The sequence below is a fragment of the Enterococcus sp. AZ163 genome (genome assembly GCF_050498925.1).
Lineage (GTDB): Bacteria > Bacillota > Bacilli > Lactobacillales > Enterococcaceae > Enterococcus_A > Enterococcus_A ferrettii.
In genome coordinates this window covers 2,941,372-2,997,692 of sequence record NZ_JBIPAO010000001.1, presented here as the reverse complement: position 1 = coordinate 2,997,692, position 56,321 = coordinate 2,941,372, and the positions used below count along the sequence as shown (strand labels likewise).

The 56,321-nt window shown below is 36.3% G+C and carries 67 protein-coding genes and 1 tRNA gene (1 of these 68 running past the window's edge); 47 read left to right on the top strand and 21 right to left on the bottom strand.

The genetic code is table 11. The annotated features are described in order from the left end of the window. Positions 1-201: 201 nt before the first annotated feature. The 3 genes from IGI46_RS14395 to IGI46_RS14385 are packed head-to-tail and all read right to left on the bottom strand — an operon-like array spanning position 202 to position 2,997. Positions 202-1,653 carry an ABC transporter ATP-binding protein gene (locus IGI46_RS14395; RefSeq protein ID WP_429973705.1) on the bottom strand — a complete coding sequence of 484 codons (1,452 nt, stop codon included), beginning with the start codon at positions 1,651-1,653 and terminating at the stop codon, positions 202-204. A 4-nt stretch (positions 1,654-1,657) separates the two neighbouring features. Continuing rightward, entirely contained in the window at positions 1,658-2,416 is a 759-nt protein-coding gene (locus tag IGI46_RS14390; protein ID WP_429963769.1) for an energy-coupling factor transporter transmembrane component T, read from the bottom strand. Next, complete coding sequence (locus IGI46_RS14385; RefSeq protein ID WP_207705200.1) at positions 2,416-2,997, bottom strand: MptD family putative ECF transporter S component; 582 nt, start codon at positions 2,995-2,997, stop codon at positions 2,416-2,418. The genes IGI46_RS14390 and IGI46_RS14385 overlap by 1 nt, the downstream gene beginning before the upstream one ends. Positions 2,998-3,973: 976 nt before the next feature. On the opposite strand from IGI46_RS14385, the gene IGI46_RS14380 reads away from it, so the two are divergent. From IGI46_RS14380 to IGI46_RS14340, 9 genes are all read left to right on the top strand, one after another. Next, on the top strand, positions 3,974-4,294 hold the full coding sequence (locus IGI46_RS14380; RefSeq protein ID WP_429973704.1) for a DMT family transporter: 321 nt from the start codon (positions 3,974-3,976) through the stop codon (positions 4,292-4,294). Positions 4,295-4,436: 142 nt separating this feature from the next. Beyond that, positions 4,437-5,531 (top strand): helix-turn-helix transcriptional regulator, encoded by a 1,095-nt coding sequence (locus IGI46_RS14375; protein ID WP_429963767.1) that lies wholly within the window; start codon positions 4,437-4,439, stop codon positions 5,529-5,531. 192 nt (positions 5,532-5,723) lie between these two features. Next, a complete protein-coding gene (locus tag IGI46_RS14370) occupies positions 5,724-6,839 on the top strand; it encodes a helix-turn-helix transcriptional regulator (RefSeq protein ID WP_429973703.1) in 1,116 nt (371 codons plus the stop codon). 358 nt (positions 6,840-7,197) lie between these two features. Next, positions 7,198-7,878: a hypothetical protein gene (locus tag IGI46_RS14365; RefSeq protein ID WP_429963765.1), complete on the top strand. Its 681-nt coding sequence runs from the start codon at positions 7,198-7,200 to the stop codon at positions 7,876-7,878. A 337-nt stretch (positions 7,879-8,215) separates the two neighbouring features. After that, the gene (locus IGI46_RS14360) at positions 8,216-9,229 is read left to right on the top strand and encodes a DUF916 and DUF3324 domain-containing protein (RefSeq protein ID WP_429963764.1); all 1,014 of its coding nucleotides are present in this window, start codon (positions 8,216-8,218) and stop codon (positions 9,227-9,229) included. Positions 9,230-9,244: 15 nt separating this feature from the next. Continuing rightward, positions 9,245-9,601 (top strand): hypothetical protein, encoded by a 357-nt coding sequence (locus IGI46_RS14355; protein WP_429963763.1) that lies wholly within the window; start codon positions 9,245-9,247, stop codon positions 9,599-9,601. Further along, positions 9,598-13,488: a WxL domain-containing protein gene (locus IGI46_RS14350; RefSeq protein ID WP_429973702.1), complete on the top strand. Its 3,891-nt coding sequence runs from the start codon at positions 9,598-9,600 to the stop codon at positions 13,486-13,488. Before IGI46_RS14355 ends, IGI46_RS14350 begins: the two co-directional genes overlap by 4 nt. Positions 13,489-14,117: 629 nt before the next feature. Continuing rightward, on the top strand, positions 14,118-14,927 hold the full coding sequence (locus IGI46_RS14345; protein ID WP_429963761.1) for a MerR family transcriptional regulator: 810 nt from the start codon (positions 14,118-14,120) through the stop codon (positions 14,925-14,927). Between the two features lie 58 nt (positions 14,928-14,985). Then, positions 14,986-16,326, top strand: a complete 1,341-nt coding sequence (locus IGI46_RS14340) for a flavin monoamine oxidase family protein (protein WP_429963760.1) — start codon at positions 14,986-14,988, stop codon at positions 16,324-16,326. Positions 16,327-16,810: 484 nt separating this feature from the next. Here the strand turns inward: IGI46_RS14340 and IGI46_RS14335 are convergent, their stop codons facing one another. Further along, the gene (locus IGI46_RS14335) at positions 16,811-18,004 is read right to left on the bottom strand and encodes a DNA/RNA non-specific endonuclease (RefSeq protein WP_429963759.1); all 1,194 of its coding nucleotides are present in this window, start codon (positions 18,002-18,004) and stop codon (positions 16,811-16,813) included. Positions 18,005-18,718: 714 nt separating this feature from the next. On the opposite strand from IGI46_RS14335, the gene liaX reads away from it, so the two are divergent. Beyond that, positions 18,719-20,497 carry a daptomycin-sensing surface protein LiaX gene (gene liaX / locus IGI46_RS14330; protein ID WP_429973701.1) on the top strand — a complete coding sequence of 593 codons (1,779 nt, stop codon included), beginning with the start codon at positions 18,719-18,721 and terminating at the stop codon, positions 20,495-20,497. Positions 20,498-20,747: 250 nt separating this feature from the next. Beyond that, on the top strand, positions 20,748-21,704 hold the full coding sequence (locus tag IGI46_RS14325; protein WP_429963757.1) for a tRNA dihydrouridine synthase: 957 nt from the start codon (positions 20,748-20,750) through the stop codon (positions 21,702-21,704). A 134-nt stretch (positions 21,705-21,838) separates the two neighbouring features. Here the strand turns inward: IGI46_RS14325 and IGI46_RS14320 are convergent, their stop codons facing one another. From IGI46_RS14320 to IGI46_RS14310, 3 genes are all read right to left on the bottom strand, one after another. After that, complete coding sequence (locus tag IGI46_RS14320; protein ID WP_429973700.1) at positions 21,839-22,447, bottom strand: PepSY domain-containing protein; 609 nt, start codon at positions 22,445-22,447, stop codon at positions 21,839-21,841. Positions 22,448-23,273: 826 nt separating this feature from the next. Next, on the bottom strand, positions 23,274-23,618 hold the full coding sequence (locus IGI46_RS14315) for a ribonuclease G (protein ID WP_429963755.1): 345 nt from the start codon (positions 23,616-23,618) through the stop codon (positions 23,274-23,276). Between the two features lie 120 nt (positions 23,619-23,738). Beyond that, the gene (locus tag IGI46_RS14310) at positions 23,739-24,053 is read right to left on the bottom strand and encodes a hypothetical protein (protein ID WP_207703153.1); all 315 of its coding nucleotides are present in this window, start codon (positions 24,051-24,053) and stop codon (positions 23,739-23,741) included. A 586-nt stretch (positions 24,054-24,639) separates the two neighbouring features. Between IGI46_RS14310 and IGI46_RS14305 the strand changes: the two genes are divergently transcribed. Further along, a complete protein-coding gene (locus IGI46_RS14305) occupies positions 24,640-25,896 on the top strand; it encodes a glycoside hydrolase family 73 protein (RefSeq protein WP_429963754.1) in 1,257 nt (418 codons plus the stop codon). 43 nt (positions 25,897-25,939) lie between these two features. Here the strand turns inward: IGI46_RS14305 and IGI46_RS14300 are convergent, their stop codons facing one another. The 3 genes from IGI46_RS14300 to IGI46_RS14290 all read right to left on the bottom strand — a co-directional run bounded on the left by IGI46_RS14300 (position 25,940) and on the right by IGI46_RS14290 (position 27,424). Beyond that, positions 25,940-26,155 (bottom strand): hypothetical protein, encoded by a 216-nt coding sequence (locus tag IGI46_RS14300; protein WP_207703150.1) that lies wholly within the window; start codon positions 26,153-26,155, stop codon positions 25,940-25,942. Between the two features lie 242 nt (positions 26,156-26,397). After that, positions 26,398-26,721 carry an AzlD domain-containing protein gene (locus IGI46_RS14295; protein WP_207703149.1) on the bottom strand — a complete coding sequence of 108 codons (324 nt, stop codon included), beginning with the start codon at positions 26,719-26,721 and terminating at the stop codon, positions 26,398-26,400. Beyond that, a complete protein-coding gene (locus tag IGI46_RS14290) occupies positions 26,714-27,424 on the bottom strand; it encodes an AzlC family ABC transporter permease (RefSeq protein WP_429964970.1) in 711 nt (236 codons plus the stop codon). Before IGI46_RS14290 ends, IGI46_RS14295 begins: the two co-directional genes overlap by 8 nt. A 159-nt stretch (positions 27,425-27,583) precedes the next feature. Between IGI46_RS14290 and IGI46_RS14285 the strand changes: the two genes are divergently transcribed. Next, positions 27,584-28,012, top strand: coding sequence for a universal stress protein (locus IGI46_RS14285; RefSeq protein ID WP_429963753.1), 429 nt, complete (start codon positions 27,584-27,586; stop codon positions 28,010-28,012). Between the two features lie 253 nt (positions 28,013-28,265). On the opposite strand, the gene IGI46_RS14280 is transcribed toward IGI46_RS14285, so the two are convergent. Then, positions 28,266-28,742 (bottom strand): hypothetical protein, encoded by a 477-nt coding sequence (locus tag IGI46_RS14280; RefSeq protein ID WP_429963752.1) that lies wholly within the window; start codon positions 28,740-28,742, stop codon positions 28,266-28,268. Between the two features lie 13 nt (positions 28,743-28,755). Next, on the bottom strand, positions 28,756-28,959 hold the full coding sequence (locus IGI46_RS14275) for a hypothetical protein (RefSeq protein ID WP_207703145.1): 204 nt from the start codon (positions 28,957-28,959) through the stop codon (positions 28,756-28,758). Between the two features lie 161 nt (positions 28,960-29,120). Here IGI46_RS14275 and IGI46_RS14270 point away from each other — a divergent pair, with 161 nt between their 5' ends. The 4 genes from IGI46_RS14270 to IGI46_RS14255 all read left to right on the top strand — a co-directional run bounded on the left by IGI46_RS14270 (position 29,121) and on the right by IGI46_RS14255 (position 30,639). Next, positions 29,121-29,663: an HdeD family acid-resistance protein gene (locus tag IGI46_RS14270; RefSeq protein ID WP_429963751.1), complete on the top strand. Its 543-nt coding sequence runs from the start codon at positions 29,121-29,123 to the stop codon at positions 29,661-29,663. A gap of 17 nt (positions 29,664-29,680) precedes the next feature. Further along, positions 29,681-30,079: a hypothetical protein gene (locus IGI46_RS14265; protein WP_429963750.1), complete on the top strand. Its 399-nt coding sequence runs from the start codon at positions 29,681-29,683 to the stop codon at positions 30,077-30,079. Positions 30,080-30,128: 49 nt separating this feature from the next. Further along, a tRNA-Gln gene (locus IGI46_RS14260) sits at positions 30,129-30,201 on the top strand. Positions 30,202-30,381: 180 nt separating this feature from the next. Further along, positions 30,382-30,639 (top strand): DUF5960 family protein, encoded by a 258-nt coding sequence (locus tag IGI46_RS14255; RefSeq protein WP_429973699.1) that lies wholly within the window; start codon positions 30,382-30,384, stop codon positions 30,637-30,639. 47 nt (positions 30,640-30,686) lie between these two features. Here IGI46_RS14255 and IGI46_RS14250 read toward each other — a convergent pair whose 3' ends face one another. The 4 genes from IGI46_RS14250 to IGI46_RS14235 form a co-directional block, all read right to left on the bottom strand. Further along, on the bottom strand, positions 30,687-31,838 hold the full coding sequence (locus tag IGI46_RS14250; RefSeq protein ID WP_429973698.1) for a tyrosine-type recombinase/integrase: 1,152 nt from the start codon (positions 31,836-31,838) through the stop codon (positions 30,687-30,689). A 108-nt stretch (positions 31,839-31,946) separates the two neighbouring features. After that, positions 31,947-33,503 carry a GIY-YIG nuclease family protein gene (locus tag IGI46_RS14245; protein ID WP_429973697.1) on the bottom strand — a complete coding sequence of 519 codons (1,557 nt, stop codon included), beginning with the start codon at positions 33,501-33,503 and terminating at the stop codon, positions 31,947-31,949. An 84-nt stretch (positions 33,504-33,587) separates the two neighbouring features. After that, complete coding sequence (locus tag IGI46_RS14240; RefSeq protein WP_429973696.1) at positions 33,588-34,262, bottom strand: ImmA/IrrE family metallo-endopeptidase; 675 nt, start codon at positions 34,260-34,262, stop codon at positions 33,588-33,590. A gap of 15 nt (positions 34,263-34,277) precedes the next feature. Then, positions 34,278-34,652 carry a helix-turn-helix domain-containing protein gene (locus IGI46_RS14235; RefSeq protein ID WP_429973695.1) on the bottom strand — a complete coding sequence of 125 codons (375 nt, stop codon included), beginning with the start codon at positions 34,650-34,652 and terminating at the stop codon, positions 34,278-34,280. Positions 34,653-34,956: 304 nt separating this feature from the next. Here IGI46_RS14235 and IGI46_RS14230 point away from each other — a divergent pair, with 304 nt between their 5' ends. The 13 genes from IGI46_RS14230 to IGI46_RS14170 all read left to right on the top strand — a co-directional run bounded on the left by IGI46_RS14230 (position 34,957) and on the right by IGI46_RS14170 (position 41,570). Further along, positions 34,957-35,151, top strand: a complete 195-nt coding sequence (locus tag IGI46_RS14230; RefSeq protein ID WP_429963743.1) for a hypothetical protein — start codon at positions 34,957-34,959, stop codon at positions 35,149-35,151. 14 nt (positions 35,152-35,165) lie between these two features. Next, positions 35,166-35,450: a hypothetical protein gene (locus tag IGI46_RS14225; RefSeq protein ID WP_429973694.1), complete on the top strand. Its 285-nt coding sequence runs from the start codon at positions 35,166-35,168 to the stop codon at positions 35,448-35,450. A gap of 17 nt (positions 35,451-35,467) precedes the next feature. Then, positions 35,468-36,289 (top strand): Rha family transcriptional regulator, encoded by an 822-nt coding sequence (locus IGI46_RS14220; RefSeq protein WP_429973693.1) that lies wholly within the window; start codon positions 35,468-35,470, stop codon positions 36,287-36,289. 173 nt (positions 36,290-36,462) lie between these two features. Then, on the top strand, positions 36,463-36,888 hold the full coding sequence (locus IGI46_RS14215; protein WP_429973692.1) for a hypothetical protein: 426 nt from the start codon (positions 36,463-36,465) through the stop codon (positions 36,886-36,888). After that, entirely contained in the window at positions 36,878-37,087 is a 210-nt protein-coding gene (locus tag IGI46_RS14210) for a hypothetical protein (RefSeq protein ID WP_429973691.1), read from the top strand. Before IGI46_RS14215 ends, IGI46_RS14210 begins: the two co-directional genes overlap by 11 nt. Positions 37,088-37,198: 111 nt before the next feature. Then, positions 37,199-37,429: a hypothetical protein gene (locus IGI46_RS14205; RefSeq protein ID WP_429973689.1), complete on the top strand. Its 231-nt coding sequence runs from the start codon at positions 37,199-37,201 to the stop codon at positions 37,427-37,429. 12 nt (positions 37,430-37,441) lie between these two features. Next, complete coding sequence (locus IGI46_RS14200) at positions 37,442-37,603, top strand: hypothetical protein (RefSeq protein ID WP_429973688.1); 162 nt, start codon at positions 37,442-37,444, stop codon at positions 37,601-37,603. A 19-nt stretch (positions 37,604-37,622) separates the two neighbouring features. Further along, the gene (locus IGI46_RS14195) at positions 37,623-38,438 is read left to right on the top strand and encodes a hypothetical protein (RefSeq protein WP_429973687.1); all 816 of its coding nucleotides are present in this window, start codon (positions 37,623-37,625) and stop codon (positions 38,436-38,438) included. Next, positions 38,431-39,231, top strand: a complete 801-nt coding sequence (locus IGI46_RS14190) for a helix-turn-helix domain-containing protein (protein WP_429973686.1) — start codon at positions 38,431-38,433, stop codon at positions 39,229-39,231. Before IGI46_RS14195 ends, IGI46_RS14190 begins: the two co-directional genes overlap by 8 nt. Continuing rightward, the gene (locus IGI46_RS14185) at positions 39,228-40,469 is read left to right on the top strand and encodes a DnaB-like helicase C-terminal domain-containing protein (protein WP_429973685.1); all 1,242 of its coding nucleotides are present in this window, start codon (positions 39,228-39,230) and stop codon (positions 40,467-40,469) included. Before IGI46_RS14190 ends, IGI46_RS14185 begins: the two co-directional genes overlap by 4 nt. A 17-nt stretch (positions 40,470-40,486) precedes the next feature. Beyond that, positions 40,487-40,732: a hypothetical protein gene (locus tag IGI46_RS14180; RefSeq protein ID WP_429973684.1), complete on the top strand. Its 246-nt coding sequence runs from the start codon at positions 40,487-40,489 to the stop codon at positions 40,730-40,732. Between the two features lies 1 nt (position 40,733). Continuing rightward, positions 40,734-41,009, top strand: coding sequence for a hypothetical protein (locus IGI46_RS14175; RefSeq protein WP_429973683.1), 276 nt, complete (start codon positions 40,734-40,736; stop codon positions 41,007-41,009). A gap of 144 nt (positions 41,010-41,153) precedes the next feature. Further along, on the top strand, positions 41,154-41,570 hold the full coding sequence (locus IGI46_RS14170) for a hypothetical protein (protein WP_429973682.1): 417 nt from the start codon (positions 41,154-41,156) through the stop codon (positions 41,568-41,570). 373 nt (positions 41,571-41,943) lie between these two features. On the opposite strand, the gene IGI46_RS14165 is transcribed toward IGI46_RS14170, so the two are convergent. Continuing rightward, the gene (locus tag IGI46_RS14165) at positions 41,944-42,189 is read right to left on the bottom strand and encodes a transcriptional regulator (RefSeq protein ID WP_429973681.1); all 246 of its coding nucleotides are present in this window, start codon (positions 42,187-42,189) and stop codon (positions 41,944-41,946) included. 96 nt (positions 42,190-42,285) lie between these two features. Here IGI46_RS14165 and IGI46_RS14160 point away from each other — a divergent pair, with 96 nt between their 5' ends. Further along, positions 42,286-42,606 (top strand): hypothetical protein, encoded by a 321-nt coding sequence (locus tag IGI46_RS14160; RefSeq protein WP_429973680.1) that lies wholly within the window; start codon positions 42,286-42,288, stop codon positions 42,604-42,606. A gap of 32 nt (positions 42,607-42,638) precedes the next feature. Beyond that, positions 42,639-42,941, top strand: coding sequence for a hypothetical protein (locus tag IGI46_RS14155; RefSeq protein ID WP_429973679.1), 303 nt, complete (start codon positions 42,639-42,641; stop codon positions 42,939-42,941). A gap of 292 nt (positions 42,942-43,233) precedes the next feature. Here IGI46_RS14155 and IGI46_RS14150 read toward each other — a convergent pair whose 3' ends face one another. The 4 genes from IGI46_RS14150 to IGI46_RS14135 all read right to left on the bottom strand — a co-directional run bounded on the left by IGI46_RS14150 (position 43,234) and on the right by IGI46_RS14135 (position 45,885). Then, on the bottom strand, positions 43,234-43,479 hold the full coding sequence (locus IGI46_RS14150; protein WP_429973678.1) for a toxin-antitoxin system, toxin component: 246 nt from the start codon (positions 43,477-43,479) through the stop codon (positions 43,234-43,236). A 133-nt stretch (positions 43,480-43,612) separates the two neighbouring features. Next, the gene (locus IGI46_RS14145) at positions 43,613-44,548 is read right to left on the bottom strand and encodes a N(5)-(carboxyethyl)ornithine synthase (protein ID WP_429973677.1); all 936 of its coding nucleotides are present in this window, start codon (positions 44,546-44,548) and stop codon (positions 43,613-43,615) included. A 208-nt stretch (positions 44,549-44,756) separates the two neighbouring features. Continuing rightward, positions 44,757-44,993 (bottom strand): hypothetical protein, encoded by a 237-nt coding sequence (locus IGI46_RS14140; RefSeq protein ID WP_429973676.1) that lies wholly within the window; start codon positions 44,991-44,993, stop codon positions 44,757-44,759. Positions 44,994-45,180: 187 nt separating this feature from the next. Then, positions 45,181-45,885, bottom strand: a complete 705-nt coding sequence (locus IGI46_RS14135) for a hypothetical protein (RefSeq protein ID WP_429973675.1) — start codon at positions 45,883-45,885, stop codon at positions 45,181-45,183. 217 nt (positions 45,886-46,102) lie between these two features. Here IGI46_RS14135 and IGI46_RS14130 point away from each other — a divergent pair, with 217 nt between their 5' ends. From IGI46_RS14130 to IGI46_RS14060, 15 genes are all read left to right on the top strand, one after another. After that, a complete protein-coding gene (locus IGI46_RS14130) occupies positions 46,103-46,420 on the top strand; it encodes a hypothetical protein (RefSeq protein WP_429973674.1) in 318 nt (105 codons plus the stop codon). Between the two features lie 11 nt (positions 46,421-46,431). Then, positions 46,432-46,800 (top strand): hypothetical protein, encoded by a 369-nt coding sequence (locus tag IGI46_RS14125; RefSeq protein ID WP_429973673.1) that lies wholly within the window; start codon positions 46,432-46,434, stop codon positions 46,798-46,800. An 11-nt stretch (positions 46,801-46,811) separates the two neighbouring features. Beyond that, positions 46,812-47,006, top strand: coding sequence for a hypothetical protein (locus IGI46_RS14120; RefSeq protein ID WP_429973672.1), 195 nt, complete (start codon positions 46,812-46,814; stop codon positions 47,004-47,006). A 37-nt stretch (positions 47,007-47,043) separates the two neighbouring features. Then, complete coding sequence (locus IGI46_RS14115) at positions 47,044-47,229, top strand: hypothetical protein (protein WP_429973671.1); 186 nt, start codon at positions 47,044-47,046, stop codon at positions 47,227-47,229. A 26-nt stretch (positions 47,230-47,255) separates the two neighbouring features. Then, positions 47,256-47,753 carry a hypothetical protein gene (locus tag IGI46_RS14110; protein ID WP_207702682.1) on the top strand — a complete coding sequence of 166 codons (498 nt, stop codon included), beginning with the start codon at positions 47,256-47,258 and terminating at the stop codon, positions 47,751-47,753. Between the two features lie 530 nt (positions 47,754-48,283). Next, entirely contained in the window at positions 48,284-49,105 is an 822-nt protein-coding gene (locus IGI46_RS14105) for a toll/interleukin-1 receptor domain-containing protein (protein ID WP_429966165.1), read from the top strand. 54 nt (positions 49,106-49,159) lie between these two features. After that, complete coding sequence (locus IGI46_RS14100) at positions 49,160-49,903, top strand: terminase small subunit (protein ID WP_429973670.1); 744 nt, start codon at positions 49,160-49,162, stop codon at positions 49,901-49,903. Further along, entirely contained in the window at positions 49,896-51,239 is a 1,344-nt protein-coding gene (locus tag IGI46_RS14095) for a PBSX family phage terminase large subunit (protein ID WP_429973669.1), read from the top strand. Before IGI46_RS14100 ends, IGI46_RS14095 begins: the two co-directional genes overlap by 8 nt. 60 nt (positions 51,240-51,299) lie before the next feature. Then, the gene (locus IGI46_RS14090; RefSeq protein ID WP_429973668.1) at positions 51,300-52,784 is read left to right on the top strand and encodes a phage portal protein; all 1,485 of its coding nucleotides are present in this window, start codon (positions 51,300-51,302) and stop codon (positions 52,782-52,784) included. Then, positions 52,784-53,938 (top strand): phage minor capsid protein, encoded by a 1,155-nt coding sequence (locus IGI46_RS14085; protein WP_429973667.1) that lies wholly within the window; start codon positions 52,784-52,786, stop codon positions 53,936-53,938. The genes IGI46_RS14090 and IGI46_RS14085 overlap by 1 nt, the downstream gene beginning before the upstream one ends. Positions 53,939-53,949: 11 nt before the next feature. Continuing rightward, complete coding sequence (locus IGI46_RS14080; protein ID WP_429973666.1) at positions 53,950-54,210, top strand: hypothetical protein; 261 nt, start codon at positions 53,950-53,952, stop codon at positions 54,208-54,210. A gap of 12 nt (positions 54,211-54,222) precedes the next feature. Then, positions 54,223-54,408, top strand: coding sequence for a hypothetical protein (locus tag IGI46_RS14075; RefSeq protein WP_429973665.1), 186 nt, complete (start codon positions 54,223-54,225; stop codon positions 54,406-54,408). Positions 54,409-54,434: 26 nt separating this feature from the next. Continuing rightward, positions 54,435-54,656 carry a hypothetical protein gene (locus tag IGI46_RS14070; protein WP_429973664.1) on the top strand — a complete coding sequence of 74 codons (222 nt, stop codon included), beginning with the start codon at positions 54,435-54,437 and terminating at the stop codon, positions 54,654-54,656. Between the two features lie 96 nt (positions 54,657-54,752). After that, on the top strand, positions 54,753-55,346 hold the full coding sequence (locus IGI46_RS14065; protein WP_429973663.1) for a phage scaffolding protein: 594 nt from the start codon (positions 54,753-54,755) through the stop codon (positions 55,344-55,346). 3 nt (positions 55,347-55,349) lie between these two features. Continuing rightward, positions 55,350-56,321: the 5' portion of a major capsid protein gene (locus IGI46_RS14060; protein ID WP_429973662.1), read on the top strand. Its footprint extends 30 nt past the window's final position; 972 of the gene's 1,002 nt are visible here — the first part of the coding sequence; its start codon is at positions 55,350-55,352; the stop codon falls past the right edge of the window.

The window sequence follows — 56,321 nt, the reverse complement described above, 5'->3', positions numbered from 1 at the left end:
ATTTAAAATTGCAGTTGCATTCAGCACAAAAGCACTTCCCAAATTCAAATAGTGGGAGTGTTTTTGTGCTGTGTTCTTTCGCATAAACAATAAGATACTTAGCTATCTGATGTGACCCTATAGAACATAGGGGAGATGAATCAACCACTATCTCAAAACTAAATTAACAATTATCAATTCCCACTATTGGGAATATTCAATCTAGGATGTCGTGGAGAAAAAGGATAACAGTTTGTCTTCATGGCCGTACAATGTGTATTGTTCTAGCAACTCTCCTTTTTCAATATAGATAACATGAGTGCAACACTGGAGTATGAATTCTGGATCGTGTGTAATTAAAAAAAGAGTTTTCTCGTGTCTAAGTGATGTGATTAAATCTGCAATCTTTTTCATATTATTATAGTCCAAACCACTAGTGGGTTCGTCTAGAATCAAAAAGTCTTTATCAGCTAATATTGCTGATGCTAGGGCAACTCGCTGCTTCTGTCCACCGGACAAGGATAATGGATGTCTTGCAGAAAGTCCTTGGATCCCCAAGCTGTCAAGAACCAACTCTAATTGATTAAATTTTTGAGTAGACATGCCTAATTGAACCTCTTCAGTTACTGATTCGCAAAATAGTTGATGATTGACATCTTGCATAACCAGGTAGCCTTTTTTTAGTAGCTGCTTACGATAACGATCTTCTCCATCAATCTGCATGGAACCTTTAAAATTTTTATTTAAACCACATAAACATTTTGAAAATGTCGATTTTCCTGCACCATTACGTCCAATCACAGCTATTATCGATCCCACTGGTAAAGTTAATTCTGGTAAGCTAATAACCGATGTATCCTCATAACGATAATTAAAATCCCTCAATGAGAATATTTCATTGCCATTGTAATGAGTAGATTTGGTGCCAATTTCTTTCAAAGATCGAGGTCTTAAACCAAGTTCAGTAATTTCTTCTAACGGCATCTCGAAATAATCATTCATTGACTTATCAAAATGTATTCTTCCATTTCTCATGTAAACCATTCGATCACAAATATCTTTAAGCCAATAAAGTCGATGTTCTGCTATGATGATCGTCTTGCCCTGATTTTTCCAAAACATAATTGTTTTCTTTAGATTTTGGATAGAAGAGATATCGAGATTAGCTGTGGGCTCGTCGAGAACAATCACGTCAGGTTCTAACGCAGATACTGAAGCACAGGCTACCTTTTGTTTTTCTCCACCTGATAGGTGAAAAATGTTACGATCTAATAATTCTCCCATTTCAAGTTTAGCTACAGTTTCTTGGATACGTTTCTCAATTTCTGGGATAGGCAAACCAACATTTTCACAACCAAAAGCAATTTCACTAGTTGTGTCAGTACAAAAAAATTGATTTCTTGGATTTTGGAATACACTACCAACAAAATGAGAAATTTGAGCGAGTTCAGACTTTAAAATATTTTGTTGATTTATTTGAACGCTTCCAGTAATTTCCCCCTCATAATAGTGAGGAATCAAACCATTGACTAAGCGAGTTGCCGTGGTCTTACCGCAACCAGACTCTCCAGTCAGCACAAGGCATTCACCTGGATTTATAGTGAGTGAAAAATCCTTAAGTGCATAGTCGGAATCACTATTGTATCGGAAATTTACATTTTCAATTTTAATCATAATATTACAGCACTCCAAACCTGTTAAGAAAAAGACAAGAAAAAGCGAAAAAACAAAAAAGAATAGCAATACAATCTTGAATGCGAAAGCCAATTTTACAGACATTAGTTCGTTTAACCAAGGGAGAAAGACCTCGAGTCAGAGCTGATACAGAGAGATCTTCACCAATTTTAGCGGAACATGTCATTAAGGGAACCATGCGATATTCTAAAAAAGAAAGTTTACCTGTTCCTTTGAAGGAGATACCGCGCATCCTCATTGCTTGGTTGATTGACTTAAACTCTTCAATGACAGTTGGAAAAAATCGTAACATGACAGATAGCGGAATTACTAAATAATTGGAAACATGCAAATGCTCAAAACCAGCTATAAATTCACTAACGGTTGTAGTAGAGACCACATATATTCCCATTAGAATACTTGGTAAAAAGCGAGTTAATATACCAGTTGTAGCTAAAAGTAAAAAATTTGGTAAACCAGTCAAGCGTTGGCTAAAAAAATAAGAGATAAATGTCATTCCAACATAAAGAAAAAAATAAGTCAAAGTAGTTTTATACTTTTTTGCAGATACGAGTAGTAAAAAGGGCATTAGACTTAAACAAGGAGTTATCGTGGTAAGAATTCTTCCTGACAAACCTTGTTTAATACTAACATTTCCTAAAACAAAAATTGTAACAGTAAAAAGCAATAGTAATTTTGTTCGCGGATCTAAGTAAAGCTGTTTCTTATTACTCAAAATTTGTTTATTAGCTGTTAATAGCATCAGACAAGACCTGCCTTAATAAAATGTTTTTTCAGGACAGAGCGACCCAATACTCCTCCAATTAGACCACAAAGGAAGGTGATTATTAGTAATACAGGACACATCCAGCTCGGTAAGAGTGAAATTAGGGTTTGAGCATATTCAAGTCCAAGATCTTGTCTGGTAGAAAAATAGACAGTTGGATTAAAAAAGATCGGTAAAAAATTTCCCCACATCCACACTGAAAAAACTGCATAGGCGAGTATTGCTTTTGCAGAACTTTGATAATTACCACTCCGATAGATTATTTCTGAAATTAATCCTGAAATAAGTCCTACAATAATGGAATAATATCCCATGCCTGTGATCAACATAAGGATACCCATGAGTAAGCTCAAAATAAGAATCATACCAAATTTCTTTACTTTAGTAAAAAAAAGCATAAGCGGTATTCCACCTAGTATTGGTGCCAGTACACAAATCAATGGCATGAAGATTGGAATAAAGCCAAACATAGCGATTACCATTACAATAAAGAAATATATAGCTGCATAAATTCCAATTTGTATTAAATCTTTTCCATTCAATTTCTTTGCTTTCATTTTCCACAATGCCCCCTTGATTATCATATGTTTTACTGATAAAAATAATCTACTAAGTTTATTTTTGTGATTACAGCCACCGTTGCCGTAATTCTTCCCAGTATATAAATCGATGTAATTAAATTCCTTCCAATAGTTTGTATGCTAAAAAAGCTATGAGAGCTCACTAGTTCTTCGTATTTTGACAATTTTTGGACTACTGTGTCTATTTGGATAAAAACCATTGAGAACGATTATCATTTTCAGTTAGATTAGCACTTTCAAATATCAAAGTCAATATAAACTTTTTATCAGGAATCAGAAATAATATATTTAAAAATACTCTAATAATAAACTTATTTAATTTTTTTGTCTTTTTAAACCAAATAACCATTAATATCACGCAATAAACTGCTATATTTCGTTAGCGTCGAAGATTGTATAGTAGGTCGAAATACGGATATCACATTTATTTAATATTATTTAGGTGCAACTTTAAAGGACAATGATGAGACGATAACATGCAAAACATGTGTGACACGTCAATGATAAAAAAGTCAAATCGCATAGAAATTTATTGATTATTATGGACTTTTAGGGTGTGAAAGTGATTTCGTATTTTTTGTTTGAGATTGTATTATAATGAAAAAGATGCTGGCTATAGAATCAAACGGGTTTAAGTATTAGAAATGCTTAAATAGATATAATAGATACTAGTTTTATAGTAAAGTTTAAAAGTTGTATAGTTTATACTTGCAAAGTAAGTTTCATAATGAAAACTGAAGCAAGTATATCTTAAATGAATGAGCAAGGCATATACGAGGCTTAACTAAGAATGGGCATTATTAAGATTTTCCGCTTGATTTTTATCTAGAAAAGTTCTAAAGTGAGATTAATAATTTTATTGCTACCGAGCAAGGGAGCCAATTTCGTTAGGTCTTAGAAGAAATTGGACTCCCTTTTTTGCGCAAAAATTTTACTACTAGGGGGAATAGAAATGGCATGGGTAGAGCTAATAATTGCAGGTTTTTTTGAAATGTTTTGGGCAACAATGATGAAGTTGAGCGAAGGATTTAGTAAAGTGAATTACTCCGTTTTGACTGTAGTAGGAATGGTCGCAAGCTTTTACTTTTTAGCAAAATCTTTGCGTGCTTTGCCTATAAGTCTTGCATACCCATTATGGACAGGGATTGGAGCAATCGGAACTATTTTTATAGGGATTTTTTTCTTTAAAGATCACCTTTCGCTTACAACTAGTTTCTTTGTCCTTTTACTAATTGCAGGTATTATTGGAATTAAAATAACGAGTGGAAATTAAAGCGAAGATCGGGCTGCTTTGACTGAGATTTTTGCTAGTAAATATAATTTCGCAACCACTTATAATCAATTGGGATGTATGAATTCTCAATTGATTATAAGATTAAATATTTTGTCTCAAGACTTAAAGGAGATGGACTGAATTGATTGATAGGGTGAAAGTAGCTGCAGATATACTCAATGATTATGGATCCATTGCTTTGATGAAAGATGAAAAATGTGTTTTTGAATCGGGAACAGCAAAGAAAGAAATTTTAAATTCCTTTGCTGAAAGAATTCAAACTATTGCAAAAGAGCAAGAAATTGTTGTGAAGCCTTTTATGCATTTTGTGGTGCTATTGATAAAATTCAACAGTTTTAAGTCAACATATTATCTACTACTCGTATGTAACCAAGAGGAATTCCTTTCTTTGGGAAAGAAGAAAAGGGAACAACTTTATAAGAAGTTTAATAGTGTAATTGCACTACTGAGTGAGAACAACAGATATACAGTTGAATTTGAAGACGAAAAAATGCTTTCTTACATAGATAGAAATCAGATAGCTGAATTAATCGAAAAACATGAAAATATTATATCAAAAAACAGATATCAAGTAGAACAGGTATTACTTAGCGAATTAAAGTCTGGAAATATTTCTTCGATAATTAAATTACTAAAAAAATTAGAATACAATGCTAATCAAGAGGCCTTATCAAAAGATTATTTGCAAGGGAAAAAATATCAGTTGGTGGCATTAATAACGTTGGTTGCAAGAGCAGCCATTGTCCAAGGATGCCCTCAAAAATGTGTCTACCGATTATCTGAAGATCTTATAGGAAAACTGCACACTATTAATAATAAATCAGATATTTCTCCTTTTGTGAGCTATCTAATTATAGAATACGGCTCCTTATTGAATAAAAATAATACTCTCTATGATTCTGACAAAGTTAATCAAGCAATTGAATATATCTATGACAATCTGTACAAGCCAATCACTAATAAGGATATTGCTGATTATGTGTCCGTACATCCAATGTACCTGTCAAAATTATTCAAAAGTGTTACTAGCAACAAATTGCATGATTTTATTATCGAATCAAAAGTTCGTGAAGCAGAGTACTTGCTATGCAACACAGAACTTCCATTGAAGGAAATATCTATGGCACTTTGTTTCAGTAATCAGAGTCATTTTTGTAAGCTGTTTAAAAAGATAACAGGACATACGCCAAAAGAATATCGAAAAATTTTTCAATAGTAGTTTCTGAATACATGGAAGTCAAAGTACCAATCTTCATTTTAAAGACAGACTATTAGTCGAATAAGCATGAAAGCTCATTTTATTATGTTTTTTGTATTGTTGAAGAGTTGCTACCTCTTAGTAATTTACTAACAAACTTTTTATTTGTCACTACACATATGTCACTTGACTAAAAAGGAGAGGATTATTTTGATTGAGAAAGCTGAGTTAGCCGCTTCTCTATTAAAAAAAGACGGATCAGTTGCGATATTCGAAAATGATAGATGTATCGTTGAGTATGGTATTGCTGATAAAGAGTTATTAGAATCCTATGTAAACAACATCAGACTTTCTTCAGAGAACAACAAAATAATTATAAAATCATTCATGAATTTTAGTGTTTTTTTATCGCAGTATCAGGATATGAATAATATCTATCTTTTTTTGTTTCTTTGTGAAAGAGATGACTATCAATGTTGGAATGAGGAAAGAAAAAAAGATTTACTGGGGAAACTAAAGAGTGCGCTTATTATACTTAAAGAAAATAGCGACTACCCGATAAAAATTGAGAAACGAGATCGTTACCATTATACAGATATCCGTCGAAATGAGTTAAATTTTTATTCAGAGTTGGAAAATGAATTATCTTATTTTGATAACTATCAACTAGAGGTGCTTTTGCTGAATTTATTGGATTGCGGAGATATTTCATCTGTGATGCGACTATTTAAGAAGTTAAGTTCTGCTACAGCAACAATCATTTCAACGAATAAACTGCAAGAACAAAAATTTCGAATTGTTAGTTTTCTTACGTTAGTCACTAGAATGGTTATCGAAAAGGGATACCCGCAATCACATGCCTATGAATTATCTGATAAATTTATCGGGCAACTTGATGACATAAATGAGCGTGATCAACTATTACCTTTTGTTAAAACAGCTGTACTAGAATTTTTTACTTTGGCAAAAGAAAAAAGGTTTTCTTATGATTCAGAAATTGTAAATCAGGCAATAGAGTACATTTACGACAATATTGAAGGATCAATAAGCAATGATTGCATTGCTAGACATGTATGTGTGCATCCGGTTTATTTGTCTTCTCATTTCAAGAAGAAAACAGGTATCACACTCTCTAAGTTTATAAAAGAAGCTAAGGTGCAAGAAGCAAAGTTTTTGCTGGTTAACACAGACTTATCTTATTCTGAAATTTCAAACAAGCTAAGCTTTAGTAGTCAAAGTCATTTTTGTAGAGTATTTAAAGAGTTGACAAGTTTCACTCCTAAAGAATACAGAGTGTTTAAAAGTAGAAAACAAGGCATGCCTTAAATGAAAAATATAAGTATTATTCAATTTGAGCAATTGATGAGATAGACGAGCATTTTATGTGAAATGCTCGTCTATTTGTGTATCAACTAATAGATTTCTAATAGAAGAGAAGTAACCGACAAGTAATGATGCAATGTATAATTTTCATTCTGTCAGAAAATTTATAAATTAGTCTTTTGATGAAGAAAAACTGCTTTCTAATAGAAATAGCTGGATGTTGTTCTAGCATAATAGCTATACATTCTTGTTAAGAATAAAAACATTAGTTACTTGATATGTATATTAAATATTTAACATACAAAGGTATCTCTTAATTGTACACTCTTTATTGTACCAAGAAGAAAAAGGAGAGATATTCATGAAAAAACATTTAATGGTTTTATTAGCATCAACTGGAATTTTAGGGAGCATTGCTTTCGGTACAGCACAAGCATTCGCAGCATTCCCAAATACAGATGTTACAATTGGATTTGAAGGAGATAACTCCACTAATCCTATGCCAGATCCTACAGGGAATTCATTGGAATTACTAAGTGTTCCACGTATGTTCGATTTTGGTCAAACGAATACTGTAGGTGAGGGAATAGAAGTAAATTTAAAAAATAAAACAGATTCTTATGTAGCTTTACGAGATGGAGACAAATCCCGAACGAATCCTTGGCATCTTACTGCTTCTATGTCTGAGTTAAAACAAGGCAGTGATACCCTACCAGCAGAGCTGACGATTGAAACGGAAGGTGAATTGTTAGATTTCGATTATACACCAGGTAAAACAATACCTACACCTAATGCAACAAATACTCATGTAAATAAAGAGCTTACTGCCGATTTCGCAACAGATAACAAGATAACTGTAAAAACGGGTGGATCAGAACAAAAGATTGTGTCAAGCAATTATAAAGATGATTCAATCAATTCGTCTAGAGCAGTAAAAATAAAAAATGCTTCACTGAAAATTGCTAAGGATAATGCAAAATATGAATATGCAGGCAAAGAGTTTAGTGGCTCAGTTACTTGGATGCTTTCAGTTGCTCCATAATAGTTTATAAACATGTATAAGAAGAAGCAGAAGAGTATCGTTTCTTGTGCTTCTTCTTTCTACTTAAAAAGATCACATAACAATCGATAAAGAACTTCTGGTTAGATCATTAGGACACTCGATTACGAAATTCCATCATGCCCATCCTGATCTTGAAAACTGGAAAGAAAGACCTCAAAAATTCAATGGGAGCTAACAGGAAGCTTTTCAAAATATCCCGATTTTTTAGATAGAAAGGTGTACTTTTTGATAAGAAGCAAAAACTATACACTGTGAAGAGCTTCCGATGTTTTAGCAACTAAAGGTCGAGTTACTTTTAAAGAAGAGAGAGGAAAAGATGAAATTCAAAATCAAATTTATTATTTCCATTTTGTTTTTATCAATTGCGTTTTTCCCAGCTTTTGTTAATGCGGAAAATGTACAAAAAGATAAAGCTTCGACTAAAGAGCTAGGCTTTACAGTTCAAGCTGTCTTACCAGAAAATCAAATCGATCATTCGAGTTCTTTTTTCGATTTGTTATTGGACAGTATGGAACAGACTGTTGAGGTAGAAATTATTAGTACAAGAAAAGAACCTGTAACAGTAACTATTGGAGTTTCGAATGCAGGAACTTCAAATGCAGGAGAAATAGTATATACCGATACAGAAAAAACTAAAGACAAAACATTGGTTGATCCTGTAACAGATCTGGTGGCCAGCGATCAAAAAGAGATCCAGATTGAAAACTATGAAACGAAAAAATGCAGCTTCAAAATAAAGCCACCGCAACAAAAAATAAATGGTGCAAGAATTGGCGCTTTAAGCTTTATGTCTAAAATAAGTGAATCTGATGAACAAGTTCAAAGTGTCTATGGCTATAGAATCGGAATGATTCTATTGGAAGAGGATACGTTTTATAAAGATGGAAACGCCTTAAACTTGCAACAGGTTAGACCGAATATCATTAACGGCAGAAAAGTTATTGAAGCGCAATTACAAAATCCACAGCCAAAGATTTTAGAACCACTAACTGTTGAGACTGTTCTTAAAAAAAAGGGAGAGGATCAAGTTTTAAAGCATGAAAAAGTAAGCAATATGCGTATGGCTCCTAATTCTCATTTTAGCTTTTTAACAAACTGGGGACTGGATAAATTCAAAAAAGGTACGTACGTTTTATCTATTAGAGCAAGTTCCAGTGAAAATAAATGGGCATGGGAAAAGGAATTTTCAATAAATGCAGATCAAGCTCAAAAATTGGAGAAAAATGCAGCATACAAAATAACTTATCCTAAATGGGTAATCTACGCAGCCATTGCTATGGTCATTCTAACTTTAGGATTATTTTCTTATCTACTTTTCAGAAGAAATTAGAAGTGGGGAGAGAAAATGAAGGGTAAATTTAAAATTGTATGGTTTGTATTCCTTGTGTTTGGAATCGGTGTTTTGCTGCGAACAACTATAGCCTTCGCAAGTGAGTTTCCCAGCACTGAAATTAGAGTTTCCTTCTGTGCTAGCATGGAAAAAACTGAGAAGATACAACCAGTTATTCTAAGAGAGGAAAAGTTGTCTTCAGATGATCCGGAAACTTACCCAACCATCAGAGACAAGAATTATCCAACGACAGGAGATGCAATTGATCAGATATCAATTCTTCTGGGAGTATTCTGCATTCTTTTGACGATAATCATAAAAAAATACCAGATGCTTTCAAAAAAAATAAAAAGGGAGGTAGACAAACAATGAGGAAATTTTCTTTATTACTTGGTACCTTTCTTATATTGATTCCATCAATCACTAACTTAGGAGTTGCCTGGGCAGATGAAGCTATCAACGATACAAGTTTATCCTCTAAAATCGAACAAAATGATCCACTCTCAAATACGCTTGAAGAAGCAAAAATATCGCCTTCTTCTACGGATGAAGACTCTACAACTGAAAAAACCACTGAAGGCTCTAATGAAAAAGAAAGACCACAACCAGAAAAACAGGAAACTTTCGATACAAGCGGTAGTTCCGAAGTTGATATAGGAAAAATTGCCCGCAGCAGCAGGGCAAGTACTGAAAATGAAGTAGGCCCAGTTAATTTTGCAAATATTACTGATACTTCAGTAGGCCTTTATGGAAACTATGAGATTGATAGTAAAGAATTGATTGGGGCTGCGGCTTACTACAAAAAGTATTCAAAGGAGCTTGAAGCAAACTCGGATAAAGGACCTGGTTCGCTGGAAGGAGGAAACGGTTGGGAAAAAATAGACTTAAACCTTTATCATAGTCCGAATGGAATATATTATCTCGGACAGATTAATGATTTGGAAATAGACACGAGTTATTCGGTCATTATTGTTTTTCTGCTATCTGATGGGCAGAAAATTTTACGTGCTGGAAAAGAAACTACAACTAGCACTTTTTGGGATTTTACAGACCCCTATCTAACAGTTAAAGGAACTCCATGGATAACAATGTCTGAAATTCCTCGTTTCACAACGAAAAAGACCAAAGTAGGAGCCGCAAGTTTTACTAGCATCACTGATACGACAGCTGCTTTATCAGGAAACTATGAGATTGACCAATCATTGCTCAATACAGCTTATGCATATTATAAGACAGATATAAGTGATGCTAATTCTTCAGTCGGAAGTCATCCGGATCATGGACCCGTGACGCAAGTCGGGGGAAATGGCTGGACCAAAGTAGATCTAAGTGTATTTGATGACGGAACAGGCAAAAGCGGAACTTATAATGGACAAATTGAAGGCCTTGATCCTAGCAGTAAATATTCGCTTATTGTTGTTTTCGTTTTGTCTAATGGAACAACAATTTTACGTGCTGGTGGAGAGGGTAAAGAGAGTGTGAGGTGGGATTATAACAATGTAATGTATCCTTGGTTGACTTATGAAGGAACCCCATGGATTGCTGGTGCGACTATTCCATTTTTTACAACAAAAGAAGTTAGCATTTCCGGGATGAATTTTAGTGAAATTACTGATGATTCAGCACTTGTGACTGGCTCCTATTCAGGATTGAAAAAAAAGAATGGGGTTGCTGCTGCTTATTACAAAACGGGTCTTAAAGAGGTTGCATCTGATAAAGGTCCTGGCAGTATAAATGGCGGAAACGGCTGGACAAAGCTTGATTTAGAATTGACCGGTAATGAAAATGGTGGAAACTATATCGCTCATTTAAAAGATCTTTCTCCGAGTGTTACCTATTCAGTGATCATTGTTATTGAATTCGATAATGGAATCTATTTAAGGGCAGGAAATCAAAGCACAGAAAGTGTGAAGTGGAACTTTAACGATCCATACTTAACCTATAAAGGAACTCCTTGGATTTCTGGACCTGAAATTCCTAATTTTACGACTGAAGAAGGGCAAATAGGGGCAGTTTCTTTTTCTGATATCACTTCCAATAGTGCACAGATAACTGGAAGTTATCATTATGAAAATAATATTGTAGAGCAAGCTGCTGCTTATTATATAAAAGGTTATGGTAAAAACACCACTGATCCTAGTATTTATGGTCCAGATAAATTAACAGGTGGAAACGGCTGGACAATGGTTGATTTAAAACTAAATAAAGGTGAGCATGGTGGAACTTATGAAGCTATTCTGACCGGATTAGAACAGCAGACAGACTATTCTATCATTATCATTTTTACACTGAAAGATGGATCAAAAATCTTGCGGGCTGGGAATGAAAATACGGATAGTTTGAAATGGGACTATAATGAGCGTATAGCGGTAAAAGGTATTGCCTATATTCCACCGAAAGATATCCCATATTTTGTAACCAGTACATTATTTATTTCCAACACTACTTTTTCAGAGATCAAGCCAACGTCAGCCAAAATTATAGGAACGTACAACCTTTCTGGTGAGAACGATTTAGTAGAAAACGCTGTTGCCTATTACAAAAAAGGACTAAGTAAAAGTTACCAGCCAGATGCAGGTCCTAAGATGAAAAATGGCGGCAACGGTTGGACTAAAGTTGCGCTGACTTTGAAAAAATCAGATACTGGTGGAACTTATGAAGCAACAATCAGTGATTTGAATAAGAATACTGACTATTCAGTAATAATCGTTTTTAAATTAAAGGATGGGACTACTATTTTAAGAGCTGGAGGACCAGACACAGGAAGTGTGAGTTGGGACTATAACTGGGCATACCTGACTGTTAAAAATAGAGTGGCTGTACTCGGTCATGAAATTCCCTATTTTAAAACGGGGAATTATGACAACTCTTTTCTGGAATTAGGGTCAACAACCTCTAAGACAACTTTTAACTCTGCTGTTGTTAGTGGCAGTTACAAAAGTGGATCTGCAAATCAGTTTAGTAAAAAGATTATCTTAAAGTATAAAGAGCAAACTGAAAGCAACTGGTTGTCAGTGGTGCTTAATTCAAAGGACTTTTCTGGAAACAACAATTATCAAAAAGAGCTGACTAATCTTAAAAAAAATACTATTTACCAATACTATGTGACCGTATTAGATAGGTATAATAATGAGTTAGTTCAAAGCCCAAGTGCAACATTCCAGACTAAGGATTTCTTTATACAACCTAGGTTTGAGACAACTTATCGTTCCAACGATCAATTGGATCTGGAGTTGGGATATGATGGAGATAAATCAATAATCGAAAGTGCTGTTTTAAGTTATCGGAAAAAAGGAGCATCTGGTCCTTGGAGGAATCGCCCGATGAAAATTGATGATGGAAAAATTACTTTCAGCTCTAAAGAATTCTCTGTTGGTACACACTATCAGGCATTTACGACAATTACAACAAAAGATGGGCAAATTCACAAAATGAAACCGGATGAACTATTCACTTATGATGTTACTGTTTTGGCCCCCTTGATTTCTACTACTACTGATAGTTCAGCGACCTTTGTGGTAGACTACAATCATTTTATCGGTCATCGCGCCCCAATTGCAGCGAAAAATCATTTTAGAAAACGGCAGTCAAATGGCGGGGGTGCTTGGCAAACCTTTGATCAAAGTGTTCCAGATGCATCTAGCGGAAATTTTACCTTTACTTTAAAAAACTTAGAAGAATATACGTTGTACGAAACTTATTCGACCGTGTATTTTGAAAATGGGGAAAAACAAGATTCTCCAATCCGAATGTTTTCAACCGTTCAAGTATTAGATAATCTTTTGGCTTTGCGCACAGTTCCTGACCTACTCGATTTCGGTAATGAATTAAAGCCCTCGAATATTCTGGAAACCTATCGTTTGACGGAAACAGCGAAGCACTTTACACCACTTGTCTTTCAAGACACAAGGATTTCTTCTACCGGATGGGAATTGCGGGGTGCACTAACCGAATTAAAGAGCTCCTCTGGGAATAAATTGGAAGGGGCCAGTATTTCTTTTGAAGGCGAATTAAAGAAGAATAATGGAGAGGAAATATCGCCAGATGGGTTTTATGGGAAGGTTCATAAGCAGCAATCAATGAACGCTGATGGTACTCCAAATATTTTAGTAAAAGCTTCTCCAACACTGGCATCATCAGGTGTTTTTGTCTACTATATTGATCCAGAATCTGTAAAGATGATCATTCCTGGAAATAGTGAGAAAGAAACGCAGGATTATAGCGGGCAACTACAATGGACATTAGAGAATGTTCCATAATGAAACTGACGTAAAAACATATAACCACTTATTCACTTACTTGCAGATAAGAGAATCAAACGAAAAAGGTTTTTTCTAAAAAAATTATACAGGAGGATAGCTATGGAAAGGTATGCTTGGGTTTTATTTTTTGGATTAATCGGTGGTGTCTGTTTGATAGGGTTCGTTTATTTTTTTATAAAGGACACCAGCACCAAAAAACATCAGCAAAGGAACTATCGTTTTCTTATTCCTGATATATTTTTGTTTTTGCTATCGATGATAAATGTTGTATTTGTCATATACTTATATTTTGATATTCAAAAGCAGCTTATATTCTTTAAATAAACGAGATTTGAATAGATATTTTACTAGGAAATTTAATCTATATCAACAAAATGAAGACTGAACTCAAAAGTAGCCAATGAGTTCAGTCTTTTTCACTCGGTGCAATTATTTTTGAATTTCCAGGGAATACTATCTAGCTCAAAAGAGAAAACTAAATTCCCCATAAAAAAATTTGCAATTGCTAAATAGGCTTTTACAAGTAAATCATGACAATATTTTTCATTTCCAAAAATATTGTCATGCTCACTTTTCTAACGTATGCTTAAATCATACTACTGATCTATTGAATAGGAGGAGCCATAGTGAAGGCAAAGTTTTTTTCAATTAAGGAGATTGCCGAAATGTATGGTATCTCGACTCATATCATTCGACATTACGAAAAAATAGGGTTATTAACGCCGGAAAGAACCGAGAATAACTATCGGTTATATTCAGAAAAGGAAATTTATCTATTAAACATTATTCGGGATTTGCGGGAATTGGACGTACCGTTAGAATCTATTGAAGCATACTTGAAGGATCGAACGTTGGCTACTACGCAAGAAATTTTTCGGGAGAACCAGCGCTTATTAAAAGAAAAGATTGCTTTAATGGAAGAAAAGCTGGCGGGAGTGACTGCGCGTAATCGTATTTTGGACCAATTGCAGCAGCAGGAACTGCCGATCGAAAGAATCGTAATCGAAGAGAAAGTAGTACGCCCATATTTTTGGAAGAAGGTTGAATATGGAAATGAAGCAGAGTTCGAAACGGCAATGCGAAAATTGTATGGAGAAGTCTTGGAACAAAGTAGTTCGTATGAGTTCCATTTCGTGGCAGGAATTATCGCTGATAGTTTTGAGATGAGTTATGAGGGGATTTTATTTTTAACGAATTCTGAGACGGAGGATGTAGTTACCGAGTGTAATTTTTTGGAAGCTGGAACTTATGTCAGTTATTTTTATCAAGGGGACTATGAACAAGCGGGTAATCACCTGGAAGAAATGAAAGATCAGCTAAAGCAACAAGGTTATCAAGTGGAGCTCCCCTTCTATGAGTTTTATTTGATTGATTTTCATGAAACCCAGCACAGTGATGAGTTTTTAACCGAAATCCAAGTAAGACTTGTGGATTGACCTTATAACAGTTATAACCTCTATACTTTTATTATAAAGTATTTTAGGAGGACATATAATGGAGAAAAGATATGATGTAGTTATCATCGGTGCTGGTTTTGCTGGGCTGGCAGCTGGGTTATCTTTAAAGAAAAATGGATTTAAAACAGTTATTTTGGAAGCACGTAATCGTGTAGGCGGTCGAACAGAAACAAAATGGCTGGAGGATGGAACTCAGATTGACTTAGGAGGTCAGTGGTTAGGACCAACACAGGATCGAATGTATGAGCTAGCTGCTCAATATGACGTACCGACCTTCCCTTCTCAATTGTTTGGTAAGGGACAGTACCATTATCTTGATGATGTTCATGATCAAGAACCAGAGGAAATGCTGGAGTTATTTGAAGTTATCGATGAACTAGCCGATCAAGTGAACTTGGATTATCCACACAAAAGTCCCAATATTGCCAGTCAAGATCGAATGACATTGGCTAGCTGGTTGAACTTACAAACAAAAGACGAAGAAGTCGCAGGCTTCGTCGGTCGGATGCTAGCGGGAGGATTGTTAGCTTCGGATGCTGGTGAGGTTTCGCTGTTTCAAATGTTGTATTATATTAAAGCGGGTAATGGCGTTCAAAGTTTATTAGGTGCAAAAGGTGGGGCCCAGCAGGATCGAATTGTCGGAGGACCACAGGCAATCGCCAAAAAAATGGCGGATGACTATGGCTCGGTTTTTTTCGAACAAGTAGTTAAGGCAGTTACGAAAAACGAGGAGGGATATCTTGTAGAAACCAGAGTGGGAGAACTGTACTTAACAAAACAAGTTCTAATAGCCGTGCCGCCGACTGTCGTGAATTCAAAAATCATCTTCACACCAGAACTGCCGGTTTGGAAGAAAAAGACATTGCAAAGCATTCTGCCTGGCAGCGCATCGAAATACCATGCGGTTTATGAGCAACCATTTTGGCGTGAATCTGGATTGTCCGGTCAGCGCAACATGAGTGAAGGACTGATTATCGAGAGTCTGGATAATTCCTTAGTAGATCAAAAGAAGGGCATTCTGACCTTCTTCGTTTACGGAATTGATTCGATTCAATTGACCAAGCTGTCGGAAGAAGAACAAAAAGCTCGCTTGATTGAAGAACTAGTCAAGCTTTATGGCGAACAGGCAAGAAATCCGGAGCACTTTATTACGCAAGATTGGAATGAAGAACCGTTTACTAATGGCTGTTTTTCTGGCCATTTTAAACCAGGTGGCTTTATCAAATATGGTGAGTTCCTGCAATCAAATGTTAAGGGAATTCACTTTGCTGGAACAGAAACCGCAACGGTCTGGAACGGGTATTTTGAAGGTGCTGTTAGGTCTGGCGAACGAGAAGCACAAAAGATTATGATGAAAAAAGAAGTTAAACTAGTTTAATCAAAAGATGATAAAGCTTTTGGGAGCGAAACAAAAAGGAGCGATGAGATAAGTGCTCCTTTTTGTTTCGTTCTAATAACCTGAATACAAGCTTCTAAAATCATAAGCTAAGTTAAATCTGTCCACCGTATAACAATAAAAGCAGGAGGTACTTTCAGAGTGAAAAATTTCCATAAACATGATTAACGTAGTAAGTACTTCCAAAAAAATCCTGAGTACAGATAGCGTTAATTGCTGTTTTGTCTACTAGCTTTAATAGGGTTTTATAGATGATTCAAATCATTAAAATTCCATAATTCAGTGCTAAATGAGCAACTAGTTTATGAAAAGAAGTGCTTAAAACCTTCAAGCTTACTTCAATTAAAGAAGTAAGTAGCATTTTTTTAAACCATTGAAAATTAACATCTGACTATTTACCTTAATTTTTAAGTGGCGAATTATTTAAAACAGTAATTTTTTCTGGTAAATTGATACTAAAACCGGATTACTTAGGAGAACGATACCCGGCTTGTTCGGCTTCTTCAACCGTTTTAAACCAAGCAGCTTGACTAGTAGTTCTGCCATAGTATTGGCTTCCAGGAATATGATAAATTCCATTTTTAGAACCTTTGATTAACCCATTTCCATTAACGTCAACGTATTCTTGTGCGCTGGGTGGTGCTGATTGTTGCTCTTGTTGTGTTTGTGCATCTTGCTGAGCTTCAAGCTCAGATTCCTCAAATACTTCGTTTTGCTGTGCCGCGATATCCTTGTTAGCCTGGCTGGTGCCATCGGAATAATTTAGCGTAATCCCCTCTTGGACATTGAAAATATAAACATTGAAATTGATAGCATCACTGTTAATCGATTTAGCCATTAAATGGACGCCGCGGGCTAGAAGTTCATCCCCTCTAAAAACAGGTGTGACCGAGTAACGTACATAGTTTTTTTTATTTTTTTCAAGATAAGCTTTAATGTCCATTTCGTGGCGTAGCATTTCGGGATTATTGAGTTGGGCTGTGCCGGTAATTAAATTTTTCCAGTTGTCATTTTCACCAGAAAGTGTGTAGCCGATTAGGTGGGATCTGTTGTAAAGATAACTTTTTCCTAATTTTTTATTGTGCCAGCCAGTTGGTTTAACTTTGGAAATATCTCCGCGTTTTTTCGTAGGCATCAAACTTTTATTTAACATGGCCTCTGCATAGCTTGCACGATTTAAACTGTCTAAATCACCATAGACTTCCCAGGTTTTATTTGCTAAAGATAAATCGCCGTCTGAAAAAGTTGGCACATTATTATTAACAGCTATAGTCTGGGTACCACTGTAGTTGAGAACGGCTAGTTGATCATTCTCTTGCTTGATCCTGGTAGGAATACCATCAAGTGCTTCTTGTTGTTCAGCTTTTTCCCGTTTGCTTGGTACTTTCTTATTATCAGCTTTTTGCTGATGGTTCTTTTTTGAATTTTTCTTTTTTGTGGAGGATTCTTTGACAACTTTTTCCGACTTCGCATTGCTCTTTGCAGCATATACTGTTTCAACAGGTGGTGCCAAGGCTGTTCCAGTGATTATCATTGTAACCGCTAGAGCAAGTATAGCAAGCCCATTTCTCTGAGATATCTTCCTAAAAAAAGATTGGAACATGTGAATCAAGCTCAGCACAAAGCAAAGAAGCCCCATTAAGATCAAAATCGTACTCATTGTTATACACCTCCTTAAAAATATTGTGGTTAAAATGATTGAGTGAATTCCGACTTTCCGAATTACAGCTTCGGTTTGTTTTATTACAAAACGTTCAAAAATATAGTGCTTGCTGATAATAGCCTTTGTAGTTACTTTATCTAGTTATTTTGTGTTTATATTCTATTATAAACTTTTCTATCTTAAGTTTCATTTTTTTATGGAACAACCGTTCTCTGATTAACCATTGAATACTCGATATAATGGACCTAAAAAGAAAACGTTAGCATGTTCGCTTATTCAGCTAGTATTCAAGTTCATCGGAAAAATTATTTAAATTTTAGATAGAAAGTACAATGATGAAACAGAAGTGTTGTTGGATCGTGAAGACAGCCTTACTTGAAATTGTTACGTCTGATGAGACTATTGTTAAATATTAAAGTTGAAACTTCTATTATCATAATGGAAGGAGAGCATTGTTTTTTGTGAATTGGGATATTCTTTCAAAATTGAATGTAATAGGTGCATATAAGATGAAGTTTTATAAAAAAAGGTACTAAGCAGGTCATAAACGTCAAACTGAGTGAAGAAAGCCATACTTTGGCTTTAACAAAAGTATAGCTTTTTGTCATGAAAAAGACTTAACAAAAATACTTCTTTTGACCTATGAAAAATTCAAACAAATCTTGCATAATAGTATCATGGAGAAACGTAGTCTAATAAGGAGGCTTTATCATGACCATACGCAAAGAAATTCTAGAAGCAATTAAGGATGGAACCATTACCCCTGAAGAGGGCTTAAATTTGCTTGAAGAAATTGAGCAAGCTGAAACAATAGATGGAGAAAAAAAAACAGAATCAGCAAAAACAGTAACAGAGCCCAAAATAGCATCAGTTCAAGAGTCGGAAGAAGTAGAACAGAAAGTAATTTCAGAATCGGTAAAAGAAGCGAAGTACCAAAACCAAGTAGAATCTTCACAGGAATCTGGAGCGAAGCTTGAACAGGAAGTTGATTATGAAGCAAATCAAGAACTAAAGACAGGCGATCCAAAAACTGCTCAAGAGACAAAACAAGAAAAGCTCCAAGAAACTGAGTTTGCCAAGCAAAAGGAAAAGCAATTAGAACCTGAGAAAACTAAGGATCACATCGCCAGCCTGATTGATGAATGGGAAACCAATGATCATCAATTGCATACTAATGACTCTGTCGAAAAACCAAAGGACGCTCCTGAAAAAAAGGCTGAAAGTAAAGAAAATGCGTCTCTGATGAAGCTCAATCAACTCGATCAGCAAATTCAACCTCTCACCGAGATGTTGAAGACTAAGCAGGAAACATTTAGAAATCTTAAGCTGGAAGTTGAACTAGAAATCATTTCGGAAGAAAATCTTGTATTGTATCAGCAAACACAAAAAGAAATAGCTGAGCTGGAAACAAAAATCAAACAGCTGAAGCAAGAAAAAGGAACTGTTGAAAAAGATTTCTACTCCATTCCAGTTTGGCAAACGGAAATGCCGAATCATGACGATACTCCAGAAGAATTCTATGAGCATGAAGAGGAAGTTGACGAACCATTTGTTAGACCGGATAATTTCAACAGTCGAATCAATCAACTAGTTAATCGCACTTTGAAGACTGTTGCCGATACTGTGGATGGCAAATGGAGTGACATTAAATTACCTGCAGTTGGGAATTCGGGCAACACTCGCTTTGATCATCGTTTCAATTTCAAAGAAGAGATAATTACGAATTTAGATGTAAAATTAGCCAATGGTTCGATCATTTTTAAAACCTGGCCAAGGTCGTACATTATGGTGGATGCAGAAATTAAGCTTCATGGAAAAATGTATGAAGGTGATCCAATGGAGTCCTTTATGGAAAGAAGTCAAATTGCCGTTGAGTATGAGCATTTGTTATTCCATGTTCATAACAAACGGGTTAGTGCCGAATTGACATTCCATTTACCGGAACAAACCTATAATCATATCAAGATTCGAATGCTGAACGGCAACTTAACCGTTAAAAATGTTGAAGCTGAAGACCTCTTTGTTAAATCCGCTCGCGGTGAATTAGTATTTAAGAATATTGGTACAGCTGTTCTGGAAATTCAAGGAACGGATAACGAAATCGAGATCGATAAAGGCGTAATTGTGGATTCAATTATCGAAACAGTCAATGGCTCTATTGTTTCAACGGCGGATGTAGCTAACGTTGATGCTTCATTAGTGAATGGTGACATTAAGCTTTCGATCGGTAATAGTGAATTAAAAAAAATTCGTGCAAATTCAATTAACGGTAATATTAAAGTTTCTTTTCCAACCGCTCTTGGTTTAGAAGGTGTAGCTAAAACGAGTTTAGGTAAAATCAATTACCGATTATCTGATTTTCAAACGGTTAGAGAAAGAAATGACACGAAACAACGTCTGTTCCATTTCCGACGGCCATTAGAAAATCCGGTACAGATTGATATTTCTTCTAAGACAGGTAATATTTTTCTAAAAGATTTCGACAGATAATGGATAAGCTTGGCTTAAAACATCTCAAGAAAAGCTGGTTACTGGTTCAATTTTGTGCCGATAACCAGCTTTTTTAGTTTTTTTAAGCTGTACAATAAGGTAAAAGACTGTTTATGTGATAGTGCTCTATTAAAATAAAGTTAAGCTATAAAAACTTTACCGTTGCCTCTTGTTCCTATTATTAGTACAATGACTATGTTTTTGAAAGTGTAAATTACGTATAGGAATGTGATGGAAGGAAGAATAAATAGTGACAAATAATTTTTGGACGGAGTTGCCAAAACCGTTTTTTATTTTGGCACCAATGGAAGACGTAACAGATGTTGTTTTTCGACATGTGGTGAAAAAAGCGGGTGCCCCAGATGTTTTCTTTACTGAGTTTACAAACTCTGATAGTTTTTGCCACCCAGATGGCATAGAAAGTGTCCGTGGCCGGTTAACTTTTTCTGAGGATGAGCAGCCAATGGTGGCACATATTTGGGGAGATAATCCTAAATTTTTTAAAGAAATGAGTATTCGTTTAGCAGAAATGGGTTTTAAAGGCATTGATCTAAACATGGGGTGTCCCGTGCCAAATGTAGCCGAGCGAGGAAAAGGTAGCGGATTAATTTTGCGTCCAGAAGTAGCCGCCGAATTGATTGAATCCGCAAAAGCAGGGGGACTGCCAGTTAGCGTGAAAACTAGAATTGGTTTTAATGAGCGTTCTGAGCTTGAGGAGTGGATCAGTCATCTTCTAAGACAGGATATCGCAAATCTATCGGTTCATATGCGGACGAGAAAAGAAATGAGTAAGGTAGAGGCTCATTGGGAGGATATCCCTAGAATTATTGCACTGCGGGATGAGATTGCTCCACAAACTCTAATCACGATTAATGGTGATATTTTAGATCGTAATATGGGTTTAGAATTAGCAAAAGAATACAAGGTGGATGGCATTATGATCGGTCGTGGCATTTTCAAAAATCCTTATGCATTTGAAAAAGAACCCAAAGAACACCAACCTAAGGAGTTAATCGAATTACTACAACTACAGCTTGAGTTACAGGATAAATATGCTGAACAGGTACCACGTTCAATCGTCGGCTTGCATCGTTTTTTCAAGATTTATGTCAAGGGCTTCCCAGGTGCTAGTGATTTGCGAGTGAAATTAATGAATACGAAATCTACTGATGAGGTAAGAGTAATTCTGAAGGAATTTCTTCAATAGAATTCAATGAGTATAACTTGATTGATCATTAGAAGGCTTTTTAGACTCACTACGGGTCAAAAATATTATATTATTAAATAAATCCGTTAGCGTAATCCCATTTGGATTAGCTAGCGGATTCTTTGTAAATAGGATTAATCGTCTACTTCGGTTTCTAAAACATTACCTGATTGAGCATCAATTGATACATTAATTTCCTGATGATCCTTGCTAACTGTTACTTCCCAGTAAGTAGTAGACAATTCTTTTTCCAAGGACCATTCTTTAATGGTACCGTCCGCTTCCTTAAGTGCAATGGTGTTGATCTCAGACAGTGGAAGCAGATTGTCAAAATTTAGTTTACTTTGGCTTCTTTTCACGCTCTCTTTTTCATCATTGTCAAGAGCTTCTTCACGGTCTAAACGAAACTCGCCATTGGTCACATTAACATCAACTTCATATTCAGTATTGTCGTCCACACCAGTAATTTCATAATAGTAGGTGCCAAATTTATCGTTGATATCAATACTCGTAATATCAGTATCAGGGTATTGTTTTTGATAGATAGTGATGGCATCGGCTAACGAAATAGCAAAATCTTCTGAGGAGCTAGTAGCATTAGTAACTGCCTTAGATTTTGAGCTACTACTAGCATTGTTTTCCTCAGTTGATTGGTTTTTAGAAGTTGATATACCGCTTCCTTGGTTACTATTTGATTCTAAATTAGCTTTATTTGTTGTACACCCCGTCAGTATAATGCCCAAAATGCATATTGCTCCTATTGGAATCATCTTTTTTTTCATTGCAAACATTCCTTTCCAGTGGTTGTTTCTGTTTTTTATACTCTTTTATGAAAAAATCCTAGCTCAAATCATCTTATTCATATCGAGAAAAATGAAAAAATGTCATATTCATGTCTATCAAGCAGAGGTTTCATTGGCCGGAGATGTGATGCTAAACACGTTCTCTGAGATTATAGATCTTTGACTTCAATCGTTTTTTGGTAGAGAGGAACCAACTATTTGGCAATAGCCAAACCTATTCCATTGCCAGAAATAGTGCTGATGTGAGATTAATACAAACGATAAAATCGCTTGAAAATATGACCTTTTTTTCCTAAGATCATTTCCCACTATTCTAGAAATGGAAGTAATGATGCTCTTGTTCTGAGACATTTGTTCTTGAATCTGTCCAACCCGAGGGGAATATTTGCAGCATTTCCGATTGAGTTCTTCATGTTCTGATAAAGGTATGCTTTGTTACTGACTTGCCAAAGTAGTTTATCAGAATGACCGGATATCACTAGCTCTAGTAATTAAACGTAAAAACAGATCATCACAATCGCACAGGAAGGATTCTGTCTGAGTGAATGGTTTGAGTTTGTTGCTGAATCTCCACACGGATAGGAGCCAACAATACTTCCTATTCAATAAGCAAAATCGGAAGTTTGTTCATCCAAAAACCTCCTCAATTAGAGAATGGTGGTTGCAAAAAAAAGATATTTTTTTGAGAACAATTCTTCGTAATCAACAGCAAAATGTAAAAAACGAACCCCTTGAATTCAAGGAGTTCGCCCCAGGTTACCTCAGGTTAATAGTAACGTCCGTTTATTAACATAGACATAACGGCTGCAAAGAAAACAAAATAAAGAACGATCACAATAATAGCAATAATAAATGCGACCAAACCTGCACGATTCCAGGTTCTTTGTACAGCTAAAAAGGTTTTAATATCTTCATAGTCTCCTTTTTGCCAAGCCCATTCATTACCTTTAAAACCGCAGACAAAAATCCATACAATATTGAATAGCGGAATTAAGCACAAAAGTGGTAAATAACTCCGATTCCCAAAGCCCCAAGTAATATTAAACATAAAGGCTCCCCAGTTCCAGCCTCTAATTTCGTCTGGGATAATTCCTAATGATTGCTCATCCAAGTGTAACAACTCCTTCTCATTTTTTATCAATCGATGACTGACATTAAAATTCTATCAGAGAATGAGTGTAAAGTAAAAGCAATTATTAAGAAAAAATCGATTTGAGTGATAATTACTCAATTATAGGAATAGGGAAGCTAGAGTAACTAAGTAGAAAATTAGAATTGCAGCAGATACTAGGCAGGATAAGCCGATAAATAATCCCCCAGGACGTTTTTTTTCACGACGGCTTCTGCGGCGTGCCATGTCAACTGCTTCAGCAGCTGGCAGCGGAACATATTTAGTACGTAATAATAAAATAGCTACAAGATCAATGAAAAACATTAATTGAATGACTCCACCTATAATTAGAATTACTTGGTTACTAGTAGTTATTCGAAAGACGAAAAGAATGACGGTTAGAAGATCAATAAGTAACGTTAGTAAAATAGCCATGTACAGACTCCTTCATTGTGCATTGGGAAACAATATTCAACATTATATCATGTTGGAACTAAAAGATTAACCTTTCGAAAGAAAATTTGAGAAGTCGTTAATCTTTTCGATGAAGTAAAGCGTAAACACTCCAATAAATCATACAACTAATAATCGAGGTAGCTAAGAGTATTCGTATCACTTGAGCACCTTCAGCGGGCTGATAATAATGGTAGTTAATTAAGAGAAAGATACAAATGAATGTAGGAATCAGCGAAAGATACAAATGGATAAAGGTTCTATCTCTTTTAAATAGGTAGAAATAGACAATTGACATAAAAATAAAAATCATATAAATGATATTCGCGGATAAAAGCCCTAAATCTATGATCAAACACCTCCGAAGAACTAATTATACCAAAAAAATATGGAATGGAAAAATCAATAATTAAAGTAGTGATTTTAGTCAGATTCTAACAATGATTTCTCATATTTGTGGATAAAACTGAAGAATGGTCAAACTGAAATAAAAATTTGATAAGAAATGATTTACTTGAATTCCTATTTTTGTTACATTAAATTTAGATTTTACTTTAAGGAGGAAACAATGAAAGCTAAACATCTTTTCTCAAGCGTTGCAGTGTTAGGAGTGTTAGTTTCAGTAGGAAATCCAGGAACTGTTTTGGCTGAAGAGGCCATAACAAGTACAACTGATGAGTTAAGTTCAAAAAGCAGTGCAACAATTGAACGCACGGTTGAGAGCACCGATAGCTCGACTGAGCCAACTATAGAATCAACGGAATCGGCACAGCCTAAGATTTCAGAGGAAACTACAACCGATACTGAAGAAATAGTGACAGAGGAGCCAGAAGATCCTTCTGGTCAACTAACACATACTCACCCGTTTCCATTCGAACAATTCTCTATGGGAGCTGCTCAAGCACGTTCAACAAATAATCAGCAAGTATTTATTAATCAAGTGGCCCCTTATGCCAAAACAGTTGCACATGCCAATGATTTGTATGCATCTGTAATGATCGCACAAGCAATTGTGGAAAGTGGTTGGGGGCAAAGTACGCTATCAAAAGCTCCTAATTACAATCTATTCGGGGTAAAAGGGAACTATAACGGACAGTCTGTCACAATGAAAACTCAGGAATATGTCAATGGAAAATGGATAACAGTGGATGCTAAATTCCGTAAGTATCCATCCTTCGGCGAATCATTAAATGATAATGCCTATGTTCTTAAAAATACTTCCTTTCAATCAGGAGTTTACTATTACTCAGGTGCATGGAAGAGCAACACGAAAACTTATAAAGATGCTACAGCTTGGTTAACGGGTAGATATGCGACGGCCCCAAGCTATGGCGCAACTTTGAACAGTGTTATTGAAGCCTATAATCTAACTCAATATGATACTCCAAATAGCAACAATGGTGGGAACGCTGTAAATCCGGTTGTCGAAAAAACAGCCATGTACAGACTTTACAATCCCAATAGTTCTGAACACTTCTACACGGCAAATGCGGGTGAAAAGGATAATTTGATTTCTGTAGGTTGGAAATACGAAGGAGTTGCCTGGCAAGCACCAAAAAAAGGAGCACCTGTTTACCGTATGTATAATCCAAACGTTGGTGATCACCACTATACTCTTAATTCCGCTGAAAAAGATATGTTAGTTGCGAAAGGATGGAGATATGAGGGAATAAGCTGGTACTCTGGCGGGGAAATCAAATTGTTGCGTCTGTATAATCCGAATGCTAAAGCTGGCTCCCATCACTACACGGCTAATACTTACGAAAAAGATCAGTTAGTTAAAGTTGGTTGGCAGTATGAAGGTCATGCTTGGAACGGTCATTAATAAGACAAAAAAACAAAAGCCGCTCATAACGGCTTTTGTTTTTTTACGATTCATCAATAGTTTCAATGATAAAGAAACTATGCAAATCCTCATGCTGGTGTTGATACTTTGCCGCAATTTCGGTCAAAACCAATTGGTTACTCTCAACAACCGAGCAGTCTTTAGCATAAAGTGAATCATGGGAAACATCTACTTCAAAAGATTGTTTTCCAGAAAGATCTAAAGGATGTTTAAAATAGACACCGCTGATTTTTTTCATTGTCATCACACTCCTGAATTCTAATAGCGATATTTGTTATAGGATACAACAAAAAGAGGAGAGAATCTAATGTTTTATTCAATAACTGGTGTTATATAAAATGCAAAAGACAAAAAGAAGGCCATTTCATTAATTGAGATTAAAAATCTCTCAAAAAATTCCTTCATAAGATGGTCTAATAGAGCCTATAAAAAAAGTCAACTGTTCTTCTAAATAAAAACAGTTGACTTAATAAATTTTCGTTAAAATAATAAACGCAGGAGTGCAACAGAGACCACTCCTGTAATAACAATTTTCATCAAATCATTGGTCCGAATACCGACAATTAATGCTGGAATACATGCAAAAATTTCAGGAAATTTCAATCCAGGAAAATGACCATCTTCAAATACTAACAAACTCTGTAATAATAGTGCTGTTAGTATTGTTAACGGAATATAGCTTAAAAATTTTTCAAATAAAGGTGGTATAACCATGGTCCGTGTTAAGACAAAAGGTAAGATTCGCGGAATCCAAGTGACCACTCCGCAGCCTAAAATAACTAACAGAAAATACTGATTATTCATCTTTAATAACCACCCCAATCGTGCAGCCCAATAATGTAGAAATAATAACTGCCAGCTCTGCGGATACAACACGCATTAATAGGTAAAGCGAAAAAGCAGTTACTAGTAATATGATAACTGTTTTACTTTTTTGAAATTTTAAAGGCAATTGGACCTGAAATAAAAATAACCCTAAAAACATTGCTGTTAATGCGAAATCTAATCCTAAAACATTCGGATCGGGAATGAAATTTCCTAACAAGGCTCCAATTACTGTAGCCAAAATCCAAGTCAAATAGGCAGTGATATTTAAACCGTGCGTCCATCGACTAGATACAGCAGGCTTTTGAGCAAGTGTAGCCATTAAAACACCATAAGATTCATCAGTCAGCAAAGTACCAATGCCAATACCATTTAACAGCGAGTCTTTTTTAAAATGATTTGCTACTGAAAGACTCATCAAAAAATGCCGTAAATTAACCAAAAATACTGTAAAAATAATTGAAGGAATTGGAGCACTAATGGCTATCAAGCCGCAAATGATAAACTGTGCACTGCCAGCGTAGACAATTAGTGACATGAGAAATACTTGCCAAACCGATAATCCAATTGCCTTTCCGACAATTCCCATGGCTACTCCAATACCCAAATAGCCCATAATAGTAGGGACACAAGCCTCCACCCCTTCGTTGAAAGTTTGAACCCCCTTCAGCTCATCCTCCATATACTTCACCCACTCTCATACATTTCTAATTATAGTAATAAAAAAGAACTAGATTTACAAGCTTTTTTCTACTCACAACAAAAGAAAAGAGGGAAAAGATCAGAAAAACTTTTTGTTTATGAATCATTGTTTTATAATAGAAGAGAGGGGGAATTGACAATGAAGGAAGAGTATAAGAATATTTTAGTAGCTGTAGATGGGTCTGAACAAGCGAAAAAAGCCTTTGGAGAAGCGATTGAGGTTGCTAAACGAAACAATAGCAAATTAACTGTATTATCAGTGGTAGATTACAAATATTCTGTTGGCGATCCGGCCTTTATTAATGATGCGTTGAAATTCCATCTGAACAATGCAGAAATCGAAATTGATACATTAATCAGCAAAACAGAAGAATTGCCTGAAAACTATGAGACAGCGATTCTATCGGGAAGTCCCAAACGTAGAATTGTAGAATATGCGAAGAAACATGAGATGGATCTCATTATGATCGGGGCAACAGGGGTTGGGGCAATTGAAAAAGCGATTATCGGCTCAACAACTTCTTATGTTGTTAATCATGCCAGTTGTAATGTTATGGTAGTGAAGTAATTATTGATAAGTGAAGCCAAATAAGGGCTCATATCAAGGCTAAAAAAAGGCCATCTTAATGGAGAAGCCTTTAGTTTCTGGGATGATTTTCTAAAGAGATATCTGCGTCTATTATCCAAATAGCTGAGAGCATGCATCTAAATCAAAAGAGATTGAAAAAGCCCCTTATTAAGTTTCAGCTGGAGAGGTGAACATATTGTCTTTCTCGCTTGTCCTGATTAAGTAGTGAAACATTAAAAGAAGATTGACTAGGTCAATCTTCTTTTATAATTATTTCCAATTTACTACCATCATTAAGATGGGAGGTGAAGAAAACAGCCAACTCTTCCAATGAATGATCAAAGTTTAAGACCGGTCCTCGGCGTCCGTTTCGAAAAAAATTCATTTTGATTGGTTGGTCTTCTTCCACCAGTAAAACAACTTTTTCAACTTTTGAATAAGGAATACCACGATTATCCAAACTATTCAAAATAATATGGCTTTCAGTCAATCCTTTTTTATCCAGAAGAAAACTTAGTACAATCAGTACTGCCAGACTTGTTTGTAGTTTCCCGTCGAGATTAGTAAAGTTAACAAAACCGGAAAAACCAATAAGGAAGGCAATCATGGGGTAAAACCAATAACGATTTTTATTAACGTGAGTGGGGATAACCACCGACTGACGAACCATTACTAAATAAACAAGCAATACTAGGGTAAACACCCCTAGCAATATAGTGAATACACTCAATAAAATCAGCCTTCTACTTAGCGGTGAAGCTAGAATATTTTGCCACTACCATATTAGATTTATCTTCTCGCAGTTCTTCATCGATTTGTTCGCACGCGTTAATGCGAATGACAGCGCAGTTTGCCATTTTAGAAACGACTTCTCCCTCAACTGTTTTTTCAAATCCGATGGGGTGACAACGATAAACTTTACCTAATTCAATCTCTTCTTCTTTCATACACAAGCCCTCCAGTATCGACAAAATTTTTGGGTCTAGCCTTTTGGATCAATGTTAAAGGCAATTATACCCAACTATGTAAAAGTTTACAATCATCAACTACTAGAATATTCGTAAAATTTGTTAATATTCGTTAAAATAAAAAGTAAGGAGGAATTTATATGAGTGCTTTCTTAGAATCAATGAAGCAATACAGCTATTTCAGAGGAATTGTCTACCTGTTATTAGGCATCGCTATCTTACTTTCACCACAAACGGTTTTTAACGGAATAGTCTACATCATCTTTTTATATGTGGCTATTTTAGGGGTCCTACAGATAATCAACGGGTTACGTAATCGCCAGAAAGTAGGAGGCTATGGTCCGAGTTTTTCAGGGGGGATCATTATGTTGATTGTTGCTTTTTTCATTCTGTTCTTTGCCCGTGGTATTGTTAGTATCTTGCCAATGTTTTTAGGGTTTATTGTCCTGATCTTTGGAATCGGAAAGTTTATGCAAAATTGGGATGCGCGCAAACGTGGTTTCTCTGTCAATGGAGGTCTAGTTTACAGCGGATTGATGGTCCTAGCAGGTATTTTACTTCTGTTTAATCCCTTCAATAGTTTAATGCTGCTATTTCGTATCTTCGGTTTTCTGTTAATCACCATGAGTATTGCTGAAATACGAGACGCCAGAAGACTAAAAGATAAATCAGCTGAACTTTAAACGAGGAGCTAGGGATAATGAATACTTCAACTGAACTTTATCTTTTTAGTAAGAAATACAAAATCAACTATAATACAAATGAGAAAAAAGGCATCGAACTTTTTGAACGCTTGATAACGGCATATCCTAAAACAAATTTCATTTTTTCCTTTGTTGGTTTTCATCAGTATAAAAGCTTTAAAAATCATGAAGGAATGACGTCCTACGGTATTTCAGGAAACATACTCTATGCTGTTAGCCGTAAAGGAAGATACCAATACAATTTGTATCATTGCAAATCCATCACTGGTCAGAAAAAAATGAACGGTATTTATCTCATGCTGGAATTCGTGAAAGAGACTGTGGTAATTAACTTAGGATTTGCTGATGGCAATTTAGTGCTGACAGCTTTAAAGCAAAGCAGCGGCAAAAGTTAAAATACTTGAAGAATAAAAGAAACGGCGTTATAATTTCTTTTATTCTTAATGGGATATAGCCAAATTGGTAAGGCACTCGACTCTGAATCAAGCAATTACAGGTTCGAACCCTGTTATCCCAATATCTATAAACGTTTGTAATATGGTCTTTATACGGTTTTAGCAGTTATATTTCGATTTGAAAAAAGCGTCTGGCTAAGACTTTGGCTAAGACGATAAGCTTTTTAAAACTTTAATATAACAATGATAAAGGTTTTACAAATACAAACGTCCGTTCTTATAATGTGTTTGAGGTGACTATTATGCTACAAATAAATGGAAGTTTAGATTTCAAAACAGGAAAGAAATTTCATGAGGATTTTGAAAAATACAATACTCTAAATGATGGATTGCTACCTGCATTTTCTATAGTTGAAGATATAATCTTCTTAATGGAGAGCCAAGACGTAGAATACTTTCAGTATCCGGCAATGAATAACTCCTTCAATAAAAATATGTACTTTAGGTTCAAAAGAGAAAATAATAAATACTTTTATAAAGGCTTTGACTTTGTAAAATAGATTTGATCAAAAATAGTCCTTGCCAGAGATGGCAGGGACTATTTCCTTTATCCAACAAAATTAGCGAATAGGTCACCTGTTCCGTCACTAACCTTCTTAGTAACGTGAGTGTAGATTCCCATAGTAGTAGCAATATCAGCATGTCCTAAACGCTCCTGAACAGCCTTAAAACTTGCACCAGCTTCAAACAGCAAACTAGCGTGTGTATGACGTAAGCCATGTGTTGAAATGCGGTTAAAGTCTTTAGGAACGATTTCTTGTTTGTAGATGTTCCTCAGCCAGTTAGCATCTATTGTCGGCTTGTAATACTCGTTTTTATCAGTGCTAAACAGTATTTGGCCTTTCTTATTAGTCGGATGACCAAGCATCATTAAAAGCTGTTTCTGAGTGTTTTTCCAGCGTTTTAGAATGTTCATAGTTGTTTTATCCATTGAGATGGTTCTCACGCTGCTAGGGTTTTTAGGAGGACTTACATAAACAGTCTTGTTTTCGCCGCGACTCAAACTTTTAGTTATTGAAATCTTGTTTTTTTCGAAGTCTATGTCTTCCCAAGTTAAAGCGTATGCTTCACCTTTTCTCATTCCTGAATAGGCCAGAAGACGAAAGAAAGTGTAAAGTTTATTTGGATCAAGTGCTGCAACGTAAGATAGAAATTGTTTCAATTCATCCGCTTCAAAAAATCCGATCTTCTTTTTTGTTCCTGATACTTTAGGAGTCAGAATTTTTTTCATTGGATTATCGTTTATGACTCCGATATTCGTTGCGTAGTCGAAAATTTGACTAGCATAATATTTATACTTTTTGAATGAGTTTGGTCTTTCTTCAGCCCATTTATTGACTATTTTTTGACAGAGTGTAACATCTATTTTATCGATTTTCTTGCCCTCGAATTCGGGTAAAACATATGAATCAAGGTATGAAACAGTACCGATGTAGGTTACTTCTTGAACTGTAGTCTTGTAATACGGCAACCATAGTTTTACTATATCTTCGAATTTTTTTGGAGCCTCTCTCATTTTAAAAGTGCCGTCTTCGATATCAAGCATTATTTTTGCAAGTTCCAATTCAGCCTTTTTCCTGGTAGTAAATCCTCTTCGCCTTGTTTGAACTTGATCACCAGTGATTGGATCAATACCGACATATACTTGGAACTCGTAAAAGGTATCCCCATCTTTTTTGTATTCTTTGATTTTTACCATTATTGAATCATCCTTTCTGGTTTGATACAATAGGCATAGCTAAAGCGCCTACTTTGGGTGGTTTATGTCAGCACGGTCTAACTCTTGGAGGGGTAGGATCGTGTTTTTTTACAATGCTAATATTTCTTGATTCTCTTCAATTGCTACTGTTTGTTGGTACTCTTCTGCAAGCATGGTTTTTGTAAATTCTGCAGTCGGATCGATTTCCTCCACTAAACTTTCCAAACTTTCAACATCGGACCTGAAAAACTCTTTTCTAAAGTTTACTTTGTTGACTCGAGAAGATGAAAGTCGTTTGTGCAGTGTATTTTCTAAACCTACTGCGTTATCGCTGAAAATCATAGCATGGACATCGAATTTAAATGGAACAGATGCGCTTCCCAATTCATCCACGCGTTGTTGCGGTTCCAACCTGCGCGTCATCCCAATTTTAAATATGTCTTCTCCGAAAGAGCCAAGATTTGATATGACGTATACATAGCCAGCTTTACCCATGGCCAAACTTGTAACTTCTTCTTTTTTCTCTTCAACTTTTTCTAGTTGGTCTTGCAATTCAGCTAGTCGAGCTTCTAACTGAGCAATTTTTTTTGTATCCGTTTCAGTTTCTAATAACTCTCTGTTTCGTTCCATTTCAATTACATATTTGGATTCTTCTTTTTCAAGTTTTCTGCGCTCTGCTTCAAGTGCTTTGCGTTCTTCAGCTTCTTGTTTCATTTGTTCTCGAATGGCTTGCTGCTCTTCCTTTTCTTGCTGGCGTTTAACGTAATATCTGTATTCAATCTCAACTAATTCTAGATACAAAGGTTTTATCTCGGTGATAAACCTTGTGATAGTAGGTAGGATTGATTTGTTTCCTTCTCCGGCGATAATCAAAAATTTGGTTAAAATTTGTTCTACAGTTTCTTTTGTTTCATGCAATTTTTGATATGAGAGTTTATAAAGTAGAAGTTGCATTTCTGCTTGTAGTCCGATAATCATTAATTTGTAAATAGCTTGATTACCTTTTGTAGTATAGCGTGAAGCATAGTTTGATAGAACACTATCTATCTCTTTTTTAGTGGCAGCAGATAGTTTTCGAAGTCCTTTCGAATTATCAGAATGAAGAGGCAGTTTAATAATTGTATCTAACAAACCATCTTCAAGCAAGAATCCATCAACTTCCTCTATGAGTCTAGAAACAGAATCTGCGTCACACGAAATAGAATTTTCATATTTTTTATGAAACTCTTTGATACCAATTAATTCTGATTTAAATTTACGTGCCTGATTTTTATATCTATTTACTTCTCGTTGCAGACTTAAGTGTTCATCTTTTAAGACATTGATTTCAGAATTGTATTTGTCTATTGATTCAAGAAGCGATTCCAAATCTAAAGAAGCTTCTTCTTTTATCTTCATTGCATTTTCTTCTGCTGTAGCAATTATTGCATTTCTTTTCTCTATATTTTCGGCTTCGAGGATATCTCTGATATCTTGCATAGTTTTGTTTCTGTTTAATAATTGAGAATCTAGCAGTTCAAGATTAGCCTCTTTGTCTGCTTTGCTTTTTTCTAAAAGCTCTAATTGAGATGAATAATCAATTCTCAATTGTTCCAAATTTTGTTGTTCAGTAGAGACAGCATCTTTCAGATGAACTAATTCTTTTACACGTTTAAAAAATCCCATAAAATCTCTCACTCCTGTGGTAAAATAGTTTTTGTAGGATTTCAGAAATGAGGTTCTTAGCCCGTGTTCGTAGCACGGGCTTTCTTATATTGCGTTCTCATAAATAAGAACTATTTGCTTTTCGCAATTCAAGTGATTTCCTGTTAGATAAAATCTGAAACCAACTCTTGAACCTTGATAACGCAATTCTAATGTGGATTTCAAAGCAGCTTGTTCTGACATACCACAAGAATATCTACCAAAATCCATGAGCCTGTTATGCAAAGCAGGATGACTCATTTGGCATTCGTCAGATATCTGAGCGAATGATTTGTTAGTACCTAAATATTTAACCAGTTTTATATCAGGAAGCATGATGACTCCAGCTCCGCAATCGGCAAGCTTCTCAACAGCTATTTCTTCATCCGAATAAAATCCTTCTCGATCATCAACATTAAAAAAGGTTTGTGTAGGAAGTAAAGTGTTCATGTCGAACAAACAATGAATAATCTCATGACATGCGCTAAAGCATAAACAACGCTTGTAAACTCTTTTGTTTAAAAAAATTGCTAGACTGTATGGGCTTTTAGCAGTTAAGCCTAGAAAATATTTACCTTCAATATATGGTATATTGAATTTTATCTCTATATTGTTAGATTTAGTGTAATATAGAAAAAAATCTTTGAATGTGTAATTCTCTGGCTCAAGCTCCATCTTCAATAAAAACTGATTTATTATTAAATTGACAAGTGACAGTCGTGTGGCTTTTAAATCATCCATAAAAGATAACTCCAATTATTTTGGTTTGTTTTTTTCGTCTAAATCCTTCATTGTTTTGTTGATGTAATCAAATAAATTCATGGCTTGTCTTTCATAAATCGCCTTCTCTTCATCTGAAAGATTCTTGGAGCCGCGTCTAAATCGCATTAATAGATCTTGTTCTTGCTCGGATAAGCCTCCTTCCGTTCTTGCTGGTGATTCAGTTCTACCTAAAAGATAATCGACAGAAACACCAAAATAGTCAGCAACTTTTTCTAAATCCCTAGCTTTTGGTTCGCTAGTTTTCCAACGGTAGAATAAGTTTTCGCTAAAACCTAGGTCTGTAGCAACTTTAGAGACACCTTTTCCCTGATCGTTTGCTAATTTTTTAATCCGCTCAAAGACTGTCATATCAGCGTTTCCTCCTAATTAACGAGAAAAACTATACGAAACGTAAATAAATCGTTGACATTCTATACGAAACGTATTATAGTGTTACTCGTAAGATAAATAGTAAGAAAAAAAGCAAAACTAAAAACACCATTTAAAAATAAATTATTCAAGGTCGCCAAACTAAGAACTTTATTTTTTATAGGTTTTGTTAAGCTTATTTAACTATGACTTCATTCTATACGAACGTATAAAAATGTCAATAGCCTATTACAAATTTCTTACTATTTTTCTTACCTACATTATTAAAGAAAGGAGCATTGATATGCCTGAATCTACAAATGGAAGAGAAAAAGTTCTAAATTTTATTGAGGAAAGCGGAACGTCTATAGTCGATATCGCAGTTTATTACGGGATGAAAAAGCAGGATGTTACAAAATATTTGACTGGTAAGTTGAAAGATTCGCCTGCAGCAAACAAACTGGTGTTGAAAATCATTTCAGATTTCCGCATTAGGTAAGGGGGAGGATGAATATGCTAAATATTCTAAGCGAAGATTTCATGAAAAAACTTCGAGAATCAATCATCGCTATTGTCAGAGACGCCTTCCAAATGTTCATGAAAGAAAATGCCGAAAAGTCTCGGTATTTGCAACAGAAAGATGCAAGACTTTACATTGGCGGGATTACCGGGGACGACTTTAACCAATTGGTTAAAGAAGGTCTGCCAGAAATTAGACTAGGTGCATCTGGAAAACACAAGCGTTACGACAAGCGAGCCATCGATGAATACATGGCTGCTCATAGCCAAAACGAATAAGTATAGGAGGAACCAGAATGGATGAACTACAACAAACAATCAACAGTTTAGAAGTAGCTGGAATGGTGGGGAGACCTCACAACGATGTAATGAAGGATATTCGTAGAATTATTACTCAATTAGCCGAGGGGAAAAGTTCCCAGGGCTCAAATTTAGCCGAAGCCAAAATTGGCTCGGGCGATTACTTCATTGAATCAACATACAAAGATGCCAACAATCAAGAAAGGCCTTGTTTTGATTGTACCAAAAAAGGATGCGAGTTATACAGCACACGGATGACTGGAGCGAAAGGAACACAATTCGCTGTAGCGTATATCGAACGATTCAATCAGATGGAGGAGCACATCAAAACTGAACAACCAAAATCGATAGGTACTGACCAAGCTACCAAAAGGATGAATGCAGAAGCTCGGTTGAAGAATGCAAATGCACGACAAGCTAAGCTGTTGTCAGAACTAGCTAGAGACGCAAGGTCAGATGTCAATAAGGTTTTATTGCAAGACAAGGCAGTGGAAGTATTGACTGGCGAAAAACTATTGGCAATGCCTGCATTAGGATGTAAATTTTATTCTGCCAATGAAATTGCCCAAGAAATAGGTGTGTACTCTAAAACTGGAAATCCTCATGAAACGGCAGTTAGTCAACTAATTCAGAAATATATCTCACTCGAAGAATACGAATTCGAGTTCTTCCCTGGATCAACAGATAACTGGAGCAGTGATGTAACAAAATATGCTGAATCCGTACTTGAGAAAGTTGAAAATTGGTTGGTCAAAAACAATTATCCAACTATTATTCAAGGTCAGAGCAACAAATACCATATAGTTTATGGATTTTAAACAGCGAACGAATTTCGTACGCAGTCGCACAAAAGAATTTGCGGCGACGAATTTCGTCGGATCAAAAAGAGTGAAATTTCGCAGGGCAATTCGTTCGCAAAAAATGAACGATTCGTCCATCAAAATGGACAAATTGATTCGTGCATTTCAATGCACAAATAGGAGGAATAGCAATGAATAAACAAGACAAACTATGGGAACAACAAGACAAATTACTTGGAGACATCGAATTTGTTCTAAATGCTTATCAAGAGGAAATGCCTATTTATAGCGTTGTGACAGAAGACTATCCAGCTATTGAAGGATTTATTGGTAATTCGATTTTAGAAACAGGTGATGGTAAACCTGGACATCTTATGCAAGGCGAGAATGGGGAAACAATTTTTGTTCAGTTTTTCTCGGATGATAAAAAGGTTTACACCTACATTAAGGATGGATTAATTACTAGGTACGAATTTTTAGTGCTTGATTATGAAATCGATACGCCGATAAAGAAACTGAAATATGTAGCTAAAAAGGTTGATGAATTAAAAAAAGTTCAACAAGAGCTAGAAGCTTTGGAAACTGCTGAAAACGAGGTGGATCAAATTGATTACTAAATACCAAGAATTTGAACGTCTAAAAAAAGAGATTGCTTTAAAACTGCTGTCAATCCAAGATGGCGACTGCATGAGTGATTTACCAGACGACATGATGGCTACTGGAACGAATCACGATGTGGTTAATGAGTGCGCTGAATCAATGAATAAATTGAGTGAGTTGGCCAATGAGTTAGCAAAGCATGAAGAGTTAGTGTGATGAGGATGGAAGGCAAAGAAAAAAGCCAATATTGCAGTCCGGCAAGACAATCGCAATAAAGGCACACACATTTCTTTGCCTTCAGTATAGCAAAACTAGGAGGAAATATCTATGAAAACTATTGTAGAGGATCAAGAGCTTCTTAAAGTCACCAAAGAAGTTTTAGCATATCTTAAAACTGCGGAACAAGATGATCGTAGAACATTTTACATTCATTTTGTCCCAGTAAAAGGAAAAGTAAAAGGGAACAATGCTAAAGATTTTGTTCAAGGATTACTTAACTTTGCAAAGTTCGGGAATGTAAATGGTCCATTTGATGGAATAGAACCATTTTGCTGGTAAAGGGTGATCACAATGAATAAAAAGAGAAATTTGCTACTCCTTGGCTTTCTGCTAGGGGTAGCAACCAACCTTATTAATAAGCCAGTTTTAAAGTTAGCAATTTTTGCCGGACTGGCTGCATATCTTTTCCTAACTTTTGACGAATGGGAATACAAAGAACGTGTTGGAAAATAACAGAAACGAGGAGATAAACATGACAGATAAATATAAATTGATTGAAGAAGCATATAAAAATTACGCAAGCTCGAAAGACTATACTAGTCTGGAGAATTCCAAAGAGCTGAACGCACAAGAGAAAGTGAATTGCTTGGTGTGTGAACTTTACGAACAAGTACAGAAAAAGCTATTGGGCGAACAGCTTTTGAATGACGCTCGAAGTGATTATGGGAAGTATCAACTTGAAAACGAGCAGAAAATCATTGATCTAACAATAGATAAGATTCGAAGACATTCAGATTTGTATCAGATGGTCAACTCGGATGACAAGGGTGAAGATATTTTAGACCATTGTTACGGCGCGTTTTACGGGAATTTATCTGAGGATGACTTAAATCTATTTGACACAATAGAAAAATGTCTCGCGGCAAACAATGAACCTTTGCTGTTAAAGCGCCGGCATGAAAAAAATACTGACGGAAAAGCTATTAACTCGTTGACTGGAAAACTAAGTTTAGTTCCACCTAATAATCCTGCAGCAAAAGACTTTGTAAGTTCATCCGCATGGTTTGCAAAGCAGGTTAGGCAGATGCTGCAAGAACAGGACCAAGTAGTGGATACACTAAATTTGGTTCATGAATACTTAGATAGTGTTGATCCTGCACATGACCCTTGTAACACTCAAAAGATTGTTGATCAAGTTCAAAGTATGCTGTCTCTTTTGATTCATGGAAGACAAATCGCTTTAGATAGTGATAAAGATACTTGTATGACCTTTGAAAATTCTCATCTCGATAAAGCTAAGGATCAATTTGGTTATGATGATCCATTTGAGGAAACGAACAATGAGTAAAAGAAAAGTCATTCAAGAGCATCGGGGGTTTAAAGGCATCTGGATTCCTTCTCACATTTGGTTGAATGAATCACTTAGTATTCAAGAAATAGTCTTTTTAGCTGAGATAGATAGTTTGGATATTTCCGAAAAAGGTTGTTTCGCTTCAAATAAATATTTCTCCGATTTTTTTGGGCTAAGTAAAAATAGGTGTTCTGAAATAATCAAATCGTTAGAAGAAAAAGGAACCATCCGAGTATTTTATGAATATAGCAAAGAAAATCCGAAACAAGTTGAAAAACGAATCATTAGGCTAATCGGAAAATCGAATAGGGGTATTCGGAATCTCGACAGACCCTATTCGGAAAAGCGGGAAGATAATAATACATCTATTAATAATACAAAAACCATTATGAGCAATTCAGATCAATTGCTCGATGGTGAATCTGATAAATCTACTAAGAAAGTTAGCAATAAGCAATTAGAAGAAGACTTTTCAAAACTGTGGAAACTATATCCAAACAAAAAAGGGAAGAAAAAGGCATTTGAATCCTACAAACGAGCTATCAAAAAAGGTGTAACCAACAAAACTATTCAAAATGGCATTGTTGCATATAAAAAAGAAATCCGGTTGCTGGGAACTCCTGTGGATAAGCAAAAGCATGGTTCAACTTGGTTTAACAACGAGTCTTGGGATGACGAATACACATTACCTGGCAACAATGGAGAAAAAACTGCAACCGATGTGGATGAAATTAAGCGCCGTATGGAAGAACAAGAGAAATATCTTCGTCAACTGGAGGACGAGCGATGAACAACAATGAAATGACAATAGTTTCTTGCTTACTAAGTAATCCACACCTAATTAACGATTTTGAAATCGACGATGAATGGTTTGAAAATGCCGGGTTTGCTGCAATCATTAAAGCGATCAACCAGCTAAAAGGTCAGGAGTACCGGACTGTTGATGTTCATCGCCGGTTAAAAGCGAACGCTCCATTGTACACAGGTAAGCAAGAAGAACTGGATATTTTAGCAGATATGAAGATCGATGAAGGTATATTAGAAACCGCAATTCACTTTATTCGGGTGGATTATGTTGAACAGCGACTGCGCGAGATTTCCAAAAATTATTCAAAACATCAAAAAGACGAATATGCGAAACAACTAAAAGATTTACTGGAAGAACGCGAAAGTTTAAAGCGTCAAAAGCAAAGTGGAAAAATTGGTGAGATTAGACCAATCATCGAAGATCAACTATTTGCAGCTAAAGACAATTTGATTCAGACCTTTAGCAATCTAGATAGAGTTCTAGGCGGCGGCTTAAGTGCTGGTCAATTAGTTGTCATTGGAGCACGGCCACAGACTGGTAAAACAGCAATGGGGTTAAACATGATGCTGAAGGCTCTAACCAGAAATGAAGGCGTACGTGCTGATTTCTTCTCGTTTGAGATGGATAAGGTTCAGCTTTTTAATCGGCTTGTTTCTAAACTGGCATCAATTGACTCAAACCTGTTGCGGAAAATGCACCAATTAAGCCCAGATAACAAGAAGAAAGTACTTGCTACGCTGGATCACTTAGAAAAATATAATGCTGAGTTTTACGGATACGATTACCAATATTTGAATGACATCAAGCGGCAGATAAAGAAGCGAGCTATTCCCAACAAGTACATCGCTTTTATTGATTATGCCGGGTTGATCAAATCAAATGATCCTAGAAAGAACGAGCGGCAAGCCATGAACGAGGTTACGCGAGAGCTTAAAATTCTAACCAATGAGCTTCAAATCCCGATAATTCTTTTTGCTCAGATCGGACGGGCTGTTGAGCACCGAGACAATAAGCGCCCAACTCTAGCGGATTTGAAAGAATCCGGATCCTTGGAACAAGATGCTAACGTGGTCATTCTTCTTTCTTTGCTGGAGCCAGATAGAAAAGATTTAATACTAGCCGACATAGCAAAGAACCGTGAGGGGATCAACGCTGAACTTCAATTCAAGTTCATTGGTAAATTTATGGACTTTGATACTGACTATCTTAACAAGCCATAGTAAACCAGGGGGGACTTATGACAAATAAAGAGTATCTTGAAATTTTTAAGGAAGCCGGGTTGATACGTTCACCAATAGTCCGATTCTTAGAGCAACAGATACAAACACTTGCAAGGCTGCAGGCTTCTTTCTTGGAGCATGGCGATGAAGAAAATGCAGAGATAGCCCGTCATACAGCAGAAAAGGCAAAGTGGGAAACGATAGAAATAGCTGAGTACGAAAAAGCGAATGGAATGATAAAGGTAAATCTAGGAGGAAAGTAAAATGATTAATCATACAAAAATTGATAAAGAAGTAGAGAAGGAAATTGAAAAACTCGCTGGTACTTTGAATGACACTCTTCCACAAATAGAACTAGTTATAAAATACTTTGAAGTATTAAGTCTCAATTTTAGATCAAGGAAAGATATTGACTCTTTAGTGACAATGCACTACACCTTGTTTGTGGATAATTCACTCAACAGCATCACTGACCTGCTTACTAATCTAAAAAACACTATTGATGATGTATCTTACGCTCTTGACGGGGAAGGCAAATAAAGATCAGACAATGACGACGGATTAAACTATTTGCTCTTGAGCTTCTATAATTCGATTTTAAGAGTTTTAGGTTGGAGGGCGTTAATGACATTCAAAGATTACTAAACGCCCTCTAGTCGAATGTCAGCAAGCCAGAATCAATGAATGAAATTAATCGGAGGTAAAAGAATGTGCAACGTGAGTAACGAGAAAAAAATTGCTATTAAAGCGGCCAGACGTGAGCTGTTTATGCTAACCGATGATGAAATTAATCCTGAGTGGGATAAGGACCCAGCAAACATAAAACGTAGAGATGAGTTACTAGATATCATTGAGAGACTTAAAAATGGTCCTGTAGAACACAACAGCTACCAAAGATATTTTGATAGGCGCCCAGGATTAGAGGATAGAGTCCTAGGACTTTTGAGAAGTGGTGCAACGGGTTTAGAGATAAATGCAGCTGTAGGAGTTAGCATCCCGCGTCAAATAGCTTATTTGCGTAGGAAGTACCGTTTGCCAGGAAGAAACCAAGGAAGAACTGAAGAAAAAGCGATGACGAATTTTGTCGAATCCTATAGATGAGAGGAATTAATTCCAATCAAGGAAGATTTAACGGAATTATGTTAGCTATATTAAGTTAGCTAAGGTTTAGTAAAAGAGTGGCTATGAATTGTAGTGGTAAAAACTGTTCAGCATTGAAGTAAATAACAAAAAGTTATCCGAAAAAGTAATCGCGGTATGCATGTTTTCTAAACTAGCTAGAATCCCGACTTCATGAATCTATTTCTTGCCTTTTGAGTTCTTTAGCAAGGCAATTACAATAGCGATTACACATATTAAAATTGGAAGTAGAGTTGTTTTCACTTCATTTTCCTCCTTTTAGAATGACTATTTAGTAAAGATTATAACACAGTAAAAAAGCAACAAGCTAATTGAAGATAGCATGTAATCAAGATCACAGAGAACGGAGAAACTCTTGATAATCAATTTCATATTTCAGTAATAGGATTATGACCGCCTCATAGTTTTTATTAGATATGGATACAAAAGCTATAAGTAATTGTATCGGTAATTTATTTACCATTTTATCCCTAGATTTCCATGATGAGATTGATTGTTGAGGAATACCAGTAGCTTTTGAGAAAGCGTAAGGAGTCATACCTAAATTAGTTTTAATAAATCGATGAACCGGGTAATCCATTACAATGACCTCCTATTTGTTACAAAAAGTATAAGGGAGATAATCTCAAAAGTCTACTAACGACCGAAAGTAAGGAGAAAGAGAGGTAATAAATTTATGGATGATCAGTATGAAGACAAAATACATGATTTATTGCTCCAACAAGATCCAGCAGATGGATATTATTTTGTTGGCGACTGGGAGATTGCAGATAAACCTGACTGGTGCGTAGGTGAACCCAGTAGCGATCCTATTATTGTAGACGAAACTTTAAGTAAAGTTGCATATTCAGATTTTCATACAGTTGATTCTCAATATTCTAGTTTTAAGGGACATGCAGCACAGGAAATATTGGGCACTGGCAAGTTTGTAGTTTTCACAGGCTCGCTTAGAAGTGATCTTAGCGAGTTTTGGGAGTTAACAGCAAGCTTGATGTAGCTCAATTAACTAAGGATCAAAGGAGCAAAACAATGAAAAAAATTGAAATTAACATGGTTAGAAGAGATACAGCAAAAGTTGAATTGGATGAAGACTATTTCAATGAAGAATGGTTCGAGGGATTCCGCGCTTGGCTGTATGACTACGACACTCTGGAAGAGGTTGCGGAGTATATCACTTACAACGTAATTCACAATAAGCAAACCGAAATTGATGGCATTGGTATTCCGCTACGTGATGGAGAGCGTCCTTATTGGATTGACAAAGATGTGGAAGTAAATGAGCACGTTAACATTTCATTCAATCCTTATGATACCGAAACAGATTATGAGTAGGCAGCTAACCAAGGAAATAATGGAAAGAAAATGAACAGGGAGCCTAGTGAAAACTAAAAATCCATAGCAGTTATTAGAGCATGGGCGACTTGAAAGCTAGAAAGTTTCAATAAAAATGGACAGAAACTGATGAACCACAGTAACGACTGATGTTTGAAGAATTATTAATGCTATGGCTTGATGAAGCATCAGATCAATAAGACAGCTGATGGTAAAAGTATAAATGAAGGTAGGTATAAACAACGTGGAAAAAGCCAGCACGGGTGTATCAAAAAAGACCCTATTATAGAGTCTAATTAAAATTCACACTTTGTTCTTCTAATTGTTTGACTAATTCGGTGACATAAGCGACTTGAAAATCATCATGAAAGGACTTTAGGAATTCGGCTGAGAGTGAAGTGAAATTTTCTTCTGAATAATCTAATAATTCTTCGGGTGTCTCAAATTCTGCAATAACAGAAGAACTATCGAAGGAATCGGCTACCCGCGATGAAACGGATTTCATTAAAGAAACAACATCAATTTGTGTTCTTAACATAAAAATCACCTCTTGAGCTAAGTTTAACGCAGATAAATCACATTCTAAAATAACTGTATGACTGTTCTTATGAAGAAAAAGATATCAAACTGGATTACCACTGTTACTAAGGGAAACGAGCCTTCTTTCAAAACTAGTCTGCTATTTCATCGATGAAGTTTGAAATGTCATTTTTGAAGATATACTTACTGAACTGTTTGCTTAATACACTGCTCACATTTCGATAAGCAAAAGTAGGTGTATTGGGTAGCGTATAGTAATAAATGCCGTTTTTTTCATATATAGGAGCAGCTACTGTTGTTAAATGGTTTCCTTCGATAGCATTTCCGGCATCAGCAGCTATATCAATAATAAAAGCACCCTTTTTTACTTGTTCTTGTTCTTTAATCGTTAAAATTGGGTTACCTGAGTCCCCTACCTCAATCCCATTAATAATGATTGAATAGGTATCTATCTGCCGTTTGAATTGTGGCAGTGTTTTTCGATAGAAGAGTTGTACCGAGGAAGAAATTTTTGAAATTGCATGGAAAGCGCCCTGAGCAGTGTTTCCTGAACCCAAAATAGCAATATCTATGTGGCTGTCTGGTAACAACCCAAAACTTAGTAGGGCATGTAATACCCCTGCATACCCCGCATAAAAGCTGTTTTGATAAACAAAGTTTTTTGGAATCAATTCTGTATTATAAACCTTTCCTTGATAGGACAAGGTAGGTTTTTGATTATCGATATCAAGAATGTAGAGGTTTTTGGGAATTGCTTGAGACTTCATAAATTCTTTTCCGGATCCTAATGGATGAGTCCAGCCAATGATGATTTGATTTTGACGAAGCGAATCATAATCAGAGGGTTGAAGTATTTTGAGAGAGAAGATAGCATCACATAAAGCAAAAATTTCAGAGCGAGTTAAGATTGTACACCCTGCTTTTCGATATTCCACATCATGGATACCTAAGGAGTGTCCAAAACCATTTTCAATATAAACTGAATTGGCGAACTGCTTAATATGTTCAGGTAATAAAGGGACACGACGTTCATTTGGAAAATTTGATTTTATAAAACCTAATTTCATAATTCCATCTCCATTTCATTTTTTAAATGTTTTTGAATAAATTGATTCCTAGGAAAGTGTTTGATAATGATATCACCATATTTATTGAATCTAAACAGTTTACAAAAAAATATATTTAAAGGATCGAAAAAGGTTTTTAGCTAATCACTTGAATTACGGAAAACCATAAATACATCAAGACAATTTTCTCGATGTATTTAATGACGAACTATATTTGCATTTGTTGTTCGGAGTCACTTATTGCTTCACGCATAGTATCAAAAGTTTTGATATCAAGATCGTAAATAAATCTATCTATGTGCATTGATTTTAAATCTCTTAGGTTTAAAACAGCAAAAGTATCATAGACTTTACGGGAGGGCAGCTTCCTAAAGTTGGCCTTTTCTAACGTTGCATAAATTCGATAATTGGAAATATAGACATGGACGGGATAAAAATTAGTCAATTTAATCACTTCCTCTTTGTTTCTATATAAGTGTAGCATGCTTTCTTGAGCAAAAGAGATCATTACGAAAAACGTAAGGAAAACCTATATTGATCGAAATAATGCATTCCATTAACTCAGCATAGGAGGGAATCAGGCACTTCCACTAAATTATTAATAAGTGCCTGAAGACTAACCAAAAATAGTATCATGTTGCTTCACTAACTGAGTTTTTTGCTTCATGCTTTGATCGTTCATATTCCAGATAAATTACAGGAATAATTAAAGTTGTAAAAAAACCAACACAAAAATTTAAACCTAACTCAATCATGAATTTGAAAAAGGTATCAGATGTTTGTGGGGTGGTAGTTGGAATGACATAAGTTTTAGAATCTTTATTAATAGTATCATCAATAATAAATAATTCGCTATTTTGCTGGTTAGAATACATCTCATCATAAACAACTTCTTTGACATCTCTTGCATATAAGGTTCCTAACTCATAGAAGTTTTGACCATTAATATTTTTAAGTTCTTCCTTAGAAGTTCTATGGATAACTAAATACTGTTGTGGATCAGAGTAGTTAAATGCAATGCAAATACTAATACATGTAATAAGAGCTAGTGCAAATTCTGTCAATAGTCTAATTTTATCGGTATTTCTAGGAAACATTCTGTTTTTTACGTACCTTTTTCTAAATATCAATATCCAAATAAAAGGTCCAGAAAAAAACAAAAATATGAATTGTAAAAAAAATAAAAAACCAGGAATAAGTTGCCCCTTCATGAAAAAGTGAACAAATAAAAAAAGATAAATTATACTGACGATGAATGGAGCTATCGTAGACTTGAGAATATAAGATTGGATATCTAGATTTTTTTCAGGAATATTTTTCTTAGTGTGTTTGCCCATAAAACTCTCCTTTTTTAATTTATTATATCAGAAAGATTATTGAGCAAAGTAAACTTTTTAAACATTGATTAAGAAGGTAGCAGAGTAATAATAAATGGTATTTAAGTATTGTCTAGAGCAATTTGAATTATTCAACTCTCTTATGTAAATGTGTATTTTGATAAAACATAAGATATATGGAATCCACTAACCGACGCTTGAAAGGAGACTCAACAAAATGAGTTATCGAGTTACCAAAGATGAAATGCTGAGGATGAACACGCGGCAGCAAGCAGTAAAATTACTCAAACGTCTATCGAAGCAAGGCTATAAGTATGTTACTCGTGATTTAGAAAGTGAATGGCTCCTTTGTTTTAACCTGAAACCGAAAAGATACCTGGATTTAGAAATCTGGGGTTATGTAAATGAAAAAGACGATGGAGCAATGATGGCCCGCGGATTTAAGAACACCGATATCACTGAGATTCGATGGAGCAATCGTTCACCAACGTTGATTAATGAATTTTTGAGCGATGAAATAATAATGACAGGTTAGGAGATGCAGCAATGAGAACCGAAATTGAAATACAAAAAGAAAATGTCACAATCCTGATAAATTTAATCAAAGAAAATCCTGAATTGAAAATTTTACCGATGGTTGATGGCGAAGTTGTGGCAGGAGATGATTTCTGCCATTGGGCAGGTTCGTTTGGTAAATCCGAAGTAGATTATATCTGGAATAATGGTGAAAAAATTTATTTCAAATCTGGCGATGAAGAAGAACTTATCGAAAATGAAGTAGAAAATATTGAGGATTCAGCGGAATTATTCCATGAAAGCCATCCAATGTGGCGGACAATCGAAGACCGTGCCAAAGAACGTGTTAACCAGTACCCGTGGGAAAAAGTGATTGTCACATGGATAGGATTACCGTAGGAGGCTCAGCAATGAAAGTTGATGATTTAATATGCGAGTTATTAGTTATGAGAGATGCTTGCGGCGGCAATGCCGAGGTTTTTGTAGTAGATATGAATTTTTGTGAAGCACCAGTGTTGAAATCAATTAGCGAAGTTGATTCTATGGTAGGTACTGCAGAGGATGACGAAGAGCCGGGTGTAAAGATACCTGTAATCGGAATTTAACCATTCCACTAACGTCGGCTTGAAAGGAGAATATTACATGGGGAGAGATCAAATTAAGACTCGATTTGAGCAATGCAACACGGAAATCGAGGAGCTCAGAATGATGTTTCGTAAAAGTAAGAACACTACTGCACGCGAAGCGATCACCCTCCAAATAAAGAATCTGGAGGCTGAAAAGTTGAAGCACCGCATTATAGCAAGAGCGCAAGGAATTGACCTATAAACAATAGCAAAGAAGGGGGAGCTTTATTGGAAACGCAAGTAATCGAATTGTCTGAGAAGTCAATGAACAAGATTGTGGATGCTGTAGTCGAAAAGATGACAGCAGCGCAAGAAAAGAAGCGGCGTGCCGTAAGAAACAACGCCTATCACAATATCAGGGAAGTGCTAAAGAATTATTATCAACTGAAAACGCATTGTAAAATTGTGGATCAGCAGGTAGAGGAAGAAGTAGGCTCGTTCTGGTTTGATTGGCGATTCGATGTGAACAGCCTGTTAGAGCATAAGGCCAAGACAGTAAAAATTATGAAGCATGTTGATTTTGCTCTAATGGCCTATAAGGAGTCAGATCCTGATGGGTATAAGCTACTTGAGATGAAATACCTAGTGCCGCGGCCGCTGTCAGATGAGTTTATCGCAACACATTACGATTGTGACCGTAGAACAATCAAGCGTCGGCTAGACAAAGGGATACAGGAGGTTGCTAAGTATACCTTTGGCATCGAAACTGTAATTAATTGGTTTTGACGTGCCCAAAACGCGCCCCACAATGGTACATCCTTCGTGTTAATATGATAGCGTAGAAATTTAGCAGACCACCTCAAGCAAATTGAACACCAACGAAAACTGTCAGACATGACTACTCCTTTTAAGTATAGCGATTTAGCAAGAGGTGGAAAGCTAATATAGGCAGCACAAAATAAATCTAAGGAGATGAGACATTCCTTTCTTTTTATTTCGACACGTGCTGCCTGTTTTGTCGCTGTGGCGGAAAGGGTAGACGCAAATACAAATTCACGAGGATGCAACAGTTAACGGTTTGCGGTCATGCGAGAGTTGAGACTACGTGCCGAAAAAGTGGCTTCAGTTGGAGAACATTATACTCAAATCGTGAAGAAAAAGACCGCATGCAAGGTTCGATTCCTTGCCAGTGACTTTAGCAACCGATGATACAAGTGGTTCGTGGAGGAGCAGCACAACGAAAGTGCTATGTAGGTTGCACAATACATACAAGATCGCTTAGGCGGTCTTTTTTGGTTTACAAGGAGGTAATAAAGATGGGATTTGACAAATATTTCCTACAAACATACGATAAAACCTATAAAGGAGGAAATCGTATGAAAAAAGTAGTTGTATTTATCAGTCATATCAGCGAAGAATCAGAACTAGCGGTTATGTTAAAAGAAGAAATAGAGAAAAAATTTGTAGGCTTTGTTGAAGTCTTTGTGTCTTCAGACGGGGTAAGTATTAGCGCTGGGGCTGAGTGGTTAAACCAAATAACTAATGCTTTAAACAATGCATCAATAATGATTGCATTGTGTAGTAAAGATTCGGTAAAAAGACCTTGGATTAATTTTGAAATGGGAGCTGGATGGATGAAGGGCATAAAAGTAATTCCTGCCTGCCATACTAACCTATTGATTGATCAGTTGCCAAGTCCTACTGATATGCTACAAAGTTTATCTTTGAGCAACCCAGATCATGTAAAACGTATTTTTCGAGCGATAGCAGAAAGTGCGGGAGCAGACCCAACAAATGTAGGATTATATGAACTAGATGATCTTTGTGATAAAATTTCTGATTTTGAATATGAATATGGGTTCCTCAATAAAGCAAAAAGTTTAGTCGAGCAACTTGAGAAAAAGGTGGATTATTTCAAAGTTTTCTTCTCAGAGGCAAGAGTTGGAAACACTTATCAAATTATGCTGAGTGAATCCGATTATGTTTTTAACAAAGATCTTTTGGGAGAATTAGAAAGAATGGATATACTAAGAGTTATACCTGAACCTGGACAAGAGTCAGCATTAATATTTACAAACACAGGATCTGGAAAATCTTACCATGCAACTTTGCTTAGCAATTACTTGAAAATCATCTAACAGTCTCCTCGTGAGGCTGTTTTATTTTGCGTTGAAAGAGAGGTGCCGTGTGATGTGGAAAAATGGGAGTTAGCATATAAAGATTACCAAGAAGGTATGAAGTATAAAGAGATTGCCGCAAAGCACGGTGTCTCTATCAACACAGTAAAGTCATGGAAGACCCGAAAGTGGAAAGAGCAGGAACAGAATAAGGGCGCACCTAGAAAGAAAAAGAGTGTGCACACAAAACAGGAAAAGGGTGCACACAAGGAACAAGCGCAACTCGTAATAGAGAATGATGGCACTGAAGATATAACCGATGTGTTGGAATACTATGGTATTAACGAACAACAAAGAAGGTTTGCTGACAATTATATCGAGTCTGCTAATATCTATCAATCGGCTATTAAAGCCGGTTACAGTGAAAGTTATTCGAACTCATTAGGATATAAACTATTGGGAAATATTGGTATTAAGAATTACATTGATGATCGTATGCGCGTGTTAGCTCACGGGAAGGTTGCTACCCAGCAAGAAATATTGCAGGGATTAACCAGGATATTTAATAGGCAAGAGAGCGAGCATCAAGTTGTCACTCTTAGGTCTAAAGAAGAAAAGTGGGTTCCCGTTGGAGAAGATAAGCAGCTTAAAAAACAAACTGTAGAGACTGAAGAGCCTAAGATTGTAGCTTACCCTACAAAAGTTAGTGATGTGATCAAAGCAGGTGAATCTTTGCTGAAACGATTAGATTTATTAGGTAATGATGAAGGTAGCGCAGGTATTACCATTATTGATGAGTGGAGTGGTAGTGATGAGTAAGACTATCTACATTCAGAAGGAAGTAAACCCACACTTCAAATCAGTTTGGACGAACCAGAAGCCTTATGTGGTGTTAAAAGGCGGGCGTAACTCTTTCAAGTCCTCAGTGATTGCCTTATTGTTAGTTTTCAAAATGTTAGCCTATTTGCTTAAAGGGGAGAAAGCTAACGTTGTAGTAATACGTAAGGTCGCTAATACCATACGAGATAGTGTTTATCTAAAAATACAGTGGGCTTTGAGTAAATTCTTTATCTCAAGTCAATTCAGCTTTACTGTATCGCCCTTTAAGATCACTCATAAGAAGACAGGTTCAACCTTCTACTTCTACGGGCAAGATGACTTTCAAAAGCTTAAATCAAACGATATTGGCAATATAATTGCTGTCTGGTATGAGGAAGCAGCTGAGTTTAAAGATGCTGAGGATTTTGACCAATCAAATGTAACGTTCATGCGGCAAAAGCATCCGTTAGCTATGCAGGTTCAATTCTTTTGGTCATACAACCCTCCTAGGAATCCTTACTCATGGATTAATGAATGGGTAGAAACGTTAAAAGGCCATCCTGATTACTTAATACATGAGTCAAGTTATCTAGATGACAAACTAGGGTTTGTTACAGGACAAATGCTAAGCGATATAGAGCGGGTAAAAGAAAATGACTTCGATTATTACCGCTATTTGTATCTAGGTGAGCCTGTAGGACTTGGAACGAATGTTTACAATATCAACTTATTCCAACCGTTAAACGAGCTGCCGGATGATGATAGGATTGTCAGTTTGTACTATGCTACTGACGTTGGTCATCAAACATCAGCTACAGTATCGCTTTGTTTTGGACTCACAGCAAAAGGCGATGTCATTCTGTTGAATATGTATTACTATTCGCCACAAGGCAAGGCTGTTAAAAAAGCGCCTAGTGACTTATCAAGCGAATTGCATAAGTTCGTTACTAAGACGGCTAATCATCACTCAATAGGCAATGCAAAGATTATGCAGCGAACGATTGATTCTGCTGAAGGAGGTCTAAGAAATCAGTATTTCAAAGATTTTGGGCAGCGCTGGCATCCAGTAGCAAAGAAAAAGAATATAGATATGATTGATTACGTCCATGACTTACTTGCTCAGGGGCGTTTTTACTATTTAGTGCCAACAATAAAAACCGGGTTATCAAATTGCGATGACCTGACTCTTTTTATTGAAGAACACAAGCGATATCAGTTTGATGAACGCTATTTAAATAGTGACGATCCTAAAGTATTGAAGGAGTTTGATCACAGCGTAGATGCCTTCAAATATGCTTGTTTAGATAATGCTCGGGCTTGGAAGCTGAAAAGGTAGGTGAAGTGTATGGGAGTAATTCAAAATATTAAAAACTTATTCAAGAGAGGGGGCTATGCTGTGACAGGACAAACACTAAATTCAATCAATGACCATCCTAAAGTAAACATCGATCCTATCGAGTTGCAGCGGATTGAGCGTGACTTTCGAGAATATCGCAACGAGTATGACAAGATCGTTTATATCAATTCGAACAACGAGATAAAACGTCGTGATTACATGACTATCAATATGCGAAAACTTACCGCTGAAATGCTGGCAAGTCTAGTGTTTAATGAACAGGTTGAAATATCCGTTGATATAGACGAAGCGGATAATTATATCAAGCATGTTTTTGAACACAACGACTTCAAAAAAAATCTTTCTAAGTATTTAGAGCCAATGTTTGTTGCTGGTGGTTTAGCTGTTAGGCCATATGTTGACACCGCTACTGGTGAAATGGAATTCTCTTGGGCACTAGCAAATGCCTTTTATCCTCTACGTTCGACTTCAAATGGTATTGCTGAGGGCGTTCTTGTATTCAAGACCTTGGAAGTAGAACAAGATAAGACAATTTACTACACTTTGCTAGAATTCCATGAATGGGAAAACGGGAAGGTAGTTATCACGAATGAGCTTTATCGCTCAGAAGATGCTAACAGTTATGGTTCGAGAGTACCTTTGGGGCATAAAGGGCAGTATAAGGGTTTGCAAGAAACAGCAACCTTAGAGTTTATGAAAAAGCCACTATTCAATTACTTAAAACCTGCTGGCTTCAATAACTTTAGTCTGTATAGTCCTCTCGGGATTGGAATATGTGACAATGCTGTAAACACGCTTAAGCAGATTAATGATACCTATGACCAATTCAACTGGGAAATTAGAATGGGGCAGCGGACAGTCGTTGTTAGCGATCATGTATTGAATTATGTACCTGATGAACAAGGCAACTCACTACAACCTGTGTTTGATCCAGATGTAAATATCTATCGCCCTATGAGGATGGATGATGATAAAGAATTAATCAAGGATATCACTAACGACATTCGCGCTGATCAATACATCACAGCTATTAATCAGTTCATGAAGACACTAGAAATGCAGATGCAGTTATCTGTAGGTACGTTTAGTTTTGACGGCGAGTCAGTAAAGACGGCAACCGAGATTGTTAGTGAGAACTCATTAACGTATCGAACCCGTAACATGCACTGCAACGAAGTAGAGAAGTTTATCAAAGGATTAGTCGTATCAGTTCTTGAACTAGCATCAGGGACTGTCTTAGAAAACGGGGTAAAGCTTTATACAGGTGAAATACCTAGTTTCGAACAAATCAGCGTAGATTTTGATGATGGAATCTTTGAGAGTTTGGATCAGAAGTTAGACTTCTTCAGTAAAGCCAAGACAGCTGGTTTAGTTCCAATCACTAAAGCGCTAGAGGGAATCTTCAAAATTACTGAGGAAGAATCATATGAGTGGTATCAACTGATTCAAATGCAAGAAACAGGATTGGATCAAAGCGAGATACAAGCTTTTATGGAACGACAGGAGCTAGGGGATGATGAGTAATGATCACACCTCACCAATTAGACTTATGGTCCAGTAACTTTGCTGAACTTTACAACTCCTTAGAGGGTGAAATACTCCGCATTATGATTAAGAGGTTGTCTAGCGGCCATACAGACATTTTAGAATGGCAAACAGATGCTTTGAAGGATTTACACCTATTCAACAATGAGGTCATTAAGGAGTTAGCCAAGGTCACAGGAGTTGCCGAGTCAGAGATTAACAAGATGTTTGAAGCTGCAGGCAAGCAGACGGTGACCGATATTGACAAGATTATGCCGTATGAAACCAAGCCGATGCCGAGCAACTTGGACAATATCATCAAGAGTTACGCGGATCAATCATGGTCTGGAATTGATAATTTAGTCAATCAAACGCTTGTTACGACTAACTACGGCGTAGGAGCAGCAACACTAGCCTACCAAGGAGTATTGCGGCGAACGCAAGCATTGTTTAACGCAGGACTATTGAACTTTGACAAATCATTAGAAAAAGCGATCCAAGAATTAGCCCAGAAAGGCATTCGCAGTGCTTTTATTGATAAAGGCGGGCATTCTTGGAGCATAGAGCGGTATGTTAGAACTGTTTTAAAATCTACGTTAGCAAATACGTATGACACTTTACGAAAAGACCGTATGGCTGAATATGGCGTTCACACGGTGATTGTCACGAGTCACATGGGGGCACGTCCAGCTTGTTCACTTATTCAAGGTCATGTTGTTGATTTAAGAGATAGCGTGCCACCTGGAAGTGAGTATAAAAGTATTTACGATCCGTATTGGAAGGCTGAATATGGAACTCCAGGCGGTCATAGAGGTGTAAACTGCAACCATTTGCACATTCCATTTATACCTGGCGTTAATACGAACAACCAGCCTTCCTATGATGCAAAGGAGAATGCGGAAGTCTCTAAGCTTATGAAGAAACAGCGAGAACTAGAACGCGCCATTGTTAAGCTTAAAAAGAATCAGATGGTAGCTGAGGCTATGGGGCACACTGACAACGCGGCTGAGTGGGGTCGTAAGGTTAGAGCGATGCAGAAACGAACCAGAGAGCTTGTAGCTTCAAACGAGTACCTAAGCAGGAATTATAAGCGTGAGAAAGTCTATACGCCGCTTAATACTTTGCTGAAGGATTTCCGGTATGACGACTTTTAGGAGGGGCAAAGATGGCAGAACAACTATTTCAATGCGGCTTTTGTAGTGAATTAACACCGCTGATTATGAAACAGGACAAATTAGGTGAGGGCATTCAACACAACTACGCTGAATGTAAGCAATGCAATGGAAAAGTGACTCATAGCTACACCAATAAAAGGATACGCGGATTAATGGTTAGGCAGCAGCACACTAAGCCGGGTAAAAAGAAGGCAGAGCTTGCAGAATTGATCCTGAAGGAAATGGATGAACTGAAAAAGAATTACGAATAGGGAGTGAAGTTGATGGAAACCCAAAAACAAGTAAAACAACGCAACTCACAAGATGATTTCATGGAGTTTTTCAAAGGACTTGATGAAAATTATCAGAAATACCTTATCAATGAAATGAAGAAGAAACCACCGGACAAACAACAGGCAGTAGCACAGGCAGATAGTGCCGGATTGGTTGGTGGTCCTAAATCTCGTTAGCCGCGTCAAGGCTAGTTGGAGGCAGCATGGAATTTAGAGAGTTAAAACGAAAAAAAGAGCGAGGCGTATCGAATGAAGAATTTATGGATAAATCTAAAGAATTCTTCGTAGATGCAGAAAGTATTGTAGTGGTCGGTGTAGATCAAAATGGTATCATATCGACATTTTACACTCAAAGCACATCATTAGGCGCTATCGGAATGATGGAAGTAGCTAAATCACAACTTATTGATGAAATGGAAGTCTAGCAATCGCTAAGGCTTTTTATTTTGCCCTGAACATGGCGTTAAACTGTTCAATCCATCGTGGTCGTAGCCACGTCAAAACTCGAAAGGATGAAGGATATGAAAAGAGAACAGTTGAAAGAATTAGGTTTATCAGATGAACAAATCGGCTCAATCATGGCATTACATGGTCAAACAGTTAATGAATTGAACAAAAGCGTAGCTACTGCAGAGCAAGAGCGTGACCAGTTCAAGGAGCAGCTGGCAACCAATCAAACCGAGCTAGATTCACTAAAGGAGTCTGCAAAGGGGAATGAGGAACTTACCCAGCAACTAACTGACCTACAAGAAAAGTTCAATTCTGCTAAAACTGAATCTGAAACGAAACTCGCAGAGCAACAAAAAGACTTTGCTATCAAACTAGCGCTTAAAGAAGCACAGGCGTTAGACGAAGACATTGTGTTAAGTCAATTAGACAAAGACACAATTAAGGTCGTTGATGGCAAATTGCAAGGATTTGAGGAACAATTAAAAGGATTGCAGGAAAGTAAGACATTTTTATTTCAGCAAGAAGAAAATACGCCAGCAACACCCAAAATCGTTGTCGGCGGTAATCCTCAGGGGGCTCAAGAACCTTCTGGAACGATGAAACAACAAATGAAGTCTGAAGCTTTCAATTTAACACAGTTTTTACAAAAAGAAGGAGAGAAATAATTCATGGCAAATGAAATTACTAAATTACTAGATGTTGTTACACCAGAAGTATTCAATGCGTATATGGATAACTTCACAGAGGAAAAATCCGCAATCATCCAGTCAGGAGTTGCGGTTGCAGACGCGGAAGTATCAAAAAATATTACTGCAGGTGGGTTATTAGTCAATATGCCATTCTGGAATGACCTGGATGGTGAAGATGAAACACTTGGAGACGGAGAAAAGGAGCTAGAAACAGGTAAGATCACTGCTGGCGCTGATATTGCAGCAGTAATGTACCGTGGACGTGGATGGTCTGTTAACGAACTAGCAGCAGTTATTTCCGGTGATGATCCTTTAGGGGCACTACTTGGTAAAATTGCTTCTTGGTGGTTACGTCGGGAACAACACGTTCTTATTAATGTATTAAATGGCTTATTTGCAGATGCGGATACAGGAGCTTCCATTCCTGCTGGGCCATTAAATGGAACGCATTTGTTAGCGAAAAAAACAACGTCTATTTCGGGTGAATTAGTTTTGGATGCTAAACAACTGCTAGGAGATTCCGCTGATCGTTTAAGCATGATCGTTATGCATTCGGCAGTTTACACGGCATTACAAAAGCAAAACTTGATTGCTTTTATTCCTAATGCTCGTGGAGAAGTAAATATTCCTACTTATTTAGGCTATCAAGTCGTGATTGACGATGGAGTACCAGCGAGTGGCACAGGTGCCGCTAAAGTTTACACTTCTTACCTGTTTGCTTCAGGTGCAATTGGGCGAAACACAGGCACTCCTGCAAAGCTTACAAGCTTCGAGAAAGCTCGTAATGCTAAAAAGGGTAATGATGAAGTCTATACACGTCGAGCGTTCACAATGCACCCATACGGTGTTAAATTTACAAATGCCGATCGTGAATCTGGTGAAATCACACCGACAAATAAAGATTTGTCTAATCCTAAAAACTGGGAAAAAGTTTACGAAGACAAACAAATC

Excerpts from the sequence above, each read along its gene's own strand:
- IGI46_RS14395 (WP_429973705.1), bottom strand. The coding sequence starts at position 1,653 with ATGATTAAAATTGAAAATGTAAATTTCCGATACAATAGTGATTCCGAC.
- IGI46_RS14390 (WP_429963769.1), bottom strand. The coding sequence starts at position 2,416 with ATGCTATTAACAGCTAATAAACAAATTTTGAGTAATAAGAAACAGCTT.
- IGI46_RS14385 (WP_207705200.1), bottom strand. The coding sequence starts at position 2,997 with ATGAAAGCAAAGAAATTGAATGGAAAAGATTTAATACAAATTGGAATT.
- IGI46_RS14380 (WP_429973704.1), top strand. The coding sequence starts at position 3,974 with ATGGCATGGGTAGAGCTAATAATTGCAGGTTTTTTTGAAATGTTTTGG.
- IGI46_RS14365 (WP_429963765.1), top strand. The coding sequence starts at position 7,198 with ATGAAAAAACATTTAATGGTTTTATTAGCATCAACTGGAATTTTAGGG.
- IGI46_RS14360 (WP_429963764.1), top strand. The coding sequence starts at position 8,216 with ATGAAATTCAAAATCAAATTTATTATTTCCATTTTGTTTTTATCAATT.
- IGI46_RS14355 (WP_429963763.1), top strand. The coding sequence starts at position 9,245 with ATGAAGGGTAAATTTAAAATTGTATGGTTTGTATTCCTTGTGTTTGGA.
- IGI46_RS14350 (WP_429973702.1), top strand. The coding sequence starts at position 9,598 with ATGAGGAAATTTTCTTTATTACTTGGTACCTTTCTTATATTGATTCCA.
- IGI46_RS14340 (WP_429963760.1), top strand. The coding sequence starts at position 14,986 with ATGGAGAAAAGATATGATGTAGTTATCATCGGTGCTGGTTTTGCTGGG.
- IGI46_RS14335 (WP_429963759.1), bottom strand. The coding sequence starts at position 18,004 with ATGAGTACGATTTTGATCTTAATGGGGCTTCTTTGCTTTGTGCTGAGC.
- liaX (WP_429973701.1), top strand. The coding sequence starts at position 18,719 with ATGACCATACGCAAAGAAATTCTAGAAGCAATTAAGGATGGAACCATT.
- IGI46_RS14310 (WP_207703153.1), bottom strand. The coding sequence starts at position 24,053 with ATGGCTATTTTACTAACGTTACTTATTGATCTTCTAACCGTCATTCTT.
- IGI46_RS14305 (WP_429963754.1), top strand. The coding sequence starts at position 24,640 with ATGAAAGCTAAACATCTTTTCTCAAGCGTTGCAGTGTTAGGAGTGTTA.
- IGI46_RS14300 (WP_207703150.1), bottom strand. The coding sequence starts at position 26,155 with ATGAAAAAAATCAGCGGTGTCTATTTTAAACATCCTTTAGATCTTTCT.
- IGI46_RS14295 (WP_207703149.1), bottom strand. The coding sequence starts at position 26,721 with ATGAATAATCAGTATTTTCTGTTAGTTATTTTAGGCTGCGGAGTGGTC.
- IGI46_RS14290 (WP_429964970.1), bottom strand. The coding sequence starts at position 27,424 with ATGGAGGATGAGCTGAAGGGGGTTCAAACTTTCAACGAAGGGGTGGAG.
- IGI46_RS14285 (WP_429963753.1), top strand. The coding sequence starts at position 27,584 with ATGAAGGAAGAGTATAAGAATATTTTAGTAGCTGTAGATGGGTCTGAA.
- IGI46_RS14275 (WP_207703145.1), bottom strand. The coding sequence starts at position 28,959 with ATGAAAGAAGAAGAGATTGAATTAGGTAAAGTTTATCGTTGTCACCCC.
- IGI46_RS14270 (WP_429963751.1), top strand. The coding sequence starts at position 29,121 with ATGAGTGCTTTCTTAGAATCAATGAAGCAATACAGCTATTTCAGAGGA.
- IGI46_RS14265 (WP_429963750.1), top strand. The coding sequence starts at position 29,681 with ATGAATACTTCAACTGAACTTTATCTTTTTAGTAAGAAATACAAAATC.
- IGI46_RS14255 (WP_429973699.1), top strand. The coding sequence starts at position 30,382 with ATGCTACAAATAAATGGAAGTTTAGATTTCAAAACAGGAAAGAAATTT.
- IGI46_RS14250 (WP_429973698.1), bottom strand. The coding sequence starts at position 31,838 with ATGGTAAAAATCAAAGAATACAAAAAAGATGGGGATACCTTTTACGAG.
- IGI46_RS14245 (WP_429973697.1), bottom strand. The coding sequence starts at position 33,503 with ATGGGATTTTTTAAACGTGTAAAAGAATTAGTTCATCTGAAAGATGCT.
- IGI46_RS14240 (WP_429973696.1), bottom strand. The coding sequence starts at position 34,262 with ATGGATGATTTAAAAGCCACACGACTGTCACTTGTCAATTTAATAATA.
- IGI46_RS14235 (WP_429973695.1), bottom strand. The coding sequence starts at position 34,652 with ATGACAGTCTTTGAGCGGATTAAAAAATTAGCAAACGATCAGGGAAAA.
- IGI46_RS14230 (WP_429963743.1), top strand. The coding sequence starts at position 34,957 with ATGCCTGAATCTACAAATGGAAGAGAAAAAGTTCTAAATTTTATTGAG.
- IGI46_RS14225 (WP_429973694.1), top strand. The coding sequence starts at position 35,166 with ATGCTAAATATTCTAAGCGAAGATTTCATGAAAAAACTTCGAGAATCA.
- IGI46_RS14220 (WP_429973693.1), top strand. The coding sequence starts at position 35,468 with ATGGATGAACTACAACAAACAATCAACAGTTTAGAAGTAGCTGGAATG.
- IGI46_RS14215 (WP_429973692.1), top strand. The coding sequence starts at position 36,463 with ATGAATAAACAAGACAAACTATGGGAACAACAAGACAAATTACTTGGA.
- IGI46_RS14205 (WP_429973689.1), top strand. The coding sequence starts at position 37,199 with ATGAAAACTATTGTAGAGGATCAAGAGCTTCTTAAAGTCACCAAAGAA.
- IGI46_RS14200 (WP_429973688.1), top strand. The coding sequence starts at position 37,442 with ATGAATAAAAAGAGAAATTTGCTACTCCTTGGCTTTCTGCTAGGGGTA.
- IGI46_RS14195 (WP_429973687.1), top strand. The coding sequence starts at position 37,623 with ATGACAGATAAATATAAATTGATTGAAGAAGCATATAAAAATTACGCA.
- IGI46_RS14190 (WP_429973686.1), top strand. The coding sequence starts at position 38,431 with ATGAGTAAAAGAAAAGTCATTCAAGAGCATCGGGGGTTTAAAGGCATC.
- IGI46_RS14185 (WP_429973685.1), top strand. The coding sequence starts at position 39,228 with ATGAACAACAATGAAATGACAATAGTTTCTTGCTTACTAAGTAATCCA.
- IGI46_RS14180 (WP_429973684.1), top strand. The coding sequence starts at position 40,487 with ATGACAAATAAAGAGTATCTTGAAATTTTTAAGGAAGCCGGGTTGATA.
- IGI46_RS14175 (WP_429973683.1), top strand. The coding sequence starts at position 40,734 with ATGATTAATCATACAAAAATTGATAAAGAAGTAGAGAAGGAAATTGAA.
- IGI46_RS14170 (WP_429973682.1), top strand. The coding sequence starts at position 41,154 with ATGAAATTAATCGGAGGTAAAAGAATGTGCAACGTGAGTAACGAGAAA.
- IGI46_RS14165 (WP_429973681.1), bottom strand. The coding sequence starts at position 42,189 with ATGGATTACCCGGTTCATCGATTTATTAAAACTAATTTAGGTATGACT.
- IGI46_RS14160 (WP_429973680.1), top strand. The coding sequence starts at position 42,286 with ATGGATGATCAGTATGAAGACAAAATACATGATTTATTGCTCCAACAA.
- IGI46_RS14155 (WP_429973679.1), top strand. The coding sequence starts at position 42,639 with ATGAAAAAAATTGAAATTAACATGGTTAGAAGAGATACAGCAAAAGTT.
- IGI46_RS14150 (WP_429973678.1), bottom strand. The coding sequence starts at position 43,479 with ATGTTAAGAACACAAATTGATGTTGTTTCTTTAATGAAATCCGTTTCA.
- IGI46_RS14145 (WP_429973677.1), bottom strand. The coding sequence starts at position 44,548 with ATGAAATTAGGTTTTATAAAATCAAATTTTCCAAATGAACGTCGTGTC.
- IGI46_RS14135 (WP_429973675.1), bottom strand. The coding sequence starts at position 45,885 with ATGGGCAAACACACTAAGAAAAATATTCCTGAAAAAAATCTAGATATC.
- IGI46_RS14130 (WP_429973674.1), top strand. The coding sequence starts at position 46,103 with ATGAGTTATCGAGTTACCAAAGATGAAATGCTGAGGATGAACACGCGG.
- IGI46_RS14125 (WP_429973673.1), top strand. The coding sequence starts at position 46,432 with ATGAGAACCGAAATTGAAATACAAAAAGAAAATGTCACAATCCTGATA.
- IGI46_RS14120 (WP_429973672.1), top strand. The coding sequence starts at position 46,812 with ATGAAAGTTGATGATTTAATATGCGAGTTATTAGTTATGAGAGATGCT.
- IGI46_RS14115 (WP_429973671.1), top strand. The coding sequence starts at position 47,044 with ATGGGGAGAGATCAAATTAAGACTCGATTTGAGCAATGCAACACGGAA.
- IGI46_RS14105 (WP_429966165.1), top strand. The coding sequence starts at position 48,284 with ATGGGATTTGACAAATATTTCCTACAAACATACGATAAAACCTATAAA.
- IGI46_RS14095 (WP_429973669.1), top strand. The coding sequence starts at position 49,896 with ATGAGTAAGACTATCTACATTCAGAAGGAAGTAAACCCACACTTCAAA.
- IGI46_RS14085 (WP_429973667.1), top strand. The coding sequence starts at position 52,784 with ATGATCACACCTCACCAATTAGACTTATGGTCCAGTAACTTTGCTGAA.
- IGI46_RS14080 (WP_429973666.1), top strand. The coding sequence starts at position 53,950 with ATGGCAGAACAACTATTTCAATGCGGCTTTTGTAGTGAATTAACACCG.
- IGI46_RS14075 (WP_429973665.1), top strand. The coding sequence starts at position 54,223 with ATGGAAACCCAAAAACAAGTAAAACAACGCAACTCACAAGATGATTTC.
- IGI46_RS14070 (WP_429973664.1), top strand. The coding sequence starts at position 54,435 with ATGGAATTTAGAGAGTTAAAACGAAAAAAAGAGCGAGGCGTATCGAAT.
- IGI46_RS14065 (WP_429973663.1), top strand. The coding sequence starts at position 54,753 with ATGAAAAGAGAACAGTTGAAAGAATTAGGTTTATCAGATGAACAAATC.